General features: G+C 59.6%; 74 protein-coding genes, 1 tRNA gene and 1 pseudogene (1 of these 76 running past the window's edge). 59 read left to right on the top strand and 17 right to left on the bottom strand.

Going from position 1 to position 52,008, the window contains the following annotated elements; translation table 11 throughout:
* Window positions 1-43: 43 nt before the first annotated feature.
* From NKH54_RS22955 to NKH54_RS22945, 3 genes are all read right to left on the bottom strand, one after another.
* Entirely contained in the window at window positions 44-970 is a 927-nt protein-coding gene (locus NKH54_RS22955) for a glycosyltransferase family 2 protein (protein ID WP_353028972.1), read from the bottom strand.
* Complete coding sequence (locus tag NKH54_RS22950) at window positions 971-2,170, bottom strand: FAD-dependent oxidoreductase (protein WP_353028971.1); 1,200 nt, start codon at window positions 2,168-2,170, stop codon at window positions 971-973.
* Window positions 2,171-2,234: 64 nt separating this feature from the next.
* Entirely contained in the window at window positions 2,235-2,624 is a 390-nt protein-coding gene (locus NKH54_RS22945) for a sugar 3,4-ketoisomerase (RefSeq protein WP_023730596.1), read from the bottom strand.
* Between the two features lie 431 nt (window positions 2,625-3,055).
* Here NKH54_RS22945 and NKH54_RS22940 point away from each other — a divergent pair, with 431 nt between their 5' ends.
* On the top strand, window positions 3,056-3,787 hold the full coding sequence (locus tag NKH54_RS22940) for a hypothetical protein (protein ID WP_353028970.1): 732 nt from the start codon (window positions 3,056-3,058) through the stop codon (window positions 3,785-3,787).
* A gap of 347 nt (window positions 3,788-4,134) precedes the next feature.
* On the opposite strand, the gene NKH54_RS22935 is transcribed toward NKH54_RS22940, so the two are convergent.
* A complete protein-coding gene (locus NKH54_RS22935; RefSeq protein WP_023668952.1) occupies window positions 4,135-4,326 on the bottom strand; it encodes a DUF3606 domain-containing protein in 192 nt (63 codons plus the stop codon).
* A gap of 186 nt (window positions 4,327-4,512) precedes the next feature.
* Here NKH54_RS22935 and NKH54_RS22930 point away from each other — a divergent pair, with 186 nt between their 5' ends.
* From NKH54_RS22930 to NKH54_RS22875, 12 genes are all read left to right on the top strand, one after another.
* A complete protein-coding gene (locus NKH54_RS22930; protein ID WP_352654748.1) occupies window positions 4,513-4,674 on the top strand; it encodes a hypothetical protein in 162 nt (53 codons plus the stop codon).
* Between the two features lie 303 nt (window positions 4,675-4,977).
* The gene (locus NKH54_RS22925; RefSeq protein ID WP_353028969.1) at window positions 4,978-6,222 is read left to right on the top strand and encodes a tyrosine-type recombinase/integrase; all 1,245 of its coding nucleotides are present in this window, start codon (window positions 4,978-4,980) and stop codon (window positions 6,220-6,222) included.
* Window positions 6,223-6,558: 336 nt separating this feature from the next.
* On the top strand, window positions 6,559-6,768 hold the full coding sequence (locus tag NKH54_RS22920; RefSeq protein ID WP_353028968.1) for a helix-turn-helix domain-containing protein: 210 nt from the start codon (window positions 6,559-6,561) through the stop codon (window positions 6,766-6,768).
* Window positions 6,769-6,847: 79 nt separating this feature from the next.
* Window positions 6,848-7,195 (top strand): winged helix domain-containing protein, encoded by a 348-nt coding sequence (locus NKH54_RS22915; RefSeq protein WP_352504331.1) that lies wholly within the window; start codon window positions 6,848-6,850, stop codon window positions 7,193-7,195.
* Entirely contained in the window at window positions 7,192-7,374 is a 183-nt protein-coding gene (locus NKH54_RS22910) for a hypothetical protein (RefSeq protein ID WP_353028967.1), read from the top strand. Before NKH54_RS22915 ends, NKH54_RS22910 begins: the two co-directional genes overlap by 4 nt.
* Window positions 7,375-8,226, top strand: a complete 852-nt coding sequence (locus tag NKH54_RS22905; RefSeq protein WP_353028966.1) for a hypothetical protein — start codon at window positions 7,375-7,377, stop codon at window positions 8,224-8,226. It abuts the gene before it with no gap.
* Window positions 8,227-8,502 (top strand): DUF6074 family protein, encoded by a 276-nt coding sequence (locus NKH54_RS22900; RefSeq protein WP_353028965.1) that lies wholly within the window; start codon window positions 8,227-8,229, stop codon window positions 8,500-8,502.
* A gap of 25 nt (window positions 8,503-8,527) precedes the next feature.
* Complete coding sequence (locus NKH54_RS22895) at window positions 8,528-9,361, top strand: ribonuclease H family protein (RefSeq protein WP_353028964.1); 834 nt, start codon at window positions 8,528-8,530, stop codon at window positions 9,359-9,361.
* Between the two features lie 94 nt (window positions 9,362-9,455).
* Window positions 9,456-9,758: a hypothetical protein gene (locus tag NKH54_RS22890; RefSeq protein ID WP_353028963.1), complete on the top strand. Its 303-nt coding sequence runs from the start codon at window positions 9,456-9,458 to the stop codon at window positions 9,756-9,758.
* Window positions 9,751-9,930, top strand: a complete 180-nt coding sequence (locus NKH54_RS22885; RefSeq protein WP_353028962.1) for a hypothetical protein — start codon at window positions 9,751-9,753, stop codon at window positions 9,928-9,930. Before NKH54_RS22890 ends, NKH54_RS22885 begins: the two co-directional genes overlap by 8 nt.
* Window positions 9,923-10,387 carry a terminase small subunit-like protein gene (locus NKH54_RS22880; RefSeq protein WP_352841257.1) on the top strand — a complete coding sequence of 155 codons (465 nt, stop codon included), beginning with the start codon at window positions 9,923-9,925 and terminating at the stop codon, window positions 10,385-10,387. The genes NKH54_RS22885 and NKH54_RS22880 overlap by 8 nt, the downstream gene beginning before the upstream one ends.
* Entirely contained in the window at window positions 10,365-11,792 is a 1,428-nt protein-coding gene (locus NKH54_RS22875; RefSeq protein WP_353028961.1) for a hypothetical protein, read from the top strand. The genes NKH54_RS22880 and NKH54_RS22875 overlap by 23 nt, the downstream gene beginning before the upstream one ends.
* Before the next feature lie 2 nt (window positions 11,793-11,794).
* On the opposite strand, the gene NKH54_RS22870 is transcribed toward NKH54_RS22875, so the two are convergent.
* Entirely contained in the window at window positions 11,795-12,289 is a 495-nt protein-coding gene (locus tag NKH54_RS22870; protein WP_353028960.1) for a YfbU family protein, read from the bottom strand.
* 243 nt (window positions 12,290-12,532) lie between these two features.
* Here NKH54_RS22870 and NKH54_RS22865 point away from each other — a divergent pair, with 243 nt between their 5' ends.
* From NKH54_RS22865 to NKH54_RS22820, 10 genes are all read left to right on the top strand, one after another.
* Window positions 12,533-13,552: a hypothetical protein gene (locus NKH54_RS22865; protein ID WP_353028959.1), complete on the top strand. Its 1,020-nt coding sequence runs from the start codon at window positions 12,533-12,535 to the stop codon at window positions 13,550-13,552.
* A 223-nt stretch (window positions 13,553-13,775) separates the two neighbouring features.
* Window positions 13,776-14,531: a glycosyltransferase gene (locus NKH54_RS22860; protein ID WP_353028958.1), complete on the top strand. Its 756-nt coding sequence runs from the start codon at window positions 13,776-13,778 to the stop codon at window positions 14,529-14,531.
* Between the two features lie 7 nt (window positions 14,532-14,538).
* On the top strand, window positions 14,539-15,309 hold the full coding sequence (locus NKH54_RS22855) for a glycoside hydrolase family 108 protein (RefSeq protein WP_353028957.1): 771 nt from the start codon (window positions 14,539-14,541) through the stop codon (window positions 15,307-15,309).
* A 2-nt stretch (window positions 15,310-15,311) separates the two neighbouring features.
* A complete protein-coding gene (locus tag NKH54_RS22850; RefSeq protein WP_352841267.1) occupies window positions 15,312-15,527 on the top strand; it encodes a hypothetical protein in 216 nt (71 codons plus the stop codon).
* Window positions 15,524-15,769: an ABC transporter permease gene (locus NKH54_RS22845; RefSeq protein ID WP_353028956.1), complete on the top strand. Its 246-nt coding sequence runs from the start codon at window positions 15,524-15,526 to the stop codon at window positions 15,767-15,769. Before NKH54_RS22850 ends, NKH54_RS22845 begins: the two co-directional genes overlap by 4 nt.
* Window positions 15,754-15,945 carry a hypothetical protein gene (locus tag NKH54_RS22840; RefSeq protein ID WP_353028955.1) on the top strand — a complete coding sequence of 64 codons (192 nt, stop codon included), beginning with the start codon at window positions 15,754-15,756 and terminating at the stop codon, window positions 15,943-15,945. Before NKH54_RS22845 ends, NKH54_RS22840 begins: the two co-directional genes overlap by 16 nt.
* Window positions 15,945-16,262, top strand: coding sequence for a hypothetical protein (locus tag NKH54_RS22835; protein ID WP_353028954.1), 318 nt, complete (start codon window positions 15,945-15,947; stop codon window positions 16,260-16,262). Before NKH54_RS22840 ends, NKH54_RS22835 begins: the two co-directional genes overlap by 1 nt.
* A 128-nt stretch (window positions 16,263-16,390) precedes the next feature.
* Entirely contained in the window at window positions 16,391-17,116 is a 726-nt protein-coding gene (locus tag NKH54_RS22830) for a TIGR04255 family protein (protein ID WP_353028953.1), read from the top strand.
* The gene (locus NKH54_RS22825; protein WP_353028952.1) at window positions 17,113-17,694 is read left to right on the top strand and encodes a hypothetical protein; all 582 of its coding nucleotides are present in this window, start codon (window positions 17,113-17,115) and stop codon (window positions 17,692-17,694) included. Before NKH54_RS22830 ends, NKH54_RS22825 begins: the two co-directional genes overlap by 4 nt.
* Complete coding sequence (locus NKH54_RS22820) at window positions 17,695-18,141, top strand: hypothetical protein (RefSeq protein WP_353028951.1); 447 nt, start codon at window positions 17,695-17,697, stop codon at window positions 18,139-18,141.
* A gap of 74 nt (window positions 18,142-18,215) precedes the next feature.
* Here the strand turns inward: NKH54_RS22820 and NKH54_RS22815 are convergent, their stop codons facing one another.
* Window positions 18,216-19,334, bottom strand: coding sequence for a hypothetical protein (locus tag NKH54_RS22815; RefSeq protein ID WP_353028950.1), 1,119 nt, complete (start codon window positions 19,332-19,334; stop codon window positions 18,216-18,218).
* On the opposite strand from NKH54_RS22815, the gene NKH54_RS22810 reads away from it, so the two are divergent.
* The 16 genes from NKH54_RS22810 to NKH54_RS22735 all read left to right on the top strand — a co-directional run bounded on the left by NKH54_RS22810 (window position 19,335) and on the right by NKH54_RS22735 (window position 35,756).
* Window positions 19,335-20,633 carry a hypothetical protein gene (locus NKH54_RS22810; RefSeq protein ID WP_353028949.1) on the top strand — a complete coding sequence of 433 codons (1,299 nt, stop codon included), beginning with the start codon at window positions 19,335-19,337 and terminating at the stop codon, window positions 20,631-20,633.
* Entirely contained in the window at window positions 20,630-21,790 is a 1,161-nt protein-coding gene (locus NKH54_RS22805) for a hypothetical protein (protein ID WP_353028948.1), read from the top strand. The genes NKH54_RS22810 and NKH54_RS22805 overlap by 4 nt, the downstream gene beginning before the upstream one ends.
* Window positions 21,787-22,026, top strand: a complete 240-nt coding sequence (locus NKH54_RS22800; protein ID WP_353028947.1) for a hypothetical protein — start codon at window positions 21,787-21,789, stop codon at window positions 22,024-22,026. Before NKH54_RS22805 ends, NKH54_RS22800 begins: the two co-directional genes overlap by 4 nt.
* A gap of 833 nt (window positions 22,027-22,859) precedes the next feature.
* Entirely contained in the window at window positions 22,860-23,228 is a 369-nt protein-coding gene (locus NKH54_RS22795) for a hypothetical protein (RefSeq protein ID WP_353028946.1), read from the top strand.
* Between the two features lie 69 nt (window positions 23,229-23,297).
* Window positions 23,298-23,588 carry a hypothetical protein gene (locus tag NKH54_RS22790; protein WP_353028945.1) on the top strand — a complete coding sequence of 97 codons (291 nt, stop codon included), beginning with the start codon at window positions 23,298-23,300 and terminating at the stop codon, window positions 23,586-23,588.
* Window positions 23,585-24,679 (top strand): hypothetical protein, encoded by a 1,095-nt coding sequence (locus tag NKH54_RS22785; RefSeq protein ID WP_353028944.1) that lies wholly within the window; start codon window positions 23,585-23,587, stop codon window positions 24,677-24,679. Before NKH54_RS22790 ends, NKH54_RS22785 begins: the two co-directional genes overlap by 4 nt.
* Before the next feature lie 5 nt (window positions 24,680-24,684).
* Window positions 24,685-25,668 (top strand): phage major capsid protein, encoded by a 984-nt coding sequence (locus NKH54_RS22780; protein WP_353028943.1) that lies wholly within the window; start codon window positions 24,685-24,687, stop codon window positions 25,666-25,668.
* Window positions 25,669-25,680: 12 nt separating this feature from the next.
* The gene (locus NKH54_RS22775) at window positions 25,681-26,172 is read left to right on the top strand and encodes a hypothetical protein (protein WP_353028942.1); all 492 of its coding nucleotides are present in this window, start codon (window positions 25,681-25,683) and stop codon (window positions 26,170-26,172) included.
* Window positions 26,173-26,235: 63 nt separating this feature from the next.
* On the top strand, window positions 26,236-26,436 hold the full coding sequence (locus tag NKH54_RS22770; protein WP_353028941.1) for a hypothetical protein: 201 nt from the start codon (window positions 26,236-26,238) through the stop codon (window positions 26,434-26,436).
* A 39-nt stretch (window positions 26,437-26,475) separates the two neighbouring features.
* Window positions 26,476-27,135: a hypothetical protein gene (locus NKH54_RS22765; protein ID WP_353028940.1), complete on the top strand. Its 660-nt coding sequence runs from the start codon at window positions 26,476-26,478 to the stop codon at window positions 27,133-27,135.
* Complete coding sequence (locus NKH54_RS22760) at window positions 27,135-27,839, top strand: hypothetical protein (RefSeq protein WP_353028939.1); 705 nt, start codon at window positions 27,135-27,137, stop codon at window positions 27,837-27,839. Before NKH54_RS22765 ends, NKH54_RS22760 begins: the two co-directional genes overlap by 1 nt.
* 113 nt (window positions 27,840-27,952) lie before the next feature.
* On the top strand, window positions 27,953-29,686 hold the full coding sequence (locus tag NKH54_RS22755) for a hypothetical protein (RefSeq protein ID WP_353028938.1): 1,734 nt from the start codon (window positions 27,953-27,955) through the stop codon (window positions 29,684-29,686).
* On the top strand, window positions 29,679-30,143 hold the full coding sequence (locus NKH54_RS22750) for a GNAT family N-acetyltransferase (RefSeq protein WP_353028937.1): 465 nt from the start codon (window positions 29,679-29,681) through the stop codon (window positions 30,141-30,143). Before NKH54_RS22755 ends, NKH54_RS22750 begins: the two co-directional genes overlap by 8 nt.
* 2 nt (window positions 30,144-30,145) lie before the next feature.
* A complete protein-coding gene (locus NKH54_RS22745; RefSeq protein ID WP_353028936.1) occupies window positions 30,146-31,138 on the top strand; it encodes a tail fiber domain-containing protein in 993 nt (330 codons plus the stop codon).
* Window positions 31,135-33,558: a phage tail tip lysozyme gene (locus NKH54_RS22740; RefSeq protein ID WP_353028935.1), complete on the top strand. Its 2,424-nt coding sequence runs from the start codon at window positions 31,135-31,137 to the stop codon at window positions 33,556-33,558. Before NKH54_RS22745 ends, NKH54_RS22740 begins: the two co-directional genes overlap by 4 nt.
* Complete coding sequence (locus NKH54_RS22735; RefSeq protein WP_353028934.1) at window positions 33,558-35,756, top strand: hypothetical protein; 2,199 nt, start codon at window positions 33,558-33,560, stop codon at window positions 35,754-35,756. The genes NKH54_RS22740 and NKH54_RS22735 overlap by 1 nt, the downstream gene beginning before the upstream one ends.
* Window positions 35,757-36,293: 537 nt before the next feature.
* Here NKH54_RS22735 and NKH54_RS32530 read toward each other — a convergent pair.
* On the bottom strand, window positions 36,294-36,422 hold the full coding sequence (locus NKH54_RS32530; protein ID WP_502907565.1) for a Y4oE-related protein: 129 nt from the start codon (window positions 36,420-36,422) through the stop codon (window positions 36,294-36,296).
* Window positions 36,423-36,597: 175 nt separating this feature from the next.
* On the opposite strand from NKH54_RS32530, the gene NKH54_RS22730 reads away from it, so the two are divergent.
* The 3 genes from NKH54_RS22730 to NKH54_RS22720 all read left to right on the top strand — a co-directional run bounded on the left by NKH54_RS22730 (window position 36,598) and on the right by NKH54_RS22720 (window position 38,337).
* Complete coding sequence (locus tag NKH54_RS22730; RefSeq protein ID WP_352653851.1) at window positions 36,598-36,762, top strand: hypothetical protein; 165 nt, start codon at window positions 36,598-36,600, stop codon at window positions 36,760-36,762.
* 138 nt (window positions 36,763-36,900) lie between these two features.
* On the top strand, window positions 36,901-37,113 hold the full coding sequence (locus tag NKH54_RS22725; protein WP_353028933.1) for a hypothetical protein: 213 nt from the start codon (window positions 36,901-36,903) through the stop codon (window positions 37,111-37,113).
* A gap of 828 nt (window positions 37,114-37,941) precedes the next feature.
* Window positions 37,942-38,337 (top strand): hypothetical protein, encoded by a 396-nt coding sequence (locus NKH54_RS22720; protein WP_353028932.1) that lies wholly within the window; start codon window positions 37,942-37,944, stop codon window positions 38,335-38,337.
* Window positions 38,338-38,456: 119 nt separating this feature from the next.
* On the opposite strand, the gene NKH54_RS22715 is transcribed toward NKH54_RS22720, so the two are convergent.
* Complete coding sequence (locus tag NKH54_RS22715) at window positions 38,457-38,624, bottom strand: hypothetical protein (RefSeq protein WP_353028931.1); 168 nt, start codon at window positions 38,622-38,624, stop codon at window positions 38,457-38,459.
* A 132-nt stretch (window positions 38,625-38,756) separates the two neighbouring features.
* On the opposite strand from NKH54_RS22715, the gene NKH54_RS22710 reads away from it, so the two are divergent.
* The gene (locus tag NKH54_RS22710) at window positions 38,757-39,050 is read left to right on the top strand and encodes a hypothetical protein (protein ID WP_031249298.1); all 294 of its coding nucleotides are present in this window, start codon (window positions 38,757-38,759) and stop codon (window positions 39,048-39,050) included.
* Window positions 39,051-39,302: 252 nt separating this feature from the next.
* Here the strand turns inward: NKH54_RS22710 and NKH54_RS22705 are convergent, their stop codons facing one another.
* Window positions 39,303-39,755: a helix-turn-helix domain-containing protein gene (locus tag NKH54_RS22705; RefSeq protein WP_353028930.1), complete on the bottom strand. Its 453-nt coding sequence runs from the start codon at window positions 39,753-39,755 to the stop codon at window positions 39,303-39,305.
* 277 nt (window positions 39,756-40,032) lie between these two features.
* On the opposite strand from NKH54_RS22705, the gene NKH54_RS22700 reads away from it, so the two are divergent.
* Together NKH54_RS22700 and NKH54_RS22695 are read left to right on the top strand one after the other, a co-directional pair.
* Window positions 40,033-40,770, top strand: a complete 738-nt coding sequence (locus NKH54_RS22700; protein WP_353028929.1) for a hypothetical protein — start codon at window positions 40,033-40,035, stop codon at window positions 40,768-40,770.
* 138 nt (window positions 40,771-40,908) lie between these two features.
* The gene (locus NKH54_RS22695; protein WP_353028928.1) at window positions 40,909-41,583 is read left to right on the top strand and encodes a hypothetical protein; all 675 of its coding nucleotides are present in this window, start codon (window positions 40,909-40,911) and stop codon (window positions 41,581-41,583) included.
* A gap of 96 nt (window positions 41,584-41,679) precedes the next feature.
* Here NKH54_RS22695 and NKH54_RS22690 read toward each other — a convergent pair.
* Both NKH54_RS22690 and NKH54_RS22685 read right to left on the bottom strand, forming a co-directional pair.
* A tRNA-Ser gene (locus tag NKH54_RS22690) sits at window positions 41,680-41,769 on the bottom strand.
* 97 nt (window positions 41,770-41,866) lie between these two features.
* Window positions 41,867-42,625 carry a tyrosine-type recombinase/integrase gene (locus NKH54_RS22685; RefSeq protein WP_353028927.1) on the bottom strand — a complete coding sequence of 253 codons (759 nt, stop codon included), beginning with the start codon at window positions 42,623-42,625 and terminating at the stop codon, window positions 41,867-41,869.
* Between NKH54_RS22685 and NKH54_RS22680 the strand changes: the two genes are divergently transcribed.
* The gene (locus NKH54_RS22680; protein ID WP_353028926.1) at window positions 42,596-42,991 is read left to right on the top strand and encodes a hypothetical protein; all 396 of its coding nucleotides are present in this window, start codon (window positions 42,596-42,598) and stop codon (window positions 42,989-42,991) included. The genes NKH54_RS22685 and NKH54_RS22680 overlap by 30 nt on opposite strands.
* Window positions 42,992-43,013: 22 nt before the next feature.
* Here NKH54_RS22680 and NKH54_RS22675 read toward each other — a convergent pair whose 3' ends face one another.
* Entirely contained in the window at window positions 43,014-43,565 is a 552-nt protein-coding gene (locus NKH54_RS22675; protein WP_353028925.1) for a hypothetical protein, read from the bottom strand.
* A gap of 187 nt (window positions 43,566-43,752) precedes the next feature.
* On the opposite strand from NKH54_RS22675, the gene NKH54_RS22670 reads away from it, so the two are divergent.
* Genes NKH54_RS22670 through NKH54_RS22650 form a run of 5 tightly spaced genes read left to right on the top strand, consistent with a single transcriptional unit; the run spans window position 43,753 to window position 45,161 of the window.
* A complete protein-coding gene (locus tag NKH54_RS22670; protein ID WP_353028924.1) occupies window positions 43,753-43,944 on the top strand; it encodes a helix-turn-helix domain-containing protein in 192 nt (63 codons plus the stop codon).
* Window positions 43,944-44,243 (top strand): GIY-YIG nuclease family protein, encoded by a 300-nt coding sequence (locus NKH54_RS22665; RefSeq protein WP_353028923.1) that lies wholly within the window; start codon window positions 43,944-43,946, stop codon window positions 44,241-44,243. The genes NKH54_RS22670 and NKH54_RS22665 overlap by 1 nt, the downstream gene beginning before the upstream one ends.
* On the top strand, window positions 44,244-44,471 hold the full coding sequence (locus NKH54_RS22660) for a hypothetical protein (protein ID WP_353028922.1): 228 nt from the start codon (window positions 44,244-44,246) through the stop codon (window positions 44,469-44,471).
* On the top strand, window positions 44,458-44,658 hold the full coding sequence (locus tag NKH54_RS22655) for a hypothetical protein (protein WP_353028921.1): 201 nt from the start codon (window positions 44,458-44,460) through the stop codon (window positions 44,656-44,658). The genes NKH54_RS22660 and NKH54_RS22655 overlap by 14 nt, the downstream gene beginning before the upstream one ends.
* Window positions 44,655-45,161, top strand: a complete 507-nt coding sequence (locus NKH54_RS22650) for a hypothetical protein (RefSeq protein ID WP_353028920.1) — start codon at window positions 44,655-44,657, stop codon at window positions 45,159-45,161. Before NKH54_RS22655 ends, NKH54_RS22650 begins: the two co-directional genes overlap by 4 nt.
* Before the next feature lie 282 nt (window positions 45,162-45,443).
* Here the strand turns inward: NKH54_RS22650 and NKH54_RS22645 are convergent, their stop codons facing one another.
* Together NKH54_RS22645 and NKH54_RS22640 are read right to left on the bottom strand one after the other, a co-directional pair.
* Window positions 45,444-45,647, bottom strand: coding sequence for a hypothetical protein (locus tag NKH54_RS22645; RefSeq protein ID WP_353028919.1), 204 nt, complete (start codon window positions 45,645-45,647; stop codon window positions 45,444-45,446).
* Between the two features lie 66 nt (window positions 45,648-45,713).
* Window positions 45,714-46,055: a hypothetical protein gene (locus NKH54_RS22640; RefSeq protein ID WP_353028918.1), complete on the bottom strand. Its 342-nt coding sequence runs from the start codon at window positions 46,053-46,055 to the stop codon at window positions 45,714-45,716.
* 86 nt (window positions 46,056-46,141) lie between these two features.
* Between NKH54_RS22640 and NKH54_RS22635 the strand changes: the two genes are divergently transcribed.
* The 8 genes from NKH54_RS22635 to NKH54_RS22600 all read left to right on the top strand — a co-directional run bounded on the left by NKH54_RS22635 (window position 46,142) and on the right by NKH54_RS22600 (window position 50,608).
* A complete protein-coding gene (locus NKH54_RS22635; protein ID WP_353028917.1) occupies window positions 46,142-46,396 on the top strand; it encodes a hypothetical protein in 255 nt (84 codons plus the stop codon).
* Window positions 46,397-46,492: 96 nt separating this feature from the next.
* Window positions 46,493-47,050, top strand: a complete 558-nt coding sequence (locus NKH54_RS22630) for a hypothetical protein (protein ID WP_353028916.1) — start codon at window positions 46,493-46,495, stop codon at window positions 47,048-47,050.
* Window positions 47,047-47,616 carry a hypothetical protein gene (locus NKH54_RS22625; protein WP_353028915.1) on the top strand — a complete coding sequence of 190 codons (570 nt, stop codon included), beginning with the start codon at window positions 47,047-47,049 and terminating at the stop codon, window positions 47,614-47,616. Before NKH54_RS22630 ends, NKH54_RS22625 begins: the two co-directional genes overlap by 4 nt.
* A 354-nt stretch (window positions 47,617-47,970) precedes the next feature.
* The gene (locus NKH54_RS22620; protein ID WP_353028914.1) at window positions 47,971-48,855 is read left to right on the top strand and encodes a hypothetical protein; all 885 of its coding nucleotides are present in this window, start codon (window positions 47,971-47,973) and stop codon (window positions 48,853-48,855) included.
* Complete coding sequence (locus NKH54_RS22615) at window positions 48,852-49,082, top strand: hypothetical protein (RefSeq protein ID WP_353028913.1); 231 nt, start codon at window positions 48,852-48,854, stop codon at window positions 49,080-49,082. The genes NKH54_RS22620 and NKH54_RS22615 overlap by 4 nt, the downstream gene beginning before the upstream one ends.
* Window positions 49,079-49,453: a hypothetical protein gene (locus tag NKH54_RS22610; protein WP_353028912.1), complete on the top strand. Its 375-nt coding sequence runs from the start codon at window positions 49,079-49,081 to the stop codon at window positions 49,451-49,453. The genes NKH54_RS22615 and NKH54_RS22610 overlap by 4 nt, the downstream gene beginning before the upstream one ends.
* A 55-nt stretch (window positions 49,454-49,508) precedes the next feature.
* A complete protein-coding gene (locus tag NKH54_RS22605) occupies window positions 49,509-49,823 on the top strand; it encodes a hypothetical protein (RefSeq protein ID WP_353028911.1) in 315 nt (104 codons plus the stop codon).
* Window positions 49,823-50,608, top strand: coding sequence for a hypothetical protein (locus NKH54_RS22600; RefSeq protein WP_353028910.1), 786 nt, complete (start codon window positions 49,823-49,825; stop codon window positions 50,606-50,608). The genes NKH54_RS22605 and NKH54_RS22600 overlap by 1 nt, the downstream gene beginning before the upstream one ends.
* 10 nt (window positions 50,609-50,618) lie before the next feature.
* Here the strand turns inward: NKH54_RS22600 and NKH54_RS22595 are convergent, their stop codons facing one another.
* The 3 genes and pseudogenes from NKH54_RS22595 to NKH54_RS22585 all read right to left on the bottom strand — a co-directional run.
* The gene (locus NKH54_RS22595) at window positions 50,619-51,158 is read right to left on the bottom strand and encodes a hypothetical protein (protein WP_353028909.1); all 540 of its coding nucleotides are present in this window, start codon (window positions 51,156-51,158) and stop codon (window positions 50,619-50,621) included.
* Window positions 51,159-51,185: 27 nt separating this feature from the next.
* Window positions 51,186-51,352 (bottom strand): annotated as a pseudogene (locus NKH54_RS22590) (sunset domain-containing protein); the annotation flags it as partial.
* Window positions 51,353-51,448: 96 nt separating this feature from the next.
* Window positions 51,449-52,008, bottom strand: the 3' portion of a protein-coding gene (locus NKH54_RS22585) for a TadE/TadG family type IV pilus assembly protein (RefSeq protein WP_353028908.1). 895 nt of this gene lie beyond the right edge of the window; only the last 560 of its 1,455 coding nucleotides appear in the window; its start codon lies off the right edge, out of view; the stop codon is at window positions 51,449-51,451.

Raw genomic sequence — 52,008 nt, 5'->3', positions numbered from 1 at the left:
GGGGTTTTGACGCAGCCGCTTTGACACGTCGCCGGCGCCATTCTTATTTGTCCGGGCTGCCATGCACCGATAGCCTGTTTCGCCGTCTTTCCGCTTCTCGCGATCGCGGCACCCACCGCCACGGCCGCAAGGCGATATAGACAGCGAGGAAGGCTCTTTGTGCAAGGCCGGCCTCGCTGTGCCAGAGCTCCCTTATCCCCGCCGCCCGCAAGGCCCTTCGTTGGGTGCTGTTGCGGTCCCAGCGCCGGCTGATGCTGCCCGCCCGGTAGTATTTGTGGCAGAGCACTTGCGGCACGCGGACAAAGCCGCCGAGCAGCGACAGATGCAGAAGCCAGGTCCAGTCGGCGCTGAATTCGCCTTGGCTGTTGGGCTTGATCCCGCCGCTACGGTGGAACGCCCAGGCCCTGAATATCCCACGATTGGGAACCCACCATCCATGCGGCTGGCGCGCCATCGCCCGGCCACGCGCAAAACCGTCCTGCAAGCCCTCCAGCAGGTCGAACTTCCACGTGGCACTTTCGCCGCTGACTTCGATCACTTCGACGTCGCTGAACGACAGTACGGCCTCGGGATTGGCATCGAGCGCCCGCACCAGCGCCTCGATATAGGTTGGATCGATGACGTCGTCATGGAAGGCAAAGAACATCAATTCGCCGCTGGCATTGGCCATCAGATCGTTGGAGTTCTTCAGCCATCCCAGGTTTTTGTCCCGGCGCAGGATACGGACATCGTCGCGGCCGCTGGCGAAGGCTGAAACGATCTCGAATGTCGCGTCGGTCGAATTGTCCTCGCCGACCAGGATCTCGACATTGTCCCAGGTCTGCGCGGCGAGGCTGTCCAGCGTACGCGAAATGAATGCCGCCGAATTGTAGCACGGCACCAGCGCCGTGACCTTCGGCCGCCAGCCGGATCGAAGCTGGACTTGTTTCTGCGCTACCTGCTTCGCGCCGCCCTGTTCTGTCTCACCCATTCACTCGATCCCGCAGATTTGCCGCGCCAGCCTGTCGGCAAGCCACGGCGCCGTCGAATATTTACCTGTGTCGACCGAGATGTAGTTGCCCAGGCGGTTGACCCCGAATTGGTCGCGGCGATGGATCGTGGCTTTCGGGTCGCTGAGCGAACCACGCCCTTGCGCAAACACGAAGCCGCCGCGTACCTCAAGCTCCTCGGCATCGTCGAACATGCTGGAAACACTGGGCAACAACCGGGCGAGCGTGGCGCGAACGTTGCCGATGAACCGCTGTCGTGCGTCGGCATCGAGCGCTTGCGGCGTTTCGATCGACAATTCGCCACTCTCCGCAAGCAACCCGCTCGGGTACCAGGAGAGATAGAAGTTGCGCCCGTCATAGTTTTTTATGTCGCCGAACGGGCCAAGGGCGACGACCGCGCACGGCACATCGACAGGCTGGCTGGTGCGGCCGAACAGGCAAAGCCTGTAGCGGTGCGACCATCCGGGAACCGGCTCGATGCCGGCCGTGCGGTCGACAGCCAGCCGCCCCTCCCAAAGGCAATTGACGACGATGTCGAACGCCTCACTTTTTTCGCTTGCGACCGCCACGCGCCATTTCCTGTCAATTCCGTCCACCGGCTGTGCCGACAGGACTTTGGCCGCCATCCGCAAGCTGATATTGGGTTCACCCCGAAGCGCCGCGCAAAGCCGGTCGGCAACCCATCGCGTGTTGACGGATCGCTCCGGCACCTGGAAGCCCCCGACGATCTGGTCCGAGTTGGTGACATCGGCCAATTCAGTTTTGGAAAGCCGATTCGATCGCGCCGCCGATACGTCGGCAAGGTAGCTGGTGGCGTCAGCGTGGCTGCGCACCAATACATCTACACGTTCAAAGATCGCCCCCAGCGCCTCGACAGCGACGACCGAGTTGCGATGGACCAGATAAAGGTCTTCCGAAAAGGTCGTGTGCGCTTCCAGATTGCTTCCGATCAGCTCGGAAACAAGCCTGCCGAAACACAGTCCTCCCGAAAGCAGATGCCGGGCGGTCAGCAGCGAGGGATCGTTCCCGTAGAGATAGCCGAGATGAATCTTGCCCTCGTTCCAACGGCTGGCGCAGGCCATCGGCTCGCTCTCCTTGTCGAAGAGGGACACCGCGTAGCCTCTGCGGGCCATCATGAGAGCGAGGCTGGCGCCCATGATGCCGGCGCCGAGAATAGCCATTCTACCGCGAGGCGCTGTCATGTCCTGGCGCGCATCGCGGCCTCTCCTTTCCTGACGATTGTCATCAGGGATACGAGACGTAGTCTTTAGGGTCGTATTCGGTATCGCAGAAAACCAGCAAAGACGGGTTCTCGCCTTTATAGGTCTGCAGCGCCCAAACCGGGGCGTCGACCAGCACCGCGCGGTTCGATGCGGTGAGCGTCAGCCGTTCGATCCGTTCCTGGTAGCGAAATTCGATGCCGATCTCGCCCGACAGCTGCATCATCAATTGCCGGCCCGAGCCGTGTGCATGTCCCCCCCGCGACGTGCCGCGCGGCGCGGTGACGACGAACGCCCGCACGGCTTGGAAATTGTAACCGCTGAACTCGATAGCGGTCAGCATTCCCCTGGGATCGCTATGTAACGAAGTGGGGATCTCGGTGACCTTGCCGCCAAAGAACGTTCGATGCTGCATAACGTAAGCCCGCCAGATGCCGGTCGAAATTTTACCTCAGACTAGCGCTTATATCAAAAGACAGGGAATACAACCACTTAGGCGGTGTTTGGGAACACTGCAGCGGATCGATGTCGAGCTCGGCCTCAGGCCGATAGGTGCCGACTACCGAAGGTCGCCGCGCCGTCACGACTTCTGAGTCGCGGCCGAAACCACGGCTTAAGACCTTGGTCTGAGCGGTCTAGGACCTTTGAGTTCGGAAGGCCGGCCGGTTCCAAGGAGGGTGATCTACTTCAGCAATTTCAAAGAGTTATGCTGGTTGGCGTTTCGCCGGCCGGCCGCTTCGTTCTCGCAATGAAAGCACATCTATATCTAAGTTTACCCTTTGTGTTAGCGATTCCTCATGTTGCCCGCTATAGCGGTTCGTGGCGGTGGCAATCTCGGAGGTAGTTATGACATCCCGAAAGACCCTTTTTGCTGCATTTGCGGTGTTCTCGCTTCTGGTGTCGCCGGCCCTGGCTGCTGCTGGTGGCAACGGCCATGGTAACGGCCATGGCAATGGTAACGGCAATGGCAATGGCAATAGCGGAGGAAACGGTAATGCTGGCGGCAATGGCGGAGGCGGCGGTTCGGTCGGCAAGTCGGCATCCGCCAAGGGCCAGGCCCCTAAGAGCCAGGTCGCCAAGGCCGCTACCCCTTCTGTGTCCAAGGAAAAGAATATCCATGCCAAGCTCGGCCGGTTGAACTCGCTGCAGCGCAACGCCAACGCCTTTATGCACTCCAAGAGCAAGAACTTCGCTGGCGTGCAGGCTTTTGTGACACAGTCGGCAATAGCCAAGAACGCTCAATCGGCGCTCGATGCCGCTAATCAGGCGGTTACGGACGCCAAAGCGGCGCTCGACGCGCTGAATGCGAAAGCGGCTGACCCGAATACCCTGCCCGAAGATGTCCCGACGCAGGCCGACCTCGATGCAGCACAGGCAGCGCTCGATGACGCCACCCAGGATGCGGCCGCTGCTCAGACCGCCGCCACAGCTGCCGCTGCCAACGTCCCATCGATCGATGCAGCCCTTGCCCAAATGGCCAACAAGCCCGTTGACCCTGAGGTGACAGATTGGGCCAATAGCGTACTTGCCGACAAGATCGACCAAGTAGCCGCCAAGCTGGCGCCGGCCGCGCCTTAAGGCCCCATGCGGCGGCAGCGATCCAATCGACGATAAGCCGTCGGGTCCGCCCGGCGGCTGCACCTTTCTCGCCTATCTGCAGCGTTGGTCCCAATGCAGGTCCGAGATTCTGGTCATGGCTATTTTGCGAAATCTCCAGCCGGGCCGCCGTCCTCAAGGCTGAATTCATGCGTGCTTCGCGCATCTTCATCGACCACACGAAACCAATGCTCCTGAAGCGCTCTAGGCGACACCCTTTGGCCCGTGACCTTCTCTACCGCAGATAACGGATCATCGGCGCTTGTGGCCTGAGTTGAGACACACTCCTCTCCATGCCACTCTTCCACCTGGTACTCTGGCATGCCGGCCTACCTACCGCTCCCCAGAGCCTTCGCTTCCCGCTCCAGCGTCTCGCGTCGGTTGCCGTGCTTCGCGATCAATTCCTTGACCTGCTGCGGGGTGATGCCGGCCTTGGTGGCGAAATACTCGACTTCATAATCCTCATCGGCAGAGACGCGGTCCCGATCGCGGAAGTCCGTCTTCGTTTTGTCGTCGGCCATTTGCTTTGCTCCTGGTTGAATGATCAACCGCAACGTGCAGCCGCAGCCTTTTGTTGCAGCGGAGCCCGGATTTCCGAAACGGTCACATGGGAAAACGGCCCTCAGTCGCAGGAGGTGCTGGTGTTGCTGTAACTTTGAACGGAACGGTTCTTCTCCTTGACGGTTGTGACGTGAAGGAGATGTTTCATGTTTGAAAGTGTCATGTGGTTGATCGTCGTTGCTGGTGGGCCACTGTTGCTGGCCCTACTGATTGCATACGTTCTTATGACCCGACGCCACCGTGGTCCTGCAGAACGCATGGAAAGCGACCGCGCGACCAAACGGCTCTATAGCCAGGACGAACGTTGATCCTTAGGCTGGCGCAACGTTTGCGCCCACGCTGGCCCGCTGCCTCGCGGTGGCAGGCTTCTTCGTTTTAGGAAGTTAGGAATAACTTAGGAAAGATTTGGCCCTCTTTGAAAATACAGAGGCAATTCAGCACGGTAGCCAAATATCTGGCGGAGGGAGTGTCTTCTAAACCCCCGTCCGCTGGCGTTTGCCGGGGTACGAAATATGCGTTGATTCCCTTGGCTTTTCGGCATTCTTCGTTTGCTGCTATCCGGTGCAATCCGCTAACATCGCACATCGAAGTTAGGCACGGAGTTGCTGGGAATGGTTCGCTCGCTCAATCTGCTCGCCGAAACGACCATCCGAAAGAAAGACCTGAAGGCTGGTCGGTATAGCGACGGGGGCGGGCTCTACTTGCGCGTCAAGAAAGAGGGGACCAAGTCCTGGGCCTTCATTCACTTCAAGGGCTCTGGCGCCGACCGCGCATGGAAGGAAGCCGGGCTCGGCTCCTATCCCTCCGTTTCCTTGAAGGATGCGCGGATCGCGGCGACCGACTGTCGCGACCGTCTGCGCCGCGGCCTCGAACCAATCGACCCGGAAGCCAAGGCCGAAGTGCCAACCTTTGCCGAATGCGCTGCAGACTTCATTGCCGAAGTCGGCAAGAGCTGGTCGAATCCCAAGCACAAGGCGCAATGGGAAATGACCCTAGGCGAAGCCTACTGCAAGCCGATCCTGAAAAAGCCGGTCGACAAGGTAACCACCGCCGATGTTCTCGAAATCCTGAAACCCGTCTGGCAAAAGAAACCGGAAACGGCGCAAAGACTGCGTGGCCGGATTGAACGGGTGCTGGACTTCGCCAAGGCCTCGGGTCATCGATCGGGCGAAAACCCTGCCTTGTGGCGCGGCCATCTTCAACACCTGCTGGCGAAGGGACAGAAGCTCTTACGCGGGCATCACAGCGCGATGGCCTATGGCGACGTGCCGGCGTTCGCGAAGCGCCTGCGGGCATCTGAAGCCCTGTCTGCGAAGGCGCTAGACTTCCTCATCCTGACAGCGGCGCGCTCGGGCGAAGTTCTCGGCGCGACCTGGCCCGAGTTGGATCTGGCGGAAAAGGTGTGGACTGTGCCGGCGGCGCGGATGAAGGCCCGGAAGGTCCATCGCGTTCCTCTGACCGACGCCGCCCTGGCTATCCTGCGCCCGCTCTATGATGTTCGCTTGTCCGATGACGGCCATGTTTTCCCGGGCGAGGACCGGCGGGGCGTTCTTGGCCCGCTATCGGTGATGGCAATGGCAATGCAGATGCGCCGCATGGAAGTCGGGCAGTTCACGCCGCATGGCTTCCGGTCGGCCTTCAGGGATTGGGCCGGCGACAACACTAGCTTCCCGCGCGAAGTCGCGGAAGCAGCTCTTGCCCACAAGGTAGGTGACGCGGTCGAGAATGCTTATCGCCGGTCTGATGCTTTGGAGAAGAGACGCAAGTTGATGGCGGCGTGGTCCAACTATCTCGATTCGCCTGCGTCAAGAGGCAAAGAACGCAACCTTCGGCTTGTTGGGGGAAACAGCGAATAGTTGTTTCCCAGAGTGGCTCGAGTCTTGACGCGCGAATCGCAGAAGCCGATATTGCTGGAGTCGAGGGTTTACTGTTGAGGACCGATCGCGGCTGTTTGTGCCGGCCGCGATATTCGATCAAAGGAGGGGCGTAGAGCCCCCCAATCCCGTGCATATAGCCTGGAGGAGGCAAAAAATTAGGTCTTTAGCGACGGCGCTTTGCCGTACCTGTAGGCCAGAACCAAAAGGGAACAAAAACGCTGTTAACACTACATCTAGTGTTCGACCGGACTCTGCAAAAATGCTAGTGTTTCCAGTCATTTGTTGAGTACGTCCAGCAACGAAAGGAACCTGAAGTTGAGTTCAAATCCAGTGGCTTACACGGTCTCATCGTTCTGCGATGCTTACGGCATCCGGCGCAATCTGGCCTATGACGAAATGAAGGCCGGTCGGCTGGAATATCGCAAGGCCGGCCGAAAGACCCTGATCCGAAAAGTTGATGCTGATGCTTGGCTCGGCGGGCTTCCTAAGGGAAACCCTGAGCCGCCCTCGGCGGGGGAAGCATGAGCGGTCTGCAAACCGCTCATGCCAATCTGCCTCTATCTTTCGCAACCCCTCCCCAGGGATCTGAAAAAGGAACCAGACGATGCATGACTTAGCAGGCGCCGCAGGGCGCGTTAATTCACATTCTGCAACGGCGAACAAGAAAATCAGCGTCAAGGTCAAGGTAGAGCCGGACGGCCGGACGGTGCAGCTCGAAGGGCGCGCGGCCTGGATGATGCTGGAACTGATCAAAGCCGGCCCGCGCGGCGTCACCACAATCGAGCTGCCAGCAGGAATTCGAGTCTCTCACGCGGTTTACCTCCTGCGCCGCGAAGGCTTCATCATTTCCATGCAGCGAGAAGCCCACGGCGGCGAATTCGCAGGTGTCCATGGCAGATTCAGAATCGAAACGCCTTGCATCATCCTTGAAGATACGGCGGTGGCTGCATGAGCGGCGCCGCCGGCAAGTCCGAAAGCTCGGTCGACCTCGCCGCCAATTGGCTGGCAACCGGGTCGGTAGATCGCATCAAGGCGATTGTGCCGCAACTCCAAGACAAGTTCGGCCTGTCTGCTCTGCAGGCGGTTCAAGCGATGCGCGAAAGCCGTCTCGTCCTGGCGAGGGCGCACTAGATGCAAATCGCCGCCGCTGCCAAGGCGCGTCACAGCGCCAACCGGACAGGCAAGAAGAAAGTGGGGCGGTGCGTCCTGGCTGAAAAGCCGCGCATCGTCGCGCCTTTCCAAGTGACCAGCCTTCGCGTCCGAGAAATCGAACGGGTCATCACCAGCCGGTTCGGGGTCGTCCTGCCCGAAACAGACGATGCCGACATCTTCATCCAAGCCGCCGCCTATGGGCTCAACGCGCATTGCCACCGCAACGGGCTCGATCTCGATCCGGTGCTTGCGGGCTGGTGTAGCCGCTGGGCGCCGTGGGCGTTGCAGCGGGCGGGTACGATCCTCCGGCCGATTTTGAATATGCTCGTCGGTCGGAAGTACGACATGAAGGCCGACGATGTGGCGCGCCACCTGCTGATTTCGATGTGGGAACGCTCGGCGCTCGAACTTCGGACCATCGGCGCCCACGATATTCCGATTAAGACCCGCAAGGGCATCGCCAAAAGCGTCAAGCGCTCCAATGATCGGGTCCGGCAGTCGGCGAAGCGCCGGGCGAGGGGCGTTCAGCCGCGCGAAAGCTGGCTCGCCGCAAATTCTCTGTCAAAAGCTCGCCCGTGGGATGCCGAAAATATTTCTCGGGCTCAATGGTATCGCCGTCAACGTGAGACAGCTCCGTCGCTATTAGGTATTTCTACCAAAGGCGACACACTTGTCTCATCGGTCGGTCTTGGCGCGGCTTTGGTCATCGTGGCGCATCCGTCAATGTCCCTTCCTTTCCTCCAAAGCAGAATCGGCGCCGCAAGCGCCAACGTCGACGCCGAACAGTGCGACGTTGAAGAAGTACTCTGCCAGATGGGAGTTGCGAGTTAGATGGAACAGAACCAAGACAAAATGGCATCGCTCGTTCCCTTTCCGCTGCATCGCAATGCGCGGCTGGTGCGGGAAACAATCGACATTCTGCACAAGCGCCACGGCGCCGCCGCCGATCGATTCTGGCGCACGACAGTCAACCGGCAAATCGGGCAGATGCAAAACTGTGGCCTGCACGACCAAGCCGTCATCAAGGATCAAATCGAAATGTTCGCCGTGGTGGTGTTCGACGCGTTGCGCGCCACGGCAGTTCAACAGGATGGTGACGCGGCATGAGCAACCTTAATGGAGGTAGGAACGAATGACCGCTTACCAATGGCCGGCGGGGCTCGAACCGCTGCGCAAGTGGCTCGTCGCTCAAGGGGTCGACACGAAGTCGATAGTCAGCGAGCGCCAGGCCGCCTTCTTTGTCCAGAAACAGAGCGACCAGCGCCTGAAGTTTCCGGCTGACCGCTCGGCCTCTCATTTCCCGCTGCTCAAGCGGCTGCAGGATATTATCTGCGCTGGCGCGGAAACGCCTCGGCCGGTGCCTACACGCGGTCAACCGTTCGTGCCGAAGAAAAAGGGCAAAGCCAAGCCGGCACATGGACAGACGCACGAGATGCCAGCGGATTCGCTGGTGATCTACTGTGACGGGTGCTGCGAACCGAATCCCGGGGTCGGCGGGTGGGGCTTTGCGGTCTATCGGGAAGGCGTTGAGATTGATGCCAGCTTCGGCGGCATGGCCACTGCCACAAACAACACGATGGAGCTGACAGGCCTACTAATGGCTCTGGCTTGGGTTGCTGCGTCGGCGCCGGCCGAACCTGTGATGATCTATTGCGATAGCCAATATGCCGTCAAAGGCCTGAACGAGTGGGTTCCGGGCTGGAAGGCGAAGGGCTGGAAGCGAAAGGGCGAAAACGCCAGCGAGAAAAACCAGACAATCGCCAATCTCGCGCTGTGGCAGGCAGTCGACAAGGCGCGGGATGACCTGCAGTTCGTCAAGGTCAAGTGGGTAAAGGGCCATGACGGCGCGGTGGGCAACGAGCGGGCCGACGAGCTGGCCGGGCAGGGGCGCGAAGAGGCTGTCTCTATGGAAGTGACGCCGCTCGATCTGATCCGCCAGCAGCTCGACTATTCGGCGAGGGCGTGAATTGAAGCTGCATCATCGGTCTGAACATCGTCCATCCCGACCATTCCATTCCTACTCAAGCTTCAACAAGAAGGGCGGAAGGGTCGACGAGAACGTGAAGCGCCAGCGCAACAGGGCGCTCGATCTGTACCAGGAGATGGCGACCTACGAGACGATTGCCGGGTGTCTGGACATTTCGGTGACGACAGTCGTCCAGTACGTCGCGAGGGCACGGCAACAGGGCGATGTCCGCGCCAATCGAGCTTTCAAGCATCGCGGCAGGTTGCAGGCTTTGCAGAGACGGAAATCGATACGCGAGATGAGCGCGCTGGGCATGTCGGCACGAGAAATCGCCAAGCGCCTCGGCATCAACGTGCGCCTGGTGCAGATCAGGCTGAAGGAAGCGGCGAATGGATGAACGTCCAAGACTCTCCGCCCGATCGGCATCAGAAAAGACAGACGATTGGCCGCTCTGGTTCATAGCCGACGAGGCGGGGCGGAATGTCCTCCAGGATGGCCGTTGGTACGGCGGCAAGTTCGACACGCGTGACGCCTGCGAACGGCGGGAGAAGGAAGCCACCAATGGCTAGGCCAAGCATGTTCACCCAGGAGATAGCGGACACGATCTGCGAAAAGCTCGCGGACGGGAAAAGCCTGCGATCGATCTGCGAAGCGGAGGACATGCCCGACCGAACGACAGTGTTCAATTGGCTGCTCAAGCCTGAGCGCGCGGAGTTCTTCGACCAGTACACACGCGCGCGCGAACTCCAGGCCGACACCCACGTTGATGAGATGCCCGACATCGCGGACGACAGCCGCAACGACTACATGACCAAGGTCAACGGTGATGGTTCGACATCGGAAGCGTTGAACAGCGAGAATATCCAGCGCGCACGACTGAGGATCGACACCCGCAAATGGATTGCAGCTCGCATGAGGCCGAAGAAATATGGCGACAAGGTAGCACTCACAAACGGTGAGGGCGGCCCGCTTGTCGTCCAGGTGCTGAAACTGTCCGAAGCCAATGCCGACGATACAGCTTCCTAACGCCGGCTGGCGCCCGCGCTGGTATCAGCGGAAGGCCTGGAACACATGGGAGCAGGGGTGCAAGCGCCAGTTGCTGGTCTGGCACCGCCGCGCCGGCAAAGACGAGATCAATCTGAACATGCATGCTGTCTCGGCGCATGAGCGGCCGGGAACGTATTGGCACATGCTCCCAGAGGCCGCACAGGCGCGCAAGGCGATATGGAACGCTGTCAACCCGCACACCAGCAAGCGGCGGCTGTTCGAGGCCTTCCCAGAGCCCCTTATCGAGAACATGAACGACAATGAAATGTTCATCCGCTTCAAGGTCGGATCGACGTTCCAGGTCGTGGGCTCAGACAACTTCAATAGCTTGGTCGGCTCGCCGCCGGTCGGCATCACGTTTTCGGAATGGGCTCTGGCCAACCCTGCAGCCTGGGCCTACCTGTCGCCGATCCTGGCAGAGAACGGCGGCTGGGCTTCGTTCATCACCACGCCGCGCGGCAACAACCACGCCAAGGGCATGCTAGACGCGGTGAAGGGCAACGTCTTCCATCCGCAGACGAATCCCCGCGGCTGGTTCAGCGAGGTGTTGCCGGCGAGCGTCACCGGAGCGATCGACGAGCTGACAATCGAGGAACAGCGCACCGTCTACACCGGCCTTTTTGGCAAAGAGACGGCCGACCTGCTCATTGACCAGGAATATTACTGCTCATTCGCGGGCGCGCTGATCGGCTCTTATTGGGGCTCGGAAATCGCGAGAGCCGAGCGCGAGGGCCGCATAGGAGGCATGGTCAAGGTTGATCCGGCCTATCCGGTGCATACCGCGTGGGATCTGGGCAAGGCGGCCAACAACCCGATCTGGTGTTTTCAGGTCATCAACGGCGTTCCGTACATCGTTGATTTCTACGTCCCGGAAAGCGAGGACATCGCCGACTGGTGCAGATGGCTGGACGAGAAGGGCTATCACGGCAACGACTATGTGCCGCACGACATCATGCATCCGCAGTGGGGAACGTCGCGGACGCGGCTCCAGACGCTACGGGAACACGGTCGCAAGCCGAAGATGGTCGGCTTGGCCAGCTTTGCCGATGGTGTCAACGCGGGCCTTCAGACGATCAAGGTGGCGCGCTTCGCGACCAATGAACGGGTCGCGGATGGCATCGAGGGCCTGAAGGCTTTCCGGCGAGAATATGACGAGGACAAAAAGGTGTTCATCAACACGCCGGTCAAGAACTGGGGCGAGCATTACGCGTCAGCGTTCCGATATCTCGGGCTGTCGTGGCGCGAGGAAATCGTTGCCACGGTCAAACCGAAGCCGCAGGACAAGGACACCTACACCGCCATGCCTGACGGATCTGTGCGGAGCAGCCAGACGGTCAAAGAAGCGGTCGACGCGATGGTAAGGCGCCGCAGGGCTCGGGGTTAACCCTACGAGCCATCCGCAATCTTTTCGATTTGCTCCGGTGTCAATTTCGTCGGCTTGCCCAGGGCGCGCCATGTTTGAAGCATCCGTCGGTAGTGCAAAAGCGATGAAGAGCTGTGCGAGTTGTCCGGCCACTCAGAAAGCTCGGTGAATTTTCCTTGCTTGCGTCTCACAAATTTGGCGAAGCTATAGTAACCATCCGGCTCATTTGCATCGAAGCCTTCGAATTGGGCCCCCAGGCTTTTTGGGACGTATGACAAGTCTTTCTTCGAATACTCAAGCAGTCTAAACAGATTGAGGATCTCAAGCACTTCATCGCAAGTCTCTCGATCGACGTGCCCTTCGCTGATCATCGGATTCAGCTGGTCATAAAATAGTTCATAGCCGTAACTGACAATTTCCTGCTGCTCTTCGTATTCAGCAGCGCGAGCAGGATCGACGGTCTTAAGGATCTCTAGCTGATTGTAGATGATCACGCGTTGAGCCTGAGTAAGGTCCATATATCCTCCGATGCCGTTATTATTTAGCGGGACCAACACTTGGCCCCATGCTCCAAGTCAATCACTTGTAGGTGCGCCACTTCCAAATGCAAGCGGCTAATGTTTTCGTCCTCGCCTCGGCAAATTGCCTCCAGTCAACCGATTGGAGCGCTTATGCCTCGTGCTGGCGGAGTATATTCGGCGCCTCCGGGCACTACGGCCACGCCGAACACGACTGTTCAAAGCGCGCCGTATAACGCCCTGGTGGCCGATCTGGTGGCTGATGCCAATGCAGCCAGGCCAGTTTCGGCGGGCGGCTCGGGGTCTGCGACATCAGTAGGCGGCAACGACAATTTCAACCTGTACGGGTCTGACCTTGCCTCGGCCGCTACGGTCAATCTTGCAAACGCCACCGGATCGATCGTCAACATCACTGGAACGGTGACGATTACCGCGCTTGGAACGGTCGCGGCCGGAGCGGAGCGCGTTCTAGTGTTCGGCGGCGTGCTGACGTTCACCCATAATGCGACAAGCCTTATCCTGCCAGGCGGCGCTAACATCACCACGGCGGCCGGCGACGTTGCAACGATGCGTTCGAAGGGTTCGGGCAACTGGATATGCACAGACTACCAGCGCGCCAACGGCGCACCTGTTGCCATCCCAGCATCGACGACTATCGTTACCCCCACATTGACGCTGAAGCAGAGCGCAGCCCCCGCGCCGACTGCAGAAGGCGATATCCAGTGGGATACCGACGACAACGTGCTGGTGATCGGCGACGGGGCGGCCCAGCAGATTTTCGTACCGTTGCCCGCGTCTACGGCAGCCGGCGATCTGCTCTATCTCTCAGGCGCGAAAGTCTACACCAGGCTTCCGAAGGGAACGGCCGGTCAAGCACTCGTCATGAATGCCGGCGCAACCGCACCCTCTTGGGTGAGCATCCCTTTCACCAAGTCGTACGAAAGTGCTCAGCAGACGATCACGGCCGGCGGTACTCTGACACTAGCGCATGGCTTGGGCGTTCAGCCAAAGCTGTATATCGCTGTCTTGCAGTGTACTACCGCGAATCTGGGATATTCGATTGCCGACGAAGTTGCGATCAACCCTGCACTAAACACTACCGACGCCAACGTACAGGCAATTAGCATGGTTCCAGACGTCACCAATCTGAATATTCGGATCGGGGCTAATTCTAGCTCACTGAAAATTCTTAATAAGGGCGGGACAGGCCTTAACGATATAACGAATACGAGTTGGAGGCTTGTTTTCAGAGCCTGGGCCTAAGCATCTTGCAAGAATTGTCTGATCGTCTACAAGTCGCTTCATGAGGGTAACATTTGTTGTGCAAGGCAGGATTCCCTGCCAAGGCTATGGCGGTACGCAACGTCAAGTCGACTGGCTGGCGACTACGCTAGTAGCTTTAGGGCATCGCGTCACAATAGTTGCTGGTCCCGGCTCATCCCATCCCCTTTGTGACGTACGGCAGGCCACGTCTGCCGCCGCGAGCGTGGCCGCAATCCCAGCGGATACCGATCTCGTACATTTTAACGGCTGGTACGATGCTGAGACCAACCACCGGGCACTGTACACGTTGCACGGCTATGTGCTCAACACGCCAAGAGAAGGGCTAAACTGGAGCTTCGTCAGCGCCAGCCATGCGCGGAACCATAACCGGGGAGCATTCGTCTATAACGGCTTTCCGGTCGACAATTACCGGCTTGCAGACAAGAAGACTGACAGGCTGTTGTTTCTAGGCGGCATAGCCAGGGCTGGAAAGGGTCTTGACCGCGCCGTGGATCTTGCGAAGAAATTCCAATTTGACCTCGATGTTGCGGGCGGCGCCCGCTGGAAGTTGCTCGGCCGAACTCGAACGAGAGGCCTTTTTTTCAAAAGTCTCTCAAGCCGGTTCAACTTTGCCGGAACCGTCGACGGAGACGAAAAACTTCGCCTGCTGGGCGAGGCAAAGGCTTTCCTCAACCCGATCGCCTGGGATGAGCCGTTCGGCATGGCGCCTGTCGAGGCCATGCTATGCGGGACACCAGTGCTAACCACAAGGCGCGGCGCGCTGCCGGAAACAGTGGATGCCGATACCGGGCGGTTTTTCGACACAGACGAGGAATTCGAGGCAGGCCTAAACGATATCGGCGGCATGTCGGCAAAGCGGTGCCGGGATTCGGTCTCAGACAGGTTTCCCATAGCTAAGACGGCGAAGGGCTACCTCGATCTGTATGCCCGAATCCTCGAGGGTGAGCTGCTCTCCTAAAGGCGGCATGAACACCAGCCGCCCGGCCAACGGCAAGCGGCTAATACTTTCGCGGGCATGCAATCAGAGTGCGCAACCAAGGAAATCGCCTTGGAGTCCACCAATGGACCGCAACTTCGCGCGCTCGCTTGCGCTCGTCCTCAAGTCCGAAGGCGGGTGGAGCGACAATCCGGCCGATCCCGGCGGCGCAACCATGAAGGGCGTGACGCTGGCCAATTTCCGCCGCTACGTGAAGGCGGATGCGACGAAGGACGATCTGCGCCATATCACCGACGCGCAGATCGCCACTGTTTATCGCCGCTTTTATTGGGATGCGGTCGCTGGCGCCGAACTACCCGATGGCGTCGATTATGCCACCTTTGACTTCGCGGTCAACTCAGGCCCAAGCCGAGCTGCCAAGTACCTTCAGGGCGAGGCCGGCGTGGCGCGGGACGGGCGCATAGGCCCAGCGACCATCGCAGCGCTGGGCAAGGTGCCATCCGGCGCTATCATCGATGCGCTTTGCGACGATCGGCTTGACTTCCTGAAGCGGCTTCCGACATGGCCGACCTTCGGCAAGGGCTGGGCCTCTCGCGTCGAAAGCGTGCGTAGGGCGTCCCTGTCGATGACGATACAGCCAGCAGCCTCGCCAGCACTCGCGAAGCCCATCCCGGCTCCGCAGCCGCCCGTAGCGCCTCCTGCCGCCCCTGTGCCGCCTGCTGCCCCGGCGTATGTCGAGCGCAATCCGTTCTGGGCAGCCCTGTTTGCGATCCTGCGCGCAATTTTCAAAAGGAAGTGACCGTGGAAAAGGTAAAGCCCTGGTGGCAGTCCATTGCAGTCTGGGCAGGCGTTTTCTCGCTGCTCAACTCGGCGGGGCTCGCTGGAATCAACATCGATTTCTCGACTGGTGATTTCACCGGCAACATCCACGAGTTGGGCGCCTCGCTGGTCGGATTTGCTGCGAGCGCCGGCATGATCTGGGGCCGCATCCGCGCGACCACAAGGCTGCACAAATGACCGTCCTGCTCACCGCCTTCCTTGAACACTTCGCGCCTTACGCCTTGGCGACCGGCGCCGGGCTGGTTGCTCTACTGGGCTGGGGCTTTCATCAACGACTGGCAGGCGCCAAGGCAGAACGCAACAAACAGGCAGCCGAAGAGGCCAAGGCCAAGTCCGTTGCTGATCAGGTGGAGAACGATGTCGGTGCGCTACCTGGCGGCCTAGCGAAGGAAAGGCTCAAGAAATGGTCAAGGGGCTGATGCTTGCTCTGCTTATCGCGTTTACCGGCTGCACCACTGCGAAGGGCAGCTTTTGCGTTGTGTCGAGCCCGTTGCGGCCATCCGCCAAAACGGTCGATGCGCTTTCTGATGCCGAAGCGCGGGCGCTGCTAGCCTACAATCTCAAGGGCGAGCGTCTTTGCGGGTGGAAGCCGTGATGCACGAACTCTTCGATCTGCTCGGTATCAAAGGGCCAGTGGTTGCCGCTGGCCTGGCGGGCGGCGTTCTCAGAGCCCTGTCGCGGCATCGCTACAAGGTCCGCGAGATGGTAGCCTCGCCGATCTGTGGCGCGCTCGCCGCGGCGTATCTGACGCTGCCTGTGGTGACCTATTTCAAGGCGACGGGCCTGCCGATACCTGATCCGGCTGACGATACCACCACGCTGGCGGCGGCTTTCCTCATTGGAGTCAGCGCTATGTGGATTTCGGATATCCTATTCGAATTTCTGGTAAGGAAGCTGCAAGCCCGTGATTGAGTTCTCGTATCGTACGAGGCGACCTGATGCGCGGACGAGTGACATAGGCGCTCTTGCGGCCATCGAGCCCATGTGCTGTTACTCACCGCAGGCGAGAGAGTCACTCGCCGAAGGGGACGGCTGATCTGATGCCTACTTATCGTCGCGCACCGATAGTCGAGGCGGTCATAGAGCTGAGGCTAGAGACCCCATTGCCAATTAGGCAGGCAGAGAAATTTCGCGACAGGATGAAAAAGACCTACCCCGTCGTGAAGGACCGAATGGAATTCGAGGTGCTTTTCGAAGGAGGCAAGACCGCCGCGGTGAATTCGACCATCACCGGGTTCAATATGAACTCGACAGATAGTGTCGACGTCCTTTTGATCCAGACTAAGGGATTTTCGACCGCAAGACTAGCGCCATACGAGGGCTGGGAGGCCTTGAAGGCGAGGCTGATCGACAGTTACGAAGTTTTTATGAAGCTATTCGGCCGCCTTCCCGTAGCTGCTGCGTCGACCAGGTTCATTAATCGCGTCGACATTCCGGACTCAGTCATCCTTGGCCAAGACATCGACAGTTTTTTTCGCTTCGGCGTTCAATCACCGAAAGGACTGTTCAAAAGCTGCTCCGGTTTCTCCGTCACCGCTGACGTTGTTGAGAGCGAAACAGGGCTAGCCGCAAAGGTTACATGTGCATCCGACGCCAGCCCTCTCATTGACCATCAGTCATTTCTGGTCGACATTGATGTCCGGACAATTGAAAAATTGCCGATGAGACAGGACGAAATGTGGGCAAAAGTAGACGAGTTGAGGAAGGCAAAGAACAATTTTTTTGAAGCTTCTATCACTGATCGGGTGAGGGATCTTATATCATGAATGCTATGGTACAAAATTTCTCTGACCCCGGAACTCTTTCTGTTAAGTTCGGTCGGAAGTCCAATTCTTTAGAAAATGACGCGTGGCCATTCGCCAGCTCGCCGAGAAGACGAGAGGCTTTGTCGGATGAACCAGACCGCTTTACGGCAAATATTCCTGCTTCTGCAAATCACGCAGAGAAAATATTTGACACTTTGATAGCGCTCAAAGTGGAAACCTCAAAAGTTGCGATGCATCTATCGATTGCCGCTCGCAATAGAATCTTTGCAGAGCTCGATTATATTCTTGATGTCGAGACATGGGATGAGGGGGACTATCTCCCTGATATTGAGTCCTACAAGCGTTTCCTTAAGTGGATTATCTTTACCGGAGATACAACTTGGACGTCACTAGGAGTGGACGATGGCGGACGCATCCTTGTTGCCTGGGTGCGAGAGCAACAAACGATGACTGCCAACTTTGATGAAGTCGTAAGATGGACAAAAAGGGCAGACATGGAGGGTGCAATTCAGATTTCCCTAGGCGAATTCACCTTGACGCATTTTGCTCGGCAATCGAACGCATTCCTGGGCGAATAAATGAAGTTAGTAAATGTCCCTGACGGCCACCATGTTGTCCGGCACTGCAAGAAACGTCTCGCAATCCGCGATGCATCAGGCGCGGTCGTAGGAGTTCACCCTGATCTATTTATACTGCGGCCACCAATTGCGCCTAAAACTCTCCCAGAAAAATATCTGTCGGCATTCTATTATGAGTTTTTTGGCGGAACGGCTGCTCAGCAGATGGCCGGATGCACGGCTGCCCTTCCTTTCGCGCCGAAGAAGGGGGACGCGATGGTGAGAATGGAGGCCTCGCTGATCAGGGCTCAGGGGATAGCTAACAAGGCACCGATCCGAGTACTGCATGAAGCGTCGCACCCGACGATTCCGTCAAAGGCGCAGATTGTAGGGGTACCTGCACCCCCGAATCAAAAGTTGAACGCAGATTTGGCTAATAAGGCTGTCGTGGCTATCGAAGTCGTCTAATAGCATTCAATTAAGGCTCGGGCGTCCTTAAGTGGGCGGGCAGCCACCTACGGATCGGGCGCGTAGAGGACTTTTCAAGCGGCTAACGTTTTCGCTCCCGGGCCGGCCATCATGCGTCCATGGCAAAGGCGGACAATCGGACACCCGGCGATCAGAAAAAGGGCAAGGGCCTTCGCGACGAGGGCGCCAAATGGCTTGCTCGTATCGATGCGGCGACCAAGCTCGAAAAACATTGGATGGACGACGCCGAAAAGGCGGTGAAGGCCTACACAGGCGAGACGTCGAGCCGAGACAGCAATTCGGCGACCGCGCTGGGCAATACCTACGATTTCAACATCCTGTTTGCCAACGTCGAGACCATCGTTCCGGCGGTGATCAACAGCCCGCCTGCGCCTGATATCCGACGCCGGTTCGCCGATGAAGATCCCGCAGCCAAGGATGTCGGCGAGATCATCGAACGATCCATCAAGGTGCAAGTCGACGACAGCAAGCTTCAGGTCGAGTTGGAAGGGCAGGCGCAGGATGGATTTCTGGCCGGCCGTGGCGTGGTCAGGCTTCGGTTCAAGAGCGACTTCGTAAAGGACACCACAGATGAGCTGGCGCGAGAAGGTAGCGGAGAGACTGGAAGCGATGTAAGGCCTCAATCCGACATCGCTGACGTTTCTGGGTACGGGGCCGATCAGTCGGGAGCCGAACCTGTGGTGGCGCAACAGGGATTGGAAGGCGGAGCCCAGACCAATGAACGCCTCGCCAATGAACGCATCGAGTTCGAGGCCGTAAGCTGGCGCGACTTCCGCCATGGACCGGCGAAGCGCTGGAGCGAATGCCCATGGATGTCGTTCCGCTTCTGCCTGTCGCGCGAAGACGAGGACGCCGCTTTCGATACCGCGATGATCGGCATCCAGACGACCGATCAGGAAAAGAAGGAACGCGGCGAATCCGAAAGCGATCTGACTGGCTGGGAAGTCTGGTGCAAGAAGACGAAGAAAGTCTATTTCATCGACGATGCCGGCGTGATCCTGAAGACGGTCGACGACCCGCTGGGCCTGACAAATTTCTTTCCCACAGCAACGCCGGTCCAGCCGATTGAACTCACCGGCCGGCTGATGCCGGTCAACCCGTTCTCGGTCTATTGCAAGCTCGCCGACGAACTGGACCTGACGACCAAGCGCATTGCCGTCATCACCAACCACATGAAGGTCAAAGGCTGGTATCCGGGAGATGCCGGCGACATCGCCAACATGCTGGCGGCCGACGATGCCGAGTTTGTGCCGATCGGCAACACTGATATCTGGGCGGCCAATGGCGGGCTGTCTGGAGCGGTCGCGTTCTGGCCGGTGGAAAAGTTCATCCTGGTGTTGCGCGAGCTGTACAGCGCGCGCGAGCAGACCAAGCAAGCGATTTACGAAGTCACCGGCATTTCCGACATCGTTCGCGGGGCGTCGAAGTCGAACGAAACGCTTGGCGCCCAGCAGATCAAGACGCAATGGGGCTCGCTGCGCATCCAGAAGATGCAGCGCATGATGGAACGCGGCGCCCGCGACCTGTTCGTGATGATGTCCGAAATCATCCCGGCCAAGTTTTCGCATGAAACCCTGCAGCAGATGACGGGTGTCCAGCTTATCCCGACCCAGCAGGATATGACGCCCATCCCTCCACCTCCGGCACCGCCGCAGGGTGCGCAAGTGCCGCCCGAGATGCAGCAGCAGTACGAGCAGGCCGTAGGAGCCGCCCAAGCGGCAGAGAAGGCAAGGAAGGCCAAGCTCGCCCAGATGCAGGCGACGCAGCAGCTTTTGGGTCAGAAGCTTTCGAGCATGTACCGGATCGATGTCGAGAGCGATTCGACGGTGAAGGCCGATCTGTCGCGGCAAAAAGCCGAAGCGGCGGAGTTCCTTCAGGCGGCCGGCGCCTACTGGGCTGCGGTCGGTCCGCTGGTGCAGGCCGGCGACCTTTCTAAGGAAGTCGCGGTGGAAATCTTCGCCGCCAACTCCCGTCTGTTCAACCTCGGCAAATCGGTCGAGGACACGCTTGAAAAGATGATCACCGATGCCAAGGCGAAGGCCGCAAACCCTCCGGCTCCACAGCCAAGCCCCGAACAACAAAAAGCTGAAGCGGAAGCGAAGACGCGAGAGGCGGACGCGGCGGCAAAAGCTGCTGAATTCCAGGCCAAGCAAGCGGCGTCAGCCCAGGAGATGCAGTTTGCCCGCGAACAGCACGACATGACCATGAAAGAAAAAGCTTTCGATCTTCGGTCGAAGCAGATGGCAGCAGCGACTGAGCAGAACCAGGTGCTGGCGGCACAAGGCATCGTTCCTCCGCCAATCCAAATCGATCCGATCGGCGGCGAGGCCGTGATGAAGGCGATGATCGATCAAAGACAGCAGTTCGGCGACTTTATGATGATGATCACGCAAGCCCTCACCGCACCGAAGAAAATCGTCAAGGACGGTCAGGGGCGTCCTGTCGGCGTTGAAACGGTGTCGATGCAATGACGCTCTCGCTGAAGCACAAATTCACGTCGGCAATCCCCGACGCGGGCGATCCGACCATTGTCCAGCCCTCGAACTGGAACGATGAACACGCGCTGACGCAGGCCACATCGACAATCCTTGGCCGCGTGACAGCAGGACCGGGCATCACCGAGGAATTGACGCCAGCACAGACCCGCACGCTGCTGAACGTCGCTGACGGAGCCACGGCAAACAGCGCGGACGCCTTCCTGCTTGCACGAGCGAACCACACCGGAACCCAATCGGCTGACACGCTTACCGACGGCACGACCAACAAGGCATTCCTGGCTACCGAGCGTACCAAGCTCGCCGGGATAGCAACGGGCGCCACCGCCAATTCCACCGATGCGTTTCTTTTGGGGCGCGCCAATCATACGGGCACGCAGAGCGCCGACACTCTGACGGATGGCACCACGAACAAGGCGTTTCTGGCCACAGAACGAACGAAGCTGGCTGGCATTGCGACGGGGGCGACGGCGAATAGCTCGGATGCGACCTTATTGGCGCGCGCCAACCATACCGGGACGCAGCTTGCCGCGACCATCTCGGATTTCTCGACGACGGCCGATCTGCGCATCGCAGCGGCGGTCGGCGTATCGGTACAAGCTTGTGATCCCGACCTGACGGCAATCGCCGCGATTGCGCCATCCAACGATGATATTATCCAGCGCAAAGCCGGGGCATGGACGAACCGGACGCCAGCGCAAGTAAAAACCGACCTGGCACTCGCGAAGGGCGATGTTGGCTTAGGTAATGCTGACAATACGTCTGACGCGACGAAGAATTCCGCGACTGCCACGCTGACAAACAAGCGCGTCACTCTTCGCATTGGCACAACGGCGAGTTCGGCAACTCCGACGCCAGCCGGAGATAGCAACGATCAGTTCACTGTGACTGCCTTAGCGGCCGCCGCCGCATTTGCTGCGCCAACCGGCACGCCAACAGACGGGCAACGTCTCACGATCCGCATCAAGGACAATGGTACAGCTCGGGCTCTTACGTGGGATGCGATCTACCGCGCGGGCACGGATGTAACGCTACCTTCGACCACAGTCCTCAGCAAAACCATGTACCTCGGATTTATCTATAATAGCGCTGACAGCAAGTGGGATTTGGTCTCCAAAGTGAACAATATATGACGGGGGCCGGGATCATCTTCAAGATGATTGCCGGTCAACCTCTCGTCGTCCGTTATGTGCACGGCGAGAAAGGAACATTCCCAGCTCATGTAGAACCTGGCGAACAGCTTCTCATCATCGATGATCCTATCTTCGTAGATGCGGGCAGCGGCATGAGGGTCCCAGATCCAGATCGCGCGCTCGGCGTATTGAACGCCGCCATAGACGGCGGAAAACTTAGGGCGATCCTATGGTAGACACCGTAGTGTTCATCACTGCGACAGGCGGTGGCTCATGGGCTGTGCCGATCGATTTCAACACGACAAGCAACATGGTCGAATGCATTGCGGGTGGCCGGCCTGGTGCTGGCGGAGTCGCGAGCATTCGGCCCTCTCAAGGCGGCGGCGGTGGAGCCTACGCGTCGTCAAGCAACCTAACGCCGTCGTCGAGCACGGTTCAAATCCAGGTAGGCATCGCCGGAGGTATATTTAACACTACAGGCGCAACGTGGTGGGATGGTACGGCGTTCACCGCTGGCAGCTGCCAAGTTGGCGCTGAAGGCGGCGGCACCAATTCAGGTGGCCGAACATCAACCTCGACAGGAACAACCAAATTCGCCGGCGGCGACTCCGGCACCGTAACATCTGGCTCTACCAATGGCGGATCAGGCGGCGGTGGCGCCGGAGGGCCCACGGCGGCCGGGGCAACAAGCCCAAATGCCGGATCTGGCGGCGCTGGAACGGCAGGCGGGGCGGGTGGCTCGCCGGGTGGCGGATCAGGCGGTGCGGCAGCCACGACGACCGTTGACGCTGGCGCTGGCAGTTCGGGCACAACGTGGACATCCAATCCAGGAGGAGCATCTGCCGGACCCGGTGGCGGTGGCGGTGGCGGCCGTGGAGGCGCTATCACCGGGACCACGCCCAGAAATGGTGGCGCGGCAGGCTCTTATGGCGGTGGCGGCGGCGGAGCTGGTGTCAATGGTGCCACTTTGGGGACGAACGGAGCTGGTGCACAGGGCATTATCGTCGTGACGTACACGCCCATGACCGGCGACACATCTGGCATGTTTTTAATGTTCTGAGGTTTTCGAATGGCTTTCGCGACCGCCTTCCAACCTAATGCCTTTCAGGCGACCGCCTTCCAGGTTGCGAGCATCCCCCCGGATATCTTGCACCAACCTGGCGGCGGCTACTATAGGCGCAGGCCGACGATCTATCTGGATCGAGACGGCAAGCCCGTCGACATCCGCGCCAAAAAGATCGATCTGGCCGAACAGGAAATCCTGCCCGAACTGACGCCGGCCATGCTCGAAGCGCTCATGGCGCAGATGCAAGTCCAGCAGCCGCCACAGGTCGATCCGATGGCTTCCATCATGGCGAAGATGGCACAACTGACGATCCAGCGCGAGTTGGCAGCAATGCTCGATAATGATGCCTTGACCGCGCTCCTGCTTGCCTGATTTCCAAACGGCTAATCTTTTCGCACCGACTGCCCGCACCATCCGCTCAGCCTGAAACCGGGACTGAAAATGGCGCGGTACGTATTCCGAGACGGCATCTTCGTAGATCGGCAGACTGGTGCGCCGATGGAGAAGCCTTTTGCCGGCAAGATCACCATGCCGCACGTGATTTCCGACATCCCTGAATACCGCTCGCCGATCGACGGCGCGCTGATCGGCTCTCGTTCGCAGCGCCGGGATGACCTGAAGAAACACAATTGCGTCGATTATGAGCCGAGCCTTTCCCCGACCAAGGGCAAATTTCGCAACGCCGAGTTTTGCAAGAAACGCGGCCTCCAGGTGTCAGAGGAATTTCGATGAGCGCTCAACTTGCGGCAGTAGCTGAAGCCGCACCCGTTCCCGGTGCAATCGTCGCCGATACGTCGAACGACAACGTAGCCGACGATTCAGCGCTTGAAGATATTTGGAACAAGAACGAGCGCGACAACGGCGCCGAGCGCGAGGGCGGCAAGTTCGCGAGCCCGGAGCGCGAGACAGCATCGCCGAAAGGCGGTGAAGGCGGGGAACCGGCCGGCGACGGTCTGACGCCTGGCGCTGGTGCGGTTTCCCTTCCTGACAACTGGAAGGGCCTTCAGGGCGCTGATGTCGTCAAGGGAGCATGGGAGAAGACCCCGGCTGAAATCCGCGCCTTTGTCGCCGCCCGCGAGCAGGAATTGCAGGGCAGGCTTTCCGATCACGGCCGGCAGCTTTCGGGCTACAAGCCGCTCCAGGAGATTTTCGAGAAGAACGGGAAATACTTCGACCCGAACACGGGCAAGAAGCTGGCCGACGGCAAGGTCGTCACGCCGGCCCAGGCTGTCGAGTACCTTTTCAACGTCCAGAACGATATGGACGCCAACCCGGTCCAGACCATTTTGAACATCGTCGACCGCTACGGGGTGCGCGACAAAATCGCCGCGGCCTTCGGTCAGACCGTCCAGCAGGGCGAAAGCGAATTGCGGCAGGAAATCGCCGGGCTTAGGCAGATGCTTGCATCTGCGCATAACCCCGCCACGATCGATGACCGCATAAACCTGAAGCTTCAGGAGCGGAGCGACCACCAGTCGGCCGCCGAAGAGTTGACCCGCTTGTCATCCGACAAGCCGCTCTACTCGGAAATTCCTGAAGTGGACATGGTTGAAGCGATCCACAAGGCGCGAAGGAAGCTCGGCGATGCCGCCTCGAAAGAGGCCGTTTTCGGTCTGGCTTACGACATGGCCGTCAACGCCGATCCCGATCTGAGGGCCAAGGCAGCCGCTGCAAAGCCAGCCGCTACCAATGGCGCCGCGAAGGTCGAAGGCGCTCGTCGAGCCGCCGCCGTGAACATTCCATCAACAGCCTCGGGCAAAGGCCGCGCTCTCACCGAAGACGAAGAGCTGGCCGCTGTCTACGAGCGTAATCAAAAAGGTTAACCACCATGCCTGGTCCGTCGACCACCTTCACGGAAATGGTGTCCACCACCCTTCGCAACAGCGCGACGGAAGTGGCGGACAACGTTTCGAAGAACAACGCCTTCCTCAACCGGCTGAAGAAGAAAAACAAGATCCGCAATCTCGACGGCGGCACCGAAATTCAGGTGCAGCTCGAATACGCGGAAAACAGCACCTATCAGCGTTACGCCGGCCTCGACACGCTGAACACCAACGGCTCGGATGTCGTCACGTCCGCGAAATTCGATTGGGCGCAGGTTGCGCTGCATGTCGTTTCGAGCGGCAAGGAGCTTCGCCAGAACAGCGGCAAGTTCGCGATGATCAACCTGGTCAAGACGAAGAAGGGCAATGCCCTGAAAACCGCCGCCAACAACTTTTCCGTCGACCTCTATTCGGACGGTTCGCTGTCCAACCAGATCGGCGGTCTTGCCAATATCCTGCAGACCAACGGTCAGGGGACGGTGGGCGGCATCGACTCCGCAACGTGGACGTTCTGGCGCAACAAGTTCCTGGAGGCCACCGGCACCAACCTTGCCGCAACGCCTTCGGCCGCTAATGCCATTTCGTTCAAGGCCGACATGAACAGGCTCTGGCTCTCGCTTACGCGCGGCGTCGACAAGCCCGACCTGATCACGTTCAGCCACGACTTCTACTCGCTGTATGAAATCGGCGAGCAGCAGCTGCAGCGGTACATGGACGCCGACATGGCTCAGTCCGGTTTCATCGGGCTGAAGTACAAGACCGCAGACGTGATTTTCGACGACAACACGAATTTCACGACCACGGCCGAGAAGGGCTACTTCATCAACTCGGACTACCTCTACGTCGACCAGCACAAGGAGGCGCAGTGGACCCAGGACGACGAGAAGAAGCCGGTCAACCAGGATGCTGTTGTCATCCCGTTCTACTGGATGGGCAACCTCGTCTGCTCGAATCGGTCGCTTCAGGGCGTCCTGTTTGACGCGGCATAAGGAGCGAAAACCATGACTTCTTTTGTTGGTATCGACGTCACCAAGACGTTCACTGCCGCTCAGTTGACCGGCACGGAATCGGGCAAGGCTCCGAAGGTCAACGACCTTTACGAGTCGTTCGACGGCAAGACCTACCGGTTCGTCAAATACAACCAGGGCGCCGGTGCTGTCGCCGCCGTCACGGGGAACGTGGTCGGCTTCTACGCTCCGGGCGGCACTTCGACCGGCGTCACCAATGAAGTGACCTCGGACGTGTCCGACACGGCGGCGAATGGTGCTGGCGTGCTGGCCGGTGCTCCCGGTAACGGCGAATATGGCTGGATCCAGGTCAAGGGACCGGCCACGCTCAACACGGCTCTGGTTTCCGGCGCGTCCGGCCAGGCCCTGGCCCTGTCGGTGACCACCGATGGCACCCTAAAGGTTGCCGCCGCCGTCACCGAAACGGTCTGCGCCTATTCGATCCTCTCGGCATCGAAAATCATCATGTGCGCCTTCCCGTACTGACGACAGAGCGGGCCTCCTTCGGGCGGCCCGCTTATCCCCTCTCACTGAACAGGAGTTCCAGGCATGGCCAGCAAGAACGACAAAACCGAAGACGCCTTGGCGATCGACACGCAGGCAGGCATCTTTCCGCAGTTCCGTCGCCTCTGGAATGGCGGAGAGCATCGGCGCGCCGCTGATCTGGCGAAGGCCGAAAATCTTTCTGAAGCCGGGTGGGCCGCGCTGCACGACGAGTTTCCCCAACTTCTCGAAGTCATCAACCAGTAACGACGCCGCGGCGCTCGTCGCGTTTTCAGGAGACAACGAATGTCGAATACCGAACCGATGATCCGGGTGATGGGCTTCAAGACCAGCTACGAAAAGCTGCCGGTCATTGGCGACCCGGTGAACGAGAGTTGCGACCATAAGGGCTACAAGCTCGACAAGAGCGGTCGCCGCATTCTCGAGCTTCAGGCGGAAGATTGGGTGACGTATTCGCCCAGCCATTCGCCGCTGAACACCAAGACGACCGAACGCGTTCGGCTGATGCTCCCCGACCCCACCAAGATGGGCGAGGACCAGGAAGGCGAAAAGCTGAAGTTCATGACCGCGCGCTGGATGCAGATCCAGCCAGCCTACGAGGCCTTCAAGAAGGGCCAGGATATCCCGATCAACGGCATGGCCTTGGCCGCGTGGTCTGGCGTGACGGTCGAACAGGCCGAAGTTCTGCGGCAGTCGGGCATTCGGACGGTCGAAGAAGTTCGCGACCTGACAGACGGCCAGCTTGAAAAGGTGCGTTTGCCGAGCATGCGCGAGATGCGCAAGCAGGCAAAGCTGTTTCTCGAAAACACCGACGTTGCCAAGGCAGCGGAGCGCGAAGCCGAGAAGGACGCGATTATCGAGCAGATGGCGGAACGCATGGCCGCCATGGAAGCATTGCTGGAAGAGCGCACCCAGCCCAAGGCAAAGGCCAAGGACGCTGCCTGATGGCAATTATCGACGTGGTGAAGGGTGCTGCGACTGTCCTCGGCCTCGACGTGCCGACGCTGGTCTACGGCGCCACCACGCGCGAAATGGTCGAGATGCAGGAGCTTGCCAATGTCATGGCGGCCGAAATCGCGGACGCCTTTGACTGGCAAAAGCTGCTGATCCTGAAGACCTACACCGGCGATGGCCTGGCCGACGCTTTTGACCTTCCGGACGACTACGAGCGGATGCAGAAAACATCGTCGCTCTGGTCGTCCCGCTGGCTGTGGGCAACCAACCATCTCACCAGCCCTGACCAGTGGATTGAGCTTCAGGTGACGCCTGTCGCTACGGTCAACGGCTACTGGATCATGTTCGGCAGCCAGCTTCACCAGTGGCCGATTATGGCGACGGCTGAGACGGTCAAATTCTTCTACGTCTCGAACAAGCTTGTATCGGCATCGAATGCCTCGCTGAAGACCATGTTCACGGAAGACGCCGACACCTTCCGGCTGTCCGAACGGCTGCTGAAGCTCGCCATCATCTACCGATGGAAGCAGAACAAGGGTCTGGCCTATCAGCAGGCGTTCGACGACTTCGAAATCCTGAAGCTTCGGGAGATCGACAAAGATCCCGGTTCGAAGCCTGTCGTTTCGGGCCAGCCGCCGCTTAGCTGGCGTGGCCGCAACGTCGCATGGCCTGGAACGGTAACAGGTGCCCCGTGAGGGCCGAACGCTTTCCCGGCCGCCGCAAAGCCGTTCCGGTCCAGGCAGCGGCGAGGGCTCAGCCGTACACCTTTGGTGCGCCGGTCGCCGGGTGGGTCACTAACCAGAGCCTGGTGAAGTCAAAGCCATTCTCTGCCCAGACGCTTGAAAACTGGCTTGCCACGTCGACGGGCATCGTGATGCGCGGCGGCTCGGTCAAGCGGGCGAGGATCGGCAGCGCGCCGGTGGAAAGTTTCATCGCTTACAATGCCGGCGGCACGAAGAAAATCTGGGCTTGCGATGCTACCACAATCCGCGACGTGACCTCGCCGGCCAGCCCGACCGTTCCGCCAGCAGCATCGGTGAGCGGACAGACCTCGGGGTATTACTCCTATGTCAATTTCACCACGTCAGGGGATTCCTACGTGGTCGCGGTCAATGGCACGGATTTTCTTCAGCTCTACAGCACGACCTTCGACTGGTCGGCCGTCAACGGGCTCGCAACCTATCGGCTAAATTTCGACACCCAGACTGTCAACTACGTCTCAGGCCAGACCATCACCGGCGGCACAAGCGGCGCGACTGCGACTGTGGTCAAGTCCATCGATAACGGCGCAACCGGTTCGCTTTACATCCAGTCGATCACCGGCACGTTCCAGGACAACGAGACAGTCACCGGCTCAATTGCCGGCTCTGCCAAGGCGGATATCCCTGCTGGCGTGGTCCAGATCTCGGCGGCTATCACCGGCCTTGCTACGTCGCGCCTGTCGCACGTCTGGCTGTACCGCAACCGGCTGTTCTTCATTGAAGGCGGCACGATGCGCGCCAAGTATCTCGGCGTCGACAGCGTGACCGGCGCCTTGGGCTCGCTGAACCTGTCGGGCATCTTCCAGCGCGGCGGCTCGCTGCTGTTCGGCGCAACGTGGTCGCTCGATGCTGGCGACGGCATCGACGACAAATGCGTGTTTATCACCACCGAAGGCGAGGCCGCAATTTTCGAGGGCTCCAATCCTGCCGGCGCTACGGCGGCGGAATGGAACCTTGTCGGCCGCTATGACCTGACCGCGCCGATGGGTAAGCGCGGCATCATGCGAGCCGGCGGCGACCTGATCGTTGCGACGACTGAGGGTCTTGTTCCAATATCCGCTGCGATCAACAAGGATGCAGCGGCGCTGTCGTTGGCGGCCATCTCGCGCAATATCGAGCCGGATTGGAAGCGCGAGGCCGCAGCTCGGCTTTCCCTGCCTTGGGAAATCATCAAATGGCCGGACATGAACTACGCCATTGTCTCATTGCCGGTCACCGCGCTGGGTCAGTCGCCGTGGTCGTTCGTCGTCAACCTCGAAACGGGCGCCTGGTGCAAGTTTGTCGGTTGGGAAACGCGCTGTCTTGAGCTGCACGACAGCCGGCTTTTCTTCGGTACGAATGACGGGCTGGTGATGGAGGGCGAGATCAACGGCAACGATAACGGCCTGCCGATCTATTACACCTATGTAGGCAATCCCGATCACATGAAGTCGCTGGGTGCTCTAAAGACCGTGCACCAGGCGCGGCCGACCTTTCTCAGCGCAACACCCTACAGTTCGCAGATATCGTTCTCGGTCAATTATTCGGTATCGCTGCCGCCGGCTCCGGTCGCTGCTGATGGCGGCACTGCTGACCTCTGGGATTCCGGCCAGTGGGACGTGATGCTTTGGGATCAGCCCGCGCCAACGCCGTCGATCGGCGGCGGTCAGTGGTTGTCTATCGGCAAGACCGGCTACGTCATGCAGCCGCAACTTCAGATCACTGGCTTTCTCAACCAGCGGCCGGTGACAGAGTTCGTTCAGCTCGACGTGACCTTTGAGATTGGAGGCATCGTTGTCTGACTACGCCATCATCGTCGAGAATTTTAATGCAGCCTGGCCGGAGCTGGAGCCGTTGTGCAGCCGTCATTACGGCGAGATGCAGGCACGCATGGCCGCCGAAGAGATGACCATCGGTGCTTTCAAGCCGCGTCTGAACGTCTACGGCACCGCCGACCATCTGCTTTGCTTCGTGGTCAGGAAAGAGGGTGAGGCTGTCGGCTATGCCTTCATCTGGATCACGCAGGACATGCACAACAGCGAACTCATTGCGATGGAAGACACGATTTACATTCGGCCGGATCATCGCAACGGCATCGGCCGCCGGTTCACCAAGCACATCCTGGCCGAGCTCAAAACGCGCGGCTGTATCCGGGCGCACGTCACCATCGCCACCGATCTGCGCGTTGCAAAAATGTGCGAGCGCGTCGGATTCAAGCGTTCCGCAATCGCCATGACCTATTTTCTGCAGGAGACCTGAACATGTGCGCTCCATCCGCTCCGAAGCCGCCAGATCCCAAGGAAACCGCAGCAGCGTCGACCGGAACGAACGTTTCAACGGCTATCGCCAACGCGAACCTTGGGAACGTCAATCAGGTCACGCCTGACGGCAGTCTGACCTATACACAGAGCGGCACATATATCCAGAAAGACCCGTACACCGGGCAGAGCTACGAAATTCCGCGCTACACGGCGACCCAGACGCTTTCGCCCGAACAGCAGGCCATCAAGGCGCAGTCCGATTCCGCCAAGCTGAACATGAGCAAGCTCGCCAGCTCTCAGTCAGCGTTCCTGAATGACTTCCTGGCCAAGCCGGTCGACCTGTCGAACGACGCGACAGAGGCGCGCCTGATGGACCTCGGCATGAAGCGTCTGCAGCCAGCGCTGGATGCGCGCCGGTCGGCGAACGAGGCCGACCTGATCAACCGTGGCATTCGTCCCGGTTCGGACAACTATGCGCAAGCCCAGAACACCCAAAATCAGGGCGAGAATGACGCTTACAACTCGCTGCTGCTGTCGGGTCGCGGTCAGGCCGTGCAAGAGGCCCTGGCTCAGAACTCGGCGCCGATCAACAACCTGACGGCATTGCTGTCCGGCTCACAGGTCAGCCAGCCGAATTTCGTCAACGCCAACATGCCGACCATCCCGACCACTGACACTGCCGGGCTGATCAACAAGAACTATGATCAGAGGATGCAGGCATGGCAGCAGGACCAGGCAAGCAGCAACGATATGATGGGCGGCCTGTTCGGCCTCGGCGCCAACCTGATCAAATTCTCCGACCGTCGCTTGAAAAAGAACATTCGGGCGATCGGCACTTATGCCAACGGCCTGACGAAATACGTCTTCGAATATCTGTGGGGCGATGATGCTCAGACCGGCGTCATGGCGGACGAAGTTCGCCACTATCGGCCGTACGCGGTGACGCGAATCAACGGCTTTGATGTCGTCGATTACGAAAGGGCTTTGGCATGAGCGCGCAGCCGTCTTTCATTTTCGGCGGGGACACTGGCGTCAAGACGCCGGAAGACCTTGCCCGTCTCCGGGCCATTGCCGAAGCACTTCGTGGGCCGGCGGCGCCGAAGACGCTCGGACAAGGCCTCTCGGCGATCGGCGAGGCGCTTGGCTATCGTATGGCCGACAGTCGCGCCACCAAGGCGGAAGCCAATTGGCGGAAGGGCGGCGATAGCATTTTCTCCGCATTGTTCGGCGGTGGCGGCTCTGGAGATGCCACGTCTGCGGCACTTGGACCGGCTGAGACTTCGGCCGCGTCGCCGGGCCTTGGCGGTTCTGCCGGGCCGGCTCCCGACCTGTCTGGCAACGATATCTATTCGGGCTTCATGGATACGGTAAAGGGCAAGATCACCAATCCGAACGCGTTGGCGGCCGTCGCGGCAACGGGCAAGGCGGAAAGCGGTTTTTCGCCGGGCAATGTTTTCAGATCCTGGTCCGACCCGAGCCAGAGCGGGCAGGCAGGCGCGGCCGGCGGTATCATGTCCTGGCGCGCCGAACGTCTCGCCAACATGAAGAAGTTCGCCGCTGCAAATGGCGGTGACCCAGACCGGCCGTCACCGCAACTTCAAGCGCAGTTCTTTCTTCAGGAAGACCCAACGCTGATCGATCGGCTGAACGCGGCCAAGAGCCCGGCTGAAGCGCAGCAGATGATGAACAACGCCTGGAAGTTCGCCGGCTACGATCGACCAGGCGGCGAAGCAGGGCGCCGGATCGCGCTCGCCAACTCGTTTGCCTCGCAGTTCAGCGGTGCGCCTGCAGATCCTGTGCAAGTGGCAAGCCTTGACCCGGCGGCGGGCATTCCCGTAGCGCCCGGTGGCGCGGTCACCAGCGCGCTTGCCGCTCCTGCGGCCACTGGACCGCAGCAGACCCCCGCGCAAGCCCTGTCCGGTGTTCCTGTGCCGACGCCAGCGCCTCGCGTCCAGTCCCCTCGTTCAGCGGACGGCGGAGGCGGTCCGATGCTTGGCGCTCCTGCTGGTGCACCCGCTCCGGGAGACATCAAGACAGGACCGGATGGCAAAACCTACCAGTACGCCGAGACCAAGGGCATGGCTGGCGCGACGGGTGATTTCGGATGGATTCCGGTCAACACCGGAGCAAGCGCGGCAAACGGCGGAAGCGTTCAGGTAGCCGGCGGCGGCCCGACCGTTCAGCAGCTCATGCGGGCGGCCACCGACCCGCGTCTCAGCCCGGAACAACGCGGCGTTGTCGGCATGCTGCTGAAGCAGAAAATGGCGGCTGCAGATCCTGCAACGCAACTTTCGATGGAGAAAGACCGGCTCGATATGGAGAAGACCCGCATCGAGACAGAACGGCTCAAAAATCCGCAGATGACGCCGGCCGAACAGGCGCGTCTCGATTTCGACGAGCGCAAGCTTCAGGCCGATCAGGAGAAGCTGATTGAAGTCGGTGGCTCACTGGTCGACCCCAAGACACACCAAGCCGTCTACACCGGCCAGCAGACCGATTGGGAAAAGCTCGAGGATGGGACGCTGTACAACAAGCGCACCGGCGAGACGAAGGCCGTTGCGGCAGCGCCGGGGGGCGGTGAGGGGAACATGTTCAAGGGCAACGCGGTCGATGCCCAGGCACTCAACTGGCTGGTCAACAACAACAAGGTGACGCGCGAGCAAGCGGCCCAGATCGCCGCCGGCAAGACGATCACCGGCCCGAACGGGGAAATGATGTTCCTGACCCCGCAAGGCATTGTTGCCCAGATGCCAGGACAGGCTCCGCAGCCTATCGTTCCGCCGCAAGCGCCGCCATCGGGAGCGCAACAGGCCGCCCCGCAGCCTGGCGCGCCTCCTGTGGCTGTTCCTGCTCCTGTCCCGGTTCCATCGGCCCCAGCGCCTGCCGCGCCCGCTCCTGTTAGCCCGCGCGCCGCCAATCCGCCTCCAGGCTCGAATGCAGGGATTGTGCCGCTGACCGGCCCGAAGGTGAAGCCGGCGAACGAGCAGCAGCAGCGTGACGCCAAGCTGTATTCGGTCGTCGAGCCAGAGCTGAAGATTGTTGAGGACAATTTCGCGGCTCTGACCAACGTGAAGGATCAGGCGCTTTCAGCCGTTCCGTATGGCTCGGACTATGGCGCCGACTATCTGAAATCGAAGGACTATCAGCGCGCCTCGAACTCGCTGAAGACCATCATTGCTTCCTACCTCTACAGCGTGTCGGGTGCCACCGCGGCGCCTGCCGAAGTGGAAAACCAGGCGGCCATTCTCACGCCCAAGCCGGGCGAGGCGAAAGAGTCTGTCGACGACAAGCTGGCACGGGTCCGAGCAATGGTCGAAGCGATCAAGAACGGCACTGGCCAAGGCGCGGCGCCGAACGGCAGTGGCAATGCCGGGACTACGAGCAACGGCCTGAAATGGAGCCTTGAACCCTAATGGCAACGCTCAACATTCAAGGACACAAGGTCCAGGTCGACGACGCCTTTCTGTCGATGACGCCGGAACAGCAAAACTCGGCCGTCGAAGAGATTGCAAAGTCGCTGCCGGCCGGCGGCGTCGATCCGGGCGGGCTTGCAGATGCAGACGCCCGTGCGAAGGCTGGGCTGGCTGTTGCGCAACGGAACCACGCGCTTTCTCCGGAGGAGCGACGAGCGAGCGCGGGCATCGACCCGGCGACAAGTCAGCCGCCTGGCGTTCCTGCGCTTCCGATGGAGCCCGGCTTCAACCCGCTCACCGGCAAGATCGAGGGCGATGACGCCACAAGCAAAATTCGCACCGGTTCAGGCGGTATTCTGGAGGGCATCCCGATCGTTGGCCCCATGATCCGGGGAGGCGTCGAACGTGCTGCGGCGGCAACAATCGCCGGAATGTCTGATGAGACCTATGATCAGGTTTTGAAGCGCATTCAAGCCGGCACCATTGCCGAAAAGTCGATGAACCCGAAGCTCGACCGGGCTTCTCAGGTAAGCGGCGCTGTCGCGGGTACTATCCCAGCAATGGCGGCGGCACCTGGAGCTTTCGGCATCGGAGCTGCAACTAATCTGGGCAAGTTTGGCATGGGCGCTCTTTCTGGCGCCGTCATCAACGGAGCAGATTCTGCGGTACGGTCTGGTGGCGATGCGAGAGAGTCAATCAAAGGCGGCTTGATCGGCGGCGGGCTCGGCTTGGCGGCTCCGATTGTCGCTCCACTTGTCGGGCGCGGCGTAAAAGCTATTGCGGACAGTGTGAACCTTAGCGCGGTCGCGAAGGCACTTGGTCTCGATAAGAGCGCTGCGAAAGTCTTGGCGAGTGCTGTGCGGCAGGACGCGGTAGAGCCCGGTGCGCTGGCTCTGATCGGAAAGGACGGCATGCTGATGGATCTGGGTCCAAACCTCCGGCATACGGCTGGTGCCATCGCCGCCACACCAGGGGAGGGCAAAGCAGTCGTTCGCGGCGCCATCGGCGCACGTGATGCCGATGCAAACTGGCGTATCCGTTCCGCACTGGACGACACGCTTGGCGAAGCTCCTACGCCTTCGCGCATCATCGATCGGGCCAACCGCAATCAACAGCTTCTGGCGCCAGAGTATCGCGAAGCTTTGCGCGATGCCGGTCCCGTCGACACATTGCCGATTGCCCGCTACCTCGAAACCGAAGCCCAGACACTACGCGGTGAACCTCAGAAGCTCATTCAGCGCGTCCGCGCGATGTTGGATCATCAGCCGACGCCGGCAGAAGTTACCCGAGCCCGCGCCAACGGGCAGCCCGCGCCTGGCACGACGCTGGTCAACGATGCTGGCGAGTTGCTTAACACCCGACACGCCATTGACGACATGCTTGAGACGACGCAGGGGACCAATGCGGTTAACGCGCTGACTACCGCCCGCCAAGCCGTGGATGACGAGCTTCGCGCGTCGGTTCCCGGCATCAAAGAAGTTGACGCGAAATACGCCGAACTCGCCAGGCAAAAGGAAGGTGTGCAGCGCGGTCAGACCGTGCTTTCCAGCGGGCGTGAGGCACCGCGCCCCGACGAACTGGCGACCGAGTTCCGGCAGGGTGCGTTGCCGCAAGGCATGCAGGTGGGACCGTCGGCTGTGCCGGTGCGTCTTCGCGAGGGTGCGCGAGCCGAAATCGAGCGGATCGTGGGAACCAACGCCAACGACCGGGTTGCGCTTCAGCGGCTGATCAAGGGCGAGGGCGACTGGAACAGGGCTCGTCTCTCAACGCTATTTGGTAGCGATAAGGCCAGCGCCATCATCGACCTGCTGGACCGCGAAAAGCTCTTTGCCGACACTTCGAACATCGTCAGCCGCAACTCGGAAACGGCGGCTCGCGTCGCTGCACGAGAGGCAATCGATCCCAGCAGCGGCGGCGGCTTCGGTGTGCGTGAGGGGTTCATTGCAGGGGGCGCACGGGGGGCGGCTCGTGCGGCGGGGACGCGGGCCGTAGAGAGCGTGATCGATGCGCTGCGAAACGGCGGCAACGACAAAGCGATATCGGATATGGCCCGCGCCCTCACAAGCGGCCCACAGCAAAGCGCAGTGCTCGATGCATTGATGAAGGCTGGGCGAGGCTCGCCGCTTCAGCAGTCACAGATCGATCGTGTGACTCGCGCGCTGATGCTCAGCGGGCCGACCGCCGTCAACCACCCCTGAGCGGCGCTCTTGGCGCTCGGATATGAACCAAACCGCAAAGATCAGAGCGGCGCCGACCAGCACCCCTACCATGAAATCTGTCGTTGTTTTGCTCAAGAACCAGTCCAGTCCCTGATACAGGCCGGCCAAGACCGCTATGGTGATCACTGCCGCAATGAGCTGAAGGATGGTGTTCCTCGACATGGGGAGAACATAGTTTGAAATCGGGCTGATTGAAAGATCAGGAGCGAGCTAGGGTGAATGCCATGAGTTGCTCTCGGTCGCCTTCGCAATCCTTTTGTTCATGGCGGGCGGCTTCTGGCTGGCGGTCCAAGTTGTTCCTACCTCACTGATCCATTTCCAGCGGCTCGTGGTCCGGTTGCTCGTGCCACATGACCTGGCGGAAGTCGCGTCGGTCCACCTGCTGGCCGCAGATGGGGCATGCGTGAAATCGATCGTCCCAGTCCTGCGGTTGGTGTGGCTTGCCGGGCTTAGGCGGTCCAAGGTCGGCTATTCTGGTCATGCTCGAACGAACACGATTCCGCGGCAAAAGTTCCGCTAGTTTGGTCTTCTCAGTTGGTGAAAGACATCGCACCAAAAGCGGTAGTCATCCGCTCGGCCGTCGAAATGTGCCTCCAAAGCGCAGTGCGCCACGGCGGTCGCCGCTTCCAGCCCATAGAATTCGATCGCAGTTGAACCGCCTGATCTCGGTCGACGAGATCGGCAATCTTCACAGCAGCAAAATCATCGCTCTGCATCCCGAGCCTCTGTGGTCCAAATATTCCCAACCCCTAATGGGTCGACTATATAACCCCTCATGGCAACACTGCGGTACGACGTAAGGCGGGAACCGGATGGGACGTTGACGGTGTTCGACGTGTTCACCGGGCTGCCGGCTATTGTAGCGGGCCACCCATCTGTCGACCTTCCCGATATGGAGTATGCCGAAGAGCTGGCAGGCATCCTGAATGCCAACGACCTGAAGCAGAGGCTATCTCACGGGAGGTTCCCCGGAGGGTTCGCCTGACTGAGGTGGCGTGACAGGTTTGCCATTCGCCCAACTTCGTACTGCCCATCCAGGATGGTTCGTCCGATTCCGAACAAGCATTTGTTATTGAAATCCCGGCTACGAGGGTTCAACATCCACCTTTCATAGGGGGATGTGGTGGGCGACGTGGTGCCAATCCGCAAGGCCACGCCTTGCGTGGAAGTGGTCGGAGCCAGTGGCGAATGGGTCGTCCGCATCATTGAGGCCGACCAGGAAATTACACGCTCATTCGGCTTTGAATCCTTCGCGCTGTCCTTTGCGGAGGGCCAGCGGATACGCCTGCATCTCGACAGAGTTGTGCGGCTTCAGGACCCTCCTGCGGCTGGGTAACCTCAGTGCCTGGTGATGGCCGATTATTCCATGGCTGGTTGCGACGTCTCTGTCGTCCGCCGGCGGACGCAAGGGCGGCTGATGATCGCGACGACTAGCCTAGCCAATCCCCAACGGCTGGGAAGGATCCGGTTCCCGGCGGCGTTCCCTTCGTTCTTCAAGGAACAGCTTGGTGTGTTCGTCCCACTCAAGAGGCGTTGTCCCGTGCTCTTGAACGAACTTTCCAAACTCCTTGCGCAGGTCGGCAAGGTCCAAAACCCAAAGATGCTCACTGCTACCGGGGTTCGACATCGCGTTCACCAATTCCGCCCATTCTCCCGGAACTAAGTTGGCTTTGCGGTTGAACCTTCAAGGTGACAATGCGAGATAATTTGCTCGGTTGCTAATATGCCTATATCTTGGCCAGCGCGGGGGGCCTCATATCTTCCCGCCGTGGCCGGTGCGGTTAAGCCCCCACAAGCACCCCCAACTGCACCGGCCATGCCCAACCGCGGGGTATGGTCTTTGCGCTCGGCAATCTCTTCAAGAGCTTCCGTGAAGCCTGACGCAAATTTGTTGCGAGCCACACTCACCGTTTGGCGGAGCTTCGTATACCTTCTCGCTTTACCAGGATCTTATCCGAAGTGATTAGGAGAGCTAGGCGCTTCAACGAACCTAAATCAACGCCGCGTTTGCAATGCCAGCGCTTGCCGCAAGAGCGAGTTTCGGTCGGTGCCGATAAGTTTGATGAGAAGGCATGCTTGATCAAGAGTGATGCCGGTTTCTCTAGCGATAGCACGCGCCAACATTTCTTGATGCGGCGTGATCTCGCTAGGCCGATCCTGTTCCATGGAAAAAAACGAACTCGCACCGGGGACGATGGTTCCACCATCTAGGGGCTTTTTTTCAGGCAACCGGCCGCGCGGCGTGCAGGTGGGGGAAACTGGTACAAATCGGACAATTCTTTTCAATTGCAGAGAGGCTTCGGCGGGCTTATTAATGTGGCGTTTACCATTGCCTTATTGGGAGGATGCGATGGTTGCAACGCCCAAAGATATCGCTCAAGCGGCAACTGCGAATGCGGCCACCTTGCTGAGGTGGCAGAACTCCATGGAGGAACGCGCCACGTTTCGCCAGAGCATGGATCAATCGCGCAGGGCGATCCAAGCCTCACGCGAATTGCTGAAGCGCCTTCGTCAACGTCAGCGCGAAAACAATAGCGTCGCGGACGCGATAAAGGACTAGCCGACAAGGCAGATGGTGAGACGGAGGTCCGGGAACCTTGTTGCCGCAAACCGCTTAGGGTTGCGGAGCAGGCTCATGGAAAAACAGCGTCAAAAAGCTGCTACGCGGCCGGACCCGCTTTAGAGTTCTCCTCCGAAGGTCGGGCGGGTCTCATTGGTGCCTTCCTGCTCCAGCAAGATATCGCTCGCCTTCGCTGCGGTGCTCGAAGCAAAACCAGTGCGAGCCTTGGCGCGGTCGAGCGAAGCCGAAGCCCGCATCTTTGCCGCAGTCGCGATGCTCGCAGACATGATTGTCGACCCGCCGGCCCTCGCGCGGGACCGCTATCATGCCTTCGGCAAGTCGTGACGGTTCGTCGCTCATAGCGAAAAGATTCCACAATCCGTCTTGACGTTCAAGGAATTTGTTCCTTTTCTGTTCTCATGGCGCACGACCCGATCGATACGCTGGGCAAGGCGACCCGGCACAACATGCTCGTGAAGGCGGAGTGCAGTTGCGGCAATGTCCGCTACTGCCGGTCCGCAGACCTGATGATGGTCTATGGCGGCGGCGTCGATCCCTTGAAGCTCAAGTTCGACTGCAACCGGTGTAAGCCGCAGATCAAAATCACTTTGCTGGAGGTGCATCCCGAACACCTGCCTAAGCGCCTAATGATCCACAAGCCGATGAAAATCGATGGTAAGGTCGTCTGGCACACAGAGAGATTTCGAGGATAGGCCCGGCAAGGAAGTCGCCTTTATTCAATGGAACGGGACGGGGCCTTCGAAGGGTCCAAGTCTCTGAATTTCGGAACATAGCGCCTGCGGCGCCAGTCGAACGAAACGCCGGCTGTTTGATCATCTAGCGGTCATTGCGGCGGATCGGCTGGCCATATAGACAGCAAGGCGCGATGTTGTGGCCGGTGCAATGCTCGGTGAAGATGGTTTGTCGGCGCGCGGCCGACATGCGGGCTCGGGGAGTATTCTCGGTCATTCTTCGAGCCAATCCGAATCGCGATAATTCCAAGGGGCAGGAGCCCATTGGAAGACCTGGTTCTCGGGCACCACCATACCGGTCCGCAAGAAGGTCCAGGTTCTGTTCGCACGATCGAAGGTTGCGCGTTGTGTCTGAACCTTCCCAATCATGTAATTCGCCAGCACTTCGGTCCCCATCGGTGGAAGTTGTCCATCAGTGGTGCGTCTCCATTGCACAAGGCGCATACGCACTCCTGGCGCGCCGTGATTCAGGAAATCAACGCCAGCCTCTTCAAGAGCGCGTTGCACGTTAAGCACGTTCTCAGAGCGACCCGAGATTGCGTTGCTTCCTGACGATTCCATATTCCGAATGGTGTTGATGCTAATGCCGGTTATCTGGGCAACGTCGCGTTGCTCCAGATCGGCCAAGGCGCGGGCTGCTCTCAATTGGTTTCCGGTTGTAAGCACGTCTTGTCTCCATCTCTTATTTATTGGTTACAGTAACCAACTATGTGTTGACAAGAGCCAAATGTCAAATATGGTTACTAGTGCAAGGGATTTGGTGCTGACAACCAACTTAGGAGATTGCAATATGCCGAACACACCTGTTCAGGCTGCCGCCGAAGGCATGCCCAGTTATCCCCAGGAAGCACGTTCAAATGCCTTCTTTCGTAAACTGCCAGTGCGGTGGTTTGCGTGGGCGGGCTCCAGCCCAGCTATGTCAAATTCTACATCGGAGGTTTTCATGAACCAGCATGTCGATCGTCGCGCGCTTCTTTCGTCATCAGCGGTTGCTACGGCCGCCTTGGCTGTCGCTGGCGCAAATCAGGGGGCTGGGGCAGGGGGCACCCAGGCATCCGGAGTGTCTCCTGAACTGCAAGGCCTGATCGAGGCGAAGCATGCGGCCTACGCCCGCTTTATTGCCGCCATCGATGTGGCCACCGAATTAGAAGACGCCTATCTGCCGAAGACGGCCGAACTATTCATTCCCTTGTCCATTGGTGGTGGGCAGTCGCGGACGCTGCGTTACGGGGACCTCGATGAAGTCGAGGCCGATCTACGCGACGAAATCAAACGGCGTTACGCCGAGCAACAGCAGAAGCTGGCAGCACTGGCCAAGGTGGCGCCTGATCTCGGTAAGCAGTCGACCACTGCGCTTCGCAAGGCCGAGCAGACCGATTTGCGGACGTTGAAGAGGCTGATCAAGGAAGAGCGCGCGCGACGCAGCGCTGTCGGACTTGAACAGGCTATCAACGAACGCAACGAAGCCTGCGACGCCGAACGCTACTCATTAAACGCAGTGTGCGCCTACCGTTGCACCACCATGGAGGAACACCGCGTCAAGTCCCAGTTCTTGATGGAATTCGCCACAGGCAAATATGGCGACCTCCAGTCCGAGGACATAGACGCGCTGCTTTGGTCGTTTCTGCCGGTCGAGGCCTTGGAAGCTGCGGTCGAGGCCGTGGAGGGCGGTGTAGCCTGAACGGCCGAATGTTCAAAGCTGATTGGAGTCATGGCCCGCTGCCTCACGGTGGCGGGCTTTTGCAAGGGGTATGCGCATGGCCTTGATTAAGCGACAAGGAGTTCAAATCTAATAGCCAAATCACATAGGAGTTACTTCGTGACCGCACCAGAAATCACAATCGCGTACGGCAGCGTCGAGACCGCCAGGGCGGCCGCCATGACAGTCGAGTACACTCAGCGGGCTATCGGAAAAAACGTCCATATTAAGATGTTGCCCGGCTTGGCTGGGCCAAACGAAGTCATTCAAGTCATCACTGATTCGGCCGGTTGGCATTATCTCATAGAAATCGGGAAGCCTGTCTTCAATGCCGCCGTCGCTCTCGCGACAAAGGAAGCTTATGAGCGCTATAAGGCTTGGAAGAACTCTTCCAAACCCGCATCGGTTGCAGAGCCGGCGGACGATGCGTTCGCACTGGGATCTATGCTCAAAACGCTTGAAAAGGCGAAGGTCGATGGCAACACGATAATCTTCGCGCTTCCGATCGACAAAGGGAGTCTTAAAGGGCGCAACGTCGGTGTTGAGCTGAAGAGTGTCTCAGAAGACACGTTCTTGCAGTCCGCTGTCGTGCTCGCGACCATAGGAGACGGGTTGATTGCCGCCTTGAACCAATACAGCTTCAAGGAGGCAGTGGTCGAAAACAGCGACTGCAGTTGCGCTATAACCGTAAACCCTGACGGCAGTGCCGAGGTAGAAATTTATGTTGATAGTAAAATGACGACGGTCCGGTTGAAGTTTGACGCCTTGGGGAAACGGGTTGAAACCTCGACATAGAGGCGTGTCATTAATTAAAGACGTTAGGCACCAAGTTAGGCACCGAATAAGGCAGAGCAAAAGACAATAGCTTTATCAAGGCGATAGCCAAATATCTGGCGGAGGGAGTGGGATTCGAACCCACGGTGGGCTTGCACCCACGCCGGTTTTCAAGACCGGTGCCTTAAACCGCTCGGCCATCCCTCCGTCGTGATTTTTCAATCACTTAGGACCATCGCTATCGGTCGTTTTTGAGCGGTTGGCACCGGATTGGCACCGAAGGCGTTCCCGACCGGTTCGCGCTTCATTCCTGTAAAGCGGCATTGATGGCTGCGTCAACCACCGCAGCGGCGCCTTCCTGCTGTCCTGGCAACAAATGCGCGTAGATGTTCAGCGTGACTGACGGATTGGCGTGGCCGGCGCGAGCCGACACGACATGCACAGGAACGCCGCTGCGCAACAGGTGCGTGATATGGGTATGCCGGAGGCCATGGAAAGTGACCTGCGGAACGCCAGCGGTTTCGGCTTCTCGCGCGAACTCTTTCGAGAATGGGCGAGGGGTCCGGATTCGACCGTCCCATGTCGGGAAAGCCAGATCCTTCTCATCCTTGCCCATGCCAAGCTTCAAACGATGCTCCGCCAGTTCCTTTCGATGCCGGCGGAGCTCGACCACCAGACGGGCGGGCAGGGCGATAGTGCGGCGGCTGCGATCGGTTTTCGGTTCCTTAATCGCGAGGCCGGCCTTCGTTTCCTCGACAACCTGAACGACTTGGAGCGTGGCGCGGTCGAGGTCGATATCCTTCCAGCGCAACGCCAGCACCTCGCCACGGCGCATTCCAGTGGATGCCGCCATGAGCACCGGCATATAGATCGATCGGCCTTTGAGGTGGCCTAGGAGAGCCTTCAACTCGTCATCATCAAGCACCTGGATTTCTTCGCGGCGCACCTTGGGCGTGGTTTGTACCGCCGCCATGGGTGATTGGCGAAGCTTCCTCGCCTTCACAGCAGACCCTAGGATTTGGGAAAGCAGCCGGTGGATGTGCTGGATTGTCTGCGCGGCCAAGCCGCCCTTGCCGTCGCGGCGGCCGGCGGTGCGCAGATGCTCATAGAACTGATCAATTCGCGTGCCGTCGAGCCGCTGCAGGGCAACGGCGCCGATCTGTGGGATAATGTGCTGCTCGACAATCTCACCATAGCGCTCCAGCGTCTTCGCCTACGTCTTGGATGGGGCAATCGCTTTCAACCAGTGACGCGCATATTCGGCAACGGTGGACATCGAGCGCTCGATGAACGTGCCTTCGTCGATCTGGTTGAGGCGCTTCGAAAGCTCGGCTTCGGCCTCCTTCTTCGTGCCTCGCACCGTGGCGAATTGGGTCAGCCGCTTGCCGGTGACGGGGTCCGTTCCGAGGTCGAATTTAAGGCGCCATGAAGCCTTGCCGCGCCGCGTGAGATTACCGCGCATTTTTGGGCTTTCCTCTTGTTTTGAGTTGTTCGGCCATCTCCACTAGATCGGCCTGACTGGTTTTCGAACGCGCGGCAACTTGGCCAATCTCGTCCTTGATCAGCCGCAGCTTGTGTTCGTACCGCGTTCCCTTGTTGATCGGCGCTGAGGTGTCGGCGTCTTGCACGTCGCGCCACACGGCCCCAGCAACAAAATTCTGGGTGTATTCCAAGGCCGCGTCGATATCGCTCGACGCCGGCCCTTTAACATTGGGCTGGGTGTCACCCTCTGGTCTGACTGCTTCCAGCAGCCGATTGACGGTCTTGACGGCAAGATCGAACCACGCCGGATCATTGAGCCAATTCGGGTGGCTGGCGATGCCGCCTACACCGCTCCATTGGATAGCAAGCGCGATAGTCCTCATCATCATATACGTCTGGCTGTCACCGAACTGGTCGGCGATCTTTTCATCGTCGGAAAACGTCCTGCGCAGCCGTCGCTGAATTTCGTCTGAGATTGTGCTCCCCCGAGCCGCTGCGGCCTTCTCAAGTTCCAGCTTCAACTCTGGGGCCATCCGGGACGAAAACACCACCGAAGGGCCAGGGAATTGCGTTCTAGGTTTGGGTCCGCGCCTTGCCACTTCGATGCTGCTCCTGAATTAGTCTTACAATTTGTCGCACAGCCCTATGGACCGCGTCAAGTACGCTCCCGTATTATCTTACATATTGTAAGCTAAAAAGGAGCTAAGCATGATCAACGTCCCCATCGAAGTTTTGGTAATGACGGTGCCTGAAGCCGGCGCCAAACTCGGCCTAGGCAGAAACGCCTCATATGAAGCCGCCGCACGCGGCGACATCCCAACCATTCGTCTCGGCAAATTGATCAAGGTGCCGAAGGCCGCTTTCGACCGAATGTTGGCGAAGTCCGAGGAGGCGGCATAATGGAGAGCGTCGTCTACTTCGCGAAATCCGGCCCGACAATCAAGATCGGCTATAGCGCCAACCTACCTGGCCGGTTGAACCAGTTAAAATACATCCGGCCCGCTCCTGGCGGTCGTCGTCCGATCGAGTTGCTGGGCACCATCCCAGGCGACATCAAGGTCGAGGCACGCGTTCATGCGCGCTTCAGGCGCTATAAGACCTCACATCATCCTTTGTGCGAGTGGTTCCTCGATACGCCGGAACTCCGCCGCTTCATAGCGATCAACTGCCGCAACCCTGAACTCAGGGAGGCCGCATAAATGGCCCGCCATGTCCCCACAACCGACCATGTTGATGCTGGTTATCTCGAAGAGGCCGTTGCCTGGTTCGCTGAGCATCAATCGACATGCGAGCGCCCGTTCGTCGCGGCGATCCGCCGCCGGTTTGGCCTCAATGCGCTCGACGCCGTAAGCGTGATGCGCCTCGCCAACTTGCGCTTGGATTGGCCGAATACCTCCGACGAGGGGGCCGCCAATGTTGCTTCCTGATACAGCAAAGCCGACCTCGGCAAAGGTCGGCTCGCTGGAAATATCGAAAAGCTTGGCAGCAATCGATACCGGCGAGAATACCGAAAGCCTCACCCGCCTGCAAGCGTCTCGCATCCTTCGCCGCTTTCCCATGTCCGTCCCGGTGGCGCTGGTCACTGCCCGGCTTGTCTACGGGAGGGCGGCATGAGCAACGAACGCCCGTTTACAATGGTCTTCCCCAAGCTTCACAGTTCGAAGCGTTACCTTGCGTTGGATGACAGCGGACGATCGCTCTTCCACTACTTCCTGAGCGGCCCACACCAGAACCATTGCGGCTGCTCACTGATCAAGCCTGCCTATGCTGCTGCCGACCTGGAATGGCCGGTGGACAAGTTCCTTGATTACCGGGGCAAGGTGGTGGATGCGGGCCTAATCGATCTCGATGCCGACACCGACGAGATCTACGTGCTGAGATGGTTCAAGCACCACGGCAACGCAGGCAGCTGGAAATTCGGCAAGGGCATCATGGGCCAGATTGCCAGGATCGAATCTGGCCGTCTCCAAGAGCGGGTGGAGGCCGAGTTTGCCGAGACACCAATCGGCAAGGCAACCCTCAATGCCAAGGATGCGGAAACCGCCGGCAACGAGCCAACGGTCGCCAACCTCAGCAGCCGCCTCCTGAACACCCGTCTCATGCAGAGAGGGGCATAGCCTATGGATAGGGTATCGAAACTGTATCGATATATAGAGACAGAGACCTATGCGAAGACAGAGACAGAAACCAAACCAACACTAAGAACCAAAACTAAGATTTTAGACCGTCAATCGAGTTTTTTGACTCGTCACCAAGATGAGGAAGGGCTTGCACTCGTCACCGACCGTCGCAAGCGGCTTGGGAGAGAAGAGGCGCCAAGACCCGCCGTCTGCGCTCTACCATTCGAAGGCTCAGCTGTTCAGCAAGTTCCAGGCCAAGAACTTTCCACATAAAGAGCCCTACATCCCCAACGTTTGAGTGCTTCCGACGGGTCGAGCCGCCTCAGCGAACAACTCAGCCGCTGCCTGGACTTTGTCGGCAGCCTCTTCGACCTTTTCGAAGCGCATCAGCACACGACATTGGAGCATCGACAACCACGCCGCATGGTAAAGCTCGCTGCGCTTGTGACCGTCCGGGTCCAAGGGTTGGAACAGCATCGTCATGGCGAAACCCCTCCCACCGGTGCCCGACTCCCGTCGAAGTCGAGAGGCCGGGCTGTCAGACTGCGATCAATAGTCGGTGTCATAATCGCTGTTGTCGTCCTGCTGGATGACAACGTGACGGCGGTGATGCATCGGACGGTTGATCGATCCGGTGACCACAACGTCGCTGGACCGGTGATGATGCCGGCGCCAAGCGCGCTCGCCATTGTCGTAAAACGCCTGCTCGCCACGATGGCGGCGATGGAGACGATGCCCGTTCCGATAGATGACCACACGGTCGTTATTGTTGTCGTCCCAATAATGGCGGTGGTGATGCCGCTGGGTCTGGATGACGATGCCTTCTTCTGCGGACGCGACCGCAGGAGCAGCCAAGCAAAGCGCCAATGCGCCCAGGATGATGGTCTTCATTTCGAGTTCTCCAAAAACCTACAACGCCCTTCGATAGGGAAACTTTGCTCATCGACTTTGGTTCCGGGCTCGATCGGGTGGCGCCCATGAGCGATCTCAGCGAACTCATCGAACGCCTGGAAGGCGCGCTGTCAGTTGCCCGCGCAATGCAGGCTGATCTCGCGGGCTCGGCCGCAGAGTTTCCCGAGGACGACATGATCGAACTTGGCGTTGCGGCGCAGATTTTCGAGATGGAGAAGGACACCCTGCGACTGTGGTGTCGAACCAGGCGCATCGGCGGGAAACGTGGCGGGCGCTGGATGGTCAGTCGACAGAAGCTGCGGGACTTGCGTGGCCGGTAGCTCATCGCGTTTGTCGCGTTTCATGCCCTTTCGACATCGCGTTTCGAGGCGCAGATTCAGCCTCAACGAACCCAACTCGCACTAAGGGAACTCTTCATGGCCAAAGACGATTCATTCCGCACCGGTATGTACGGCCGCACTACCAGTGCCGACGAGAGCTCTCGCATGATGCGTGAAGCCGCCGACCGGGCAGCGCCCGGATGGCAGCGGATCATCGGCAAATTAAACGAAGACCCAGATCGTCCGCGCTACGGCAGGGACATTGCGGACCGCTTCGGCCAGATTCCCGACGTTGCCGACATGCTGCCACCCGAAGCCCGCGCCGCGTTTGTTTTCATGCGCGAAGAAGCCGAGAACCGGCAGTCGGCATATTGGGCATTGATGGAAACCTGGAACGCCGCCCAGATCGACCTTACCAAAGCCGACATTCGTTACCGTTCATTGACCGACCCAGAGACCCATCTCAACAGAACCGGCATACGCCCTATCTTGATCAGACAGGCCGGCGAGGACGAGGCGGCTTCAGTCACCGATGCCCGTGTGCGCCTCAACAATACAAAGAAGAAGTTCGATGAACTGACACGCCGTCGCGATGCTCTGGGCCATGAGTCTCAGATCATGCGGAAGCTGGTGACGAGGGCCGAGGAAATTTGAGGGGTGCCTTTGCCGGGCAGACGTTCGAAGCCTTCACCGGCAAGCTGGTCAAGTTCGCCAGCGTTGAAGCCGCCCGCGCCGAGATCGACCAGATCAAGGCCGCCCTCGATGCCGCCTATGTCGCACCGCATCCATCGTCCGTTGTGAAGGCGAAGATCCGTCATGAGATCGACTCTCTCGCCAATCGTGGCACACCCAGCCTCAGAGCGGCTTTAGCTCATGGCGAGAGCGTTCACTGGAAGCATGCGCCGGCCAACGTCAAGCTGACCGAAGACCTCGCCACCAGCAGAGTTGCAGTAACTTCGCCGGATGCGCTCGGGCTTATAGCGTGGGCATTCCGCGACAAGCTGATCTCCCTGCTCGATGCAGAGATTGACGCCTTCGCCGACGACAAGGCCGCGCTGTCCGATGAACAACGCGACACCATGATCGCCAAGCTCAGTGCCGACCTGTTGGCTGCCGAGCGCGCAGAGGTGGCGCTTGTCACCTCAGCCGGTGTCGACCACCGCGCCGATGTAGTTGATGTCCGAGCGCTCCTCGGCATCGTCGGCCGTGAAGGCGAATAGTTTTAGCATGGCGGGAATCCTTCACCCCCATACTGACGAGACGGGCGAGGCCAAGCGCACCGCCCGTCTCACTCCCCATTGCTGCGATCGTTCCTGTCAGTCCGATCAAGGCAAAGAGCCGGCGGACTTCTCAGCGGTTGGCCGCCGGCTCGGCAGTTCAACGAAAGGCGCGGCCGGTCAAACGGTCTTGCGTCGCGGGTCGAGTGGTATGTCGACTGCTCGGCCCGCACCGATCCCTCCCGCCGAAAACGCCAAACGATATTTACCAACACCGCCCTATGAGGGGACGGCGGTAGCGCATACCACCTCTAGGCGCAGGCTCTTCTTTTGGGTACGCACTCCGCAGGTGACGCCATGGGCGGCATAAGCAGGCGAGCCTACGCCAAGCGACGAGGCTGCACTGAAAAGGCAATCCGCGACCGGATCACCGATGGCACGTTGGCCGATGCGGTTTTGCCTGATGGCACGATCGACACCGACAAGGCCGACAGCCTGCTCGCCGAGAAGGTGACCGCCGGCAAACACGTTGGCAGCGATCTAAACGATGCGCGGCGCCGCAAGCCCGCCGCTGGCGTGGCGTTGCTGCAAGATGAAGTCGAAGCCTTGATCGAGTCGGTTGTGCCGCTCGATGGCGTCGCCCCACACATCCGCGAAATTACCATCGACACCGCCAAGCGGCTTTACGCGATCGCCGACGACTTCGCCGGCAAGGTCGCGGGCAAAGTCGCAGACGAAGCCGCCGGCATTGTAGATGGAGCGGTGCGAGAGGCGTTGACGGAAATAAGTGGCGGGTATGCCGCGCTCCGCGACGATCCGGACAGTGAGGACGCCGCGTACTTCGAAGCCAAAAAATCGAGAGCACGGGGCGCACCGCTCGACGATTTAACCGCGGTACAACTAGCTGCCCTCAAGGCCGATCTGGAGGCGCAGCGCCTAGAGACTAAGCGCAGACTGATAAACGGCGAGCTTCTCGAAATCAAGCAAATTGGTGACGAATTCGCCTCCCGGTGTTCGATCGTCCGCAACCGGATGCTGGGGCTCCACGTCAAGGTCGCGCCGCATTTCCAGAACGCCAACAAGCGGGAGGCAAAGAAACTGCTCGAAATCGAAATCAGCGAAGCCGTCGAGGAATTTGGCTGCGCCCGGGTTACGGCGGCCGACCTTACGGCAGGACGCGCAAGGCACCAGCGACAATTCCTCGACCGGAAGTACAAAACCAAGAAGGCAAAGGCAGCATGAAACATCTGAAGCAAATGCTCGACGATCCCGATCTTCCATCGGTCCTGGCGGCGCCGTTGCAAGACGCGGTGTCGCACGTCTGGCCGGCAATCCGGGCGGCGCAACAGGCAGGCGATTTCGATGCTGCTGAACGAATAGTTCGGGAAGCGCTCGACGGCGCCATGCCGCACACAATTGCAATTTTCGAGGCCCGCGTGGCTTCCGCTACAGGAGACAAGTTCCAATGACCATCCCAAGCCACTTTCCCGAACACTGGAAAAGCGCGCTCGCAAAGGGCGACGCAACCGGCTTCCGCACTAAGGGAGATATGGTGTCGTTCTTCTACAAGGCGCGGTCGGTCACCGCCCTCTATTCTGAAGAGGAACGACACTACCTCTCGCTCGCCGATCGCCATCCCGAGCAGTACCAAGCCGCCTTGAGCCTAGGGCGAGCCGACATGCGAAAGGAATACGAGAAGTCCGAGGCCGTGAAGCAAGCGCCTTTTGTCGGAGCGCCCCAGCCCGCCGCGTCGGCACCGGCCAAGCCGCCACACCCAACGGCCATTTCCAGCGCCTGGGAGAAGGCCATCGCGCGCGTCAACGCAAACCTGCCTGGCTGAAATCAAACACCCAGCCCGTCGAGATGACGCGCCCATCCCAAGGAAGGAAGCCACTATGGCCAGCACTGAAAACCTCGCTCCTCTTAGCCCGGATGATCTCGCCGACTTGGTCGAGCTGCACGCCGAATTGATGCGGCCGGGCGAGGCCGATGACATCACAGTTCATTCGGAGTACGTCGCATTCGCCGAAGAGCTGCTTGCCGAGACCGACGACGGCGTCGCAAGCCGCACAGCGGACACAGAGCCGGAAACCGTGAGGGTCTTGGCCGATGGTCTGGTAGCGGCGGCGCAATATCATCGGCTGCGCTCCGAGCGCTTCCTTGAGGCCGCGCGGCGACTGCAGACCGCGCGCGGCTTGGCAGTTTATTGATGGCCGGCACCGCCGAAGATCCCGTCCGGATCGGGCCGTTCGCGCGAATTATTTCCGTGCATTGGGACGTGCTGACGCATCTGTGCTTCTACGTGACCGTTTCCGCCGCATTCCAAGACAACACGTCGCCGGTACCGCTTCCGCCCATTCCGCCGACCCCGGATCGTCCGACGATTCCGGATGCGGATTGGCAGCTCGCTTGGTATGATGTGCCGTCAGATCACTTCGCCGGTGTCCAGTACGTCGGCACCTTTACGCTAGCGCTCGACTATGTTGGCGGGTCGCAGCCGCACGACGCCCGAGTGAGGCGTAGCAGCGGCCATGGAGGCTGGGTAGGTGTCGACACGGCCAAGGTCGAAATCCCCGGCGGCCTTCCAGACATGGCCGATACCTTGACGTGGGGCGCGCAGGACAAGCTTGTCAATCCCTTCTACGGCACCCCGTCCCAAGGCTGGCAGATGACGCCGGGCGGCGCTGGAGACGGGAAGCACGTTCCTGACCAGCCATCCCTATCTTTCGACTCCGACCCTTCGCCAACGTTGCGGCTGGCCTTGAATGCGGTATACACCGAGTCTCCCTATTGGGCTTCCGGGCCGCACCTTTCCATCAGCTTCGGGGCCAATACCTCGGCGGCCGACGAGATCGTTGACAAGACCTTCGGCGGCAGCGGCCTCGTTGCGACATACCAAAATAAGACGTTTCACGCCGTGGCGACGGCACTGGACGAGCCGAACGGGCGCCTCTGGGTGCTCTGCGAACGTTCGCCGAGCGACGATCCGTCATGAGTGCCCGGCTTTAAAGCTGGCGGCCACGCAACTGCTTGGTGTTCGCGGCGGTTGCGCTTACTTTCGTAGCCAAGTCATTCAAAGTGGCCATAAGCCGGTTTAGCTGGGGCAATGTGGACGGCAACTCCGGGCTGTAGCGAGTGATGAGATACTCGCGGCTCGACCTATCCATAAGGTGCGAAAGAGTTCGCTGGCGAAGGACCAGGCCCGCCTCCTGCGCTCGCTGGGCACGGTCGGCGAGATTGTGCTGTAGGGCACGCACAGCCTTGTGATCGACGCCCATCATCAACAGGAAGGCATTCAGATAAAGCTCACTCGCGTGCAGTGCTACAAAACGGCAAGGTGCCAGGGAAATGGGCTCGCCCTTGCGATGTTGCTTGTGCAGGAGTTCGGCCGCCTGATGATACTCGGCGGCTAAGCGCAAAACGTCGGCGGGTGCGGCGCCTTCGCCAGGATATACCGGTAGGTCCATCTTCTCGCTCATCAACTCCCTGCATTGTTGAGTCGCGATCGAAGCGGGCCGCCGCGCGGCGAAAGGTCGATGGCTCATTATTTCCCTCTCCCTTTTCTCCGTCGTTCACCGCCTGGCGTGCCTCCATCCCGCTGCCCGCGCCTCGGCCTCGGAACAGAACCATGTTTCGCCGTACTCAGGACGAATAATGGTCGCCGCATAAACTCGTCTCCCGGCACGTGATAAATCCGTTCACCGGTGTTGATGGAGACATTGCCTTTGATATTGCAGGCTGGATTGACCCACGCTGGCAACGTAAGTGCCAGCGCCAGCGCTAATGAAGGCGACGACCGGCAGTTGCCAATGCCACTGCGACGCCGCCACGGCCTTTAGCGAACCAGATAGGACTCGGTCCTGACAAACTCGTCCATCGTGCCGCCGGTGCCCGCTCCGGCCACATCGACGATCTCGACATGGATGGGCTTCTCGTTCGAGGAATCTTCGTCCTTCACCGAATTGTTCTGGCTATCTTCCTTCTCCACCGGGCTTATCAGGAACATCCGCACGAAGCCGGACGGCTTAAGTTCGGTCCTGCCCGATATCTTGCCGGCATCGGCGGTGCAGTTCACGACAGCCGCTGCGAAGGTCCGCCGGTCAGGGTCGGGGGTCAATGTAACGGTGTTGGCGACGCAATGCGGCGTGCCGGTTTCGCCGCCGTTCTTTTGACCGGCCTTGTCACCGACCAGAAGATGGGCGAGTTCATATTTGTAGACGTCGTAGCGGGATGCGCTCTGTAGTGCCGTCGGAAGGCTCGTGCCATGGTTTAAGGTCCAATAGCCGGATCTGTTCCAAGTCGTGTTCTTGCTTATTCCTTTCACTGAATCGTAGTCGGTGTCGGCTGAGGCTGGCAACCCCATAGCTTTGGTTGGATCGTCGGACTGCACCTTGT

This window comes from Mesorhizobium sp. M1004 (genome assembly GCF_040318795.1).
GTDB lineage: Bacteria > Pseudomonadota > Alphaproteobacteria > Rhizobiales > Rhizobiaceae > Mesorhizobium.
This window is presented reverse-complemented; position numbering and strand designations above follow the sequence as displayed.

Bases quoted from the DNA above. Each gene is read 5' to 3' on its own strand.
- NKH54_RS22900 (WP_353028965.1), top strand. From the start codon at position 8,227: ATGGAACAGAACCAAGACAAAATGGCATCGCTCGTTCCCTTTCCGCTG.
- NKH54_RS22790 (WP_353028945.1), top strand. From the start codon at position 23,298: ATGGCGCGGTACGTATTCCGAGACGGCATCTTCGTAGATCGGCAGACT.
- NKH54_RS22805 (WP_353028948.1), top strand. From the start codon at position 20,630: ATGACGCTCTCGCTGAAGCACAAATTCACGTCGGCAATCCCCGACGCG.
- NKH54_RS22745 (WP_353028936.1), top strand. From the start codon at position 30,146: ATGTGCGCTCCATCCGCTCCGAAGCCGCCAGATCCCAAGGAAACCGCA.
- NKH54_RS22830 (WP_353028953.1), top strand. From the start codon at position 16,391: ATGCCTACTTATCGTCGCGCACCGATAGTCGAGGCGGTCATAGAGCTG.
- NKH54_RS22595 (WP_353028909.1), bottom strand. From the start codon at position 51,158: ATGAGCCATCGACCTTTCGCCGCGCGGCGGCCCGCTTCGATCGCGACT.
- NKH54_RS22875 (WP_353028961.1), top strand. From the start codon at position 10,365: ATGCCGACGATACAGCTTCCTAACGCCGGCTGGCGCCCGCGCTGGTAT.
- NKH54_RS22910 (WP_353028967.1), top strand. From the start codon at position 7,192: ATGAGCGGCGCCGCCGGCAAGTCCGAAAGCTCGGTCGACCTCGCCGCC.
- NKH54_RS22930 (WP_352654748.1), top strand. From the start codon at position 4,513: ATGTTTGAAAGTGTCATGTGGTTGATCGTCGTTGCTGGTGGGCCACTG.
- NKH54_RS22650 (WP_353028920.1), top strand. From the start codon at position 44,655: ATGAGCAACGAACGCCCGTTTACAATGGTCTTCCCCAAGCTTCACAGT.
- NKH54_RS22825 (WP_353028952.1), top strand. From the start codon at position 17,113: ATGAATGCTATGGTACAAAATTTCTCTGACCCCGGAACTCTTTCTGTT.
- NKH54_RS22670 (WP_353028924.1), top strand. From the start codon at position 43,753: ATGATCAACGTCCCCATCGAAGTTTTGGTAATGACGGTGCCTGAAGCC.
- NKH54_RS22735 (WP_353028934.1), top strand. From the start codon at position 33,558: ATGGCAACGCTCAACATTCAAGGACACAAGGTCCAGGTCGACGACGCC.
- NKH54_RS22885 (WP_353028962.1), top strand. From the start codon at position 9,751: ATGGATGAACGTCCAAGACTCTCCGCCCGATCGGCATCAGAAAAGACA.
- NKH54_RS22615 (WP_353028913.1), top strand. From the start codon at position 48,852: ATGAAACATCTGAAGCAAATGCTCGACGATCCCGATCTTCCATCGGTC.
- NKH54_RS22720 (WP_353028932.1), top strand. From the start codon at position 37,942: ATGGAAAAAAACGAACTCGCACCGGGGACGATGGTTCCACCATCTAGG.
- NKH54_RS22925 (WP_353028969.1), top strand. From the start codon at position 4,978: ATGGTTCGCTCGCTCAATCTGCTCGCCGAAACGACCATCCGAAAGAAA.
- NKH54_RS22765 (WP_353028940.1), top strand. From the start codon at position 26,476: ATGTCGAATACCGAACCGATGATCCGGGTGATGGGCTTCAAGACCAGC.
- NKH54_RS22840 (WP_353028955.1), top strand. From the start codon at position 15,754: ATGGTCAAGGGGCTGATGCTTGCTCTGCTTATCGCGTTTACCGGCTGC.
- NKH54_RS22845 (WP_353028956.1), top strand. From the start codon at position 15,524: ATGACCGTCCTGCTCACCGCCTTCCTTGAACACTTCGCGCCTTACGCC.
- NKH54_RS22760 (WP_353028939.1), top strand. From the start codon at position 27,135: ATGGCAATTATCGACGTGGTGAAGGGTGCTGCGACTGTCCTCGGCCTC.
- NKH54_RS22940 (WP_353028970.1), top strand. From the start codon at position 3,056: ATGACATCCCGAAAGACCCTTTTTGCTGCATTTGCGGTGTTCTCGCTT.
- NKH54_RS22780 (WP_353028943.1), top strand. From the start codon at position 24,685: ATGCCTGGTCCGTCGACCACCTTCACGGAAATGGTGTCCACCACCCTT.
- NKH54_RS22715 (WP_353028931.1), bottom strand. From the start codon at position 38,624: ATGTCTGCGAGCATCGCGACTGCGGCAAAGATGCGGGCTTCGGCTTCG.
- NKH54_RS22895 (WP_353028964.1), top strand. From the start codon at position 8,528: ATGACCGCTTACCAATGGCCGGCGGGGCTCGAACCGCTGCGCAAGTGG.
- NKH54_RS22835 (WP_353028954.1), top strand. From the start codon at position 15,945: ATGCACGAACTCTTCGATCTGCTCGGTATCAAAGGGCCAGTGGTTGCC.
- NKH54_RS22660 (WP_353028922.1), top strand. From the start codon at position 44,244: ATGGCCCGCCATGTCCCCACAACCGACCATGTTGATGCTGGTTATCTC.
- NKH54_RS22820 (WP_353028951.1), top strand. From the start codon at position 17,695: ATGAAGTTAGTAAATGTCCCTGACGGCCACCATGTTGTCCGGCACTGC.
- NKH54_RS22855 (WP_353028957.1), top strand. From the start codon at position 14,539: ATGAACACCAGCCGCCCGGCCAACGGCAAGCGGCTAATACTTTCGCGG.
- NKH54_RS22810 (WP_353028949.1), top strand. From the start codon at position 19,335: ATGAAGGTCAAAGGCTGGTATCCGGGAGATGCCGGCGACATCGCCAAC.
- NKH54_RS22635 (WP_353028917.1), top strand. From the start codon at position 46,142: ATGAGCGATCTCAGCGAACTCATCGAACGCCTGGAAGGCGCGCTGTCA.
- NKH54_RS22665 (WP_353028923.1), top strand. From the start codon at position 43,944: ATGGAGAGCGTCGTCTACTTCGCGAAATCCGGCCCGACAATCAAGATC.
- NKH54_RS22600 (WP_353028910.1), top strand. From the start codon at position 49,823: ATGGCCGGCACCGCCGAAGATCCCGTCCGGATCGGGCCGTTCGCGCGA.
- NKH54_RS22905 (WP_353028966.1), top strand. From the start codon at position 7,375: ATGCAAATCGCCGCCGCTGCCAAGGCGCGTCACAGCGCCAACCGGACA.
- NKH54_RS22605 (WP_353028911.1), top strand. From the start codon at position 49,509: ATGGCCAGCACTGAAAACCTCGCTCCTCTTAGCCCGGATGATCTCGCC.
- NKH54_RS22955 (WP_353028972.1), bottom strand. From the start codon at position 970: ATGGGTGAGACAGAACAGGGCGGCGCGAAGCAGGTAGCGCAGAAACAA.
- NKH54_RS22630 (WP_353028916.1), top strand. From the start codon at position 46,493: ATGGCCAAAGACGATTCATTCCGCACCGGTATGTACGGCCGCACTACC.
- NKH54_RS22945 (WP_023730596.1), bottom strand. From the start codon at position 2,624: ATGCAGCATCGAACGTTCTTTGGCGGCAAGGTCACCGAGATCCCCACT.
- NKH54_RS22640 (WP_353028918.1), bottom strand. From the start codon at position 46,055: ATGAAGACCATCATCCTGGGCGCATTGGCGCTTTGCTTGGCTGCTCCT.
- NKH54_RS22710 (WP_031249298.1), top strand. From the start codon at position 38,757: ATGGCGCACGACCCGATCGATACGCTGGGCAAGGCGACCCGGCACAAC.
- NKH54_RS22870 (WP_353028960.1), bottom strand. From the start codon at position 12,289: ATGGACCTTACTCAGGCTCAACGCGTGATCATCTACAATCAGCTAGAG.
- NKH54_RS22610 (WP_353028912.1), top strand. From the start codon at position 49,079: ATGACCATCCCAAGCCACTTTCCCGAACACTGGAAAAGCGCGCTCGCA.
- NKH54_RS22795 (WP_353028946.1), top strand. From the start codon at position 22,860: ATGGCTTTCGCGACCGCCTTCCAACCTAATGCCTTTCAGGCGACCGCC.
- NKH54_RS22950 (WP_353028971.1), bottom strand. From the start codon at position 2,170: ATGGCTATTCTCGGCGCCGGCATCATGGGCGCCAGCCTCGCTCTCATG.
- NKH54_RS22770 (WP_353028941.1), top strand. From the start codon at position 26,236: ATGGCCAGCAAGAACGACAAAACCGAAGACGCCTTGGCGATCGACACG.
- NKH54_RS22620 (WP_353028914.1), top strand. From the start codon at position 47,971: ATGGGCGGCATAAGCAGGCGAGCCTACGCCAAGCGACGAGGCTGCACT.
- NKH54_RS22915 (WP_352504331.1), top strand. From the start codon at position 6,848: ATGCATGACTTAGCAGGCGCCGCAGGGCGCGTTAATTCACATTCTGCA.
- NKH54_RS22775 (WP_353028942.1), top strand. From the start codon at position 25,681: ATGACTTCTTTTGTTGGTATCGACGTCACCAAGACGTTCACTGCCGCT.
- NKH54_RS22880 (WP_352841257.1), top strand. From the start codon at position 9,923: ATGGCTAGGCCAAGCATGTTCACCCAGGAGATAGCGGACACGATCTGC.
- NKH54_RS22700 (WP_353028929.1), top strand. From the start codon at position 40,033: ATGAACCAGCATGTCGATCGTCGCGCGCTTCTTTCGTCATCAGCGGTT.
- NKH54_RS22800 (WP_353028947.1), top strand. From the start codon at position 21,787: ATGACGGGGGCCGGGATCATCTTCAAGATGATTGCCGGTCAACCTCTC.
- NKH54_RS22740 (WP_353028935.1), top strand. From the start codon at position 31,135: ATGAGCGCGCAGCCGTCTTTCATTTTCGGCGGGGACACTGGCGTCAAG.
- NKH54_RS22785 (WP_353028944.1), top strand. From the start codon at position 23,585: ATGAGCGCTCAACTTGCGGCAGTAGCTGAAGCCGCACCCGTTCCCGGT.
- NKH54_RS22655 (WP_353028921.1), top strand. From the start codon at position 44,458: ATGTTGCTTCCTGATACAGCAAAGCCGACCTCGGCAAAGGTCGGCTCG.
- NKH54_RS22645 (WP_353028919.1), bottom strand. From the start codon at position 45,647: ATGACGATGCTGTTCCAACCCTTGGACCCGGACGGTCACAAGCGCAGC.
- NKH54_RS22935 (WP_023668952.1), bottom strand. From the start codon at position 4,326: ATGGCCGACGACAAAACGAAGACGGACTTCCGCGATCGGGACCGCGTC.